Below are 57,671 nucleotides of genomic sequence, written 5' to 3'. Positions count from 1 at the left end.
TCGTGTGTCACCTTTTCCACAAGCCACTCCATGCGTTTTATTATTCCGTCCAGGTCGACAGGTGCGTCTTCATTGCCAGGGCGCGGTGGCGTGTGATTGCCGGGTTGCAGATAGACCGGAAGGTGCGGAAATCGCGCCGCGGCGTCTTTGGCGTAGGCGTAGTCATTCTCGTCGAAAACAACGAGCTTGAGCACGATTTGCGGCTTCTGCTGCGCCGCTTCTATGCACGCCTGGAATGCAGCCCAATCGGTCCTCATTTCGCTTGACGGCGGCTTTGGGCTGAGAACCAGCACATCAAGATCCGCAAACCAGTCACTGACCACCGAACCCTGGGTTTCCAGCGCAAAACGGTAACCTTCACCATGGCCTCGCTCGATCAGCGCACCGAAGGGCTGAATGGCCGGATTACCGCCTGACAGCGACACCATCACTGGCCGGCCACCGGAAAGCCCAACGACGCCTTGCCACACCGCATCGATTGGCATCATCTCCCATTCGTGGCGGAATTGACTGTCCACCGCATGGAGGCTGTCGCACCAGGAGCACCGGTAGTCACACCCGCCGGTTCTGATGAAGACTGTAGGCAAGCCGATGAGCACTCCCTCGCCCTGGATCGTGGGCCCAAATATCTCGCTCACACGGATTGCGGGACACGTGTCCGTCACGGCCGGTATTCCGCCCAGGTTTTCGGGGTTTCGCTCACCCGCACTGCCGCGGTTTCCGGCAGACGTGCCTTGCACCATTCATAGAAATGTCTGGCCAAGTATTCCGCCGTGACTTGCTCATGTCCCAGCACCTCGTTGAGGTGCCGATGGTCGAGGCTCTCGTCGATATAGCGTTTGAGCGGCGCCAGATCGTGATAATCGCGCACGAAGCCGTGCGCGTCCAGGTCCTTCGCCGAAAGTTCCACTTCGACGATGTAGTTATGCCCGTGCAGGCGCGCGCACTGATGATCCGGCGGCAAAGAGGTGAGCTGGTGCGAGGCCGAGAAGTGGAATTCCTTGGTGATGCGGAACATCAGGCGCTTCTCCTCCGCAGCGCCTCGAGCCAAAAGACAGGGTCTTCGTAGTCGGTAGGATCAGCGTGCCCCGCGAGATGAAACGCCTCGCGCCGCTCCACGCAGGTCCCGCACCGTCCGCAGTGACGCTCGCCGCCCTTGTAACACGACCAGGTCTCCGCAAATGGCGTTCCGTGTCTTGCTCCATCCCGGACGATGTCGCCCTTCGTGAGGTTGACGTAAGGCGTATAAAGGCGAATCTCTGCGTAGCCTTCCAGCGCGCGGTCTTGCATCATCTGGAAAGCTTCGATGAAGGCCGGACGGCAATCTGGATAGATGAAATGGTCCCCACCATGGACGGCCATCGCCACCGCTTCGGCCTTGTGCGCGGTGGCGAGACCGAAGGCAATTGCCAACATGATGGCGTTCCGGTTCGGCACTACCGTGATCTTCATCGTGTCTTCGGCGTAGTGGCCGTCCGGCACGTCGAAATTATCGGTGAGCGCTGAGCCGGAAAGGCCGCGGCCGATTTCGGGGATGTTGATGATCTGGTGCATAGTGTTCAGTCGCTCCGCGCAGAGAGCGGCGAAGCCCAATTCTTTCCTGTGCCGTTGGCCGTAATCGAAAGACAGGAGGCCGGCGAGCTCGTGCTCCGCTGCCACGCTGTGAGCAAGGGAAACGGAGTCCAATCCGCCGGAGCAGATGACGAGAGTCTTCATCGTGGTATCCTTGTTTTGACCGGGTAAGGCTGCGACCGGAGATTTCTCTGCGGTCCCCCTACCCCAGCGAGTCAACTTTGTGAACCCGGTGGAATCTGATCGCTGACGTGCCGTGGCGCACCGGGCACAAACAGCGGGCTCTTTCATGGATGTCCAAACCCAAGCATATGCTCAGAAGGACAGATGCGAAGCGACCTCGAGGCATTGCTGGGAAAGCTGACCTGTCCAAATCTGCGTTACGGATGCTTGCATAGGCCACACGCGAATTGGCGAAGTAACGAGGAAGGTACGGAGTTCGTTAGCGGCGGGAGTGCAGAAGCCCAAGTTCAAGGACAGTGCGCGCGCCCCGCTTCAGGATCAGTTCGATCTGGAACACGAATCCGTCGGTGGCCGAGTGGCAAAACCAGTTGAAGGATTGGTCGTGAGCCGGCACCTGTGAACAAGCCGTGTGCGTCGTTGCAATCACTCCTATATTGCGCGCAATAGCCTACATGGCGTTGGATGAACTGGATTTGGCGATTTTCCAGATGGCGGTCGAAAGCGTCCGCTCACTCTCCCTAAGCTTCAACCAAAAAGCCGCAGAGATAGCCACGAGGAGCCACGGTGTCCTGGTTTTCGACGTGCGGGTCGATGGTGACTCGGAGGTCCAGCGGATCGCAGCCATCCGATATCGAGCCGACCAGACGGGCGTGGTCGCGTTGGACAGACAAGGCCTTGTTACCCGCTCTTGCATGGTCAATGGCACTTTCTCACGTTTCATTTCGCCATTGGAGAACTGGGCCAGCATGCCCCTGTCAATGCAGGCCAAGATCGATGTCACCGTCCATGCCGGTCTCTTCCTAGGCGCTTTGCGAAATGCCGGTCATATGCTTGGCAGCTAGCATGACCGGAATGCATCTGTGGATTTCTGGATCCGGATCCGCCTGCGCGTCCGAGCGGCCGGCCACCGAGGTTCCGTGACGCACGGATGTGTCCGGGGAGAGCGCGACGATCTGCTGCACACGTTCGGATATACCTCACGCGCAGGAGCCGCGCTCCTTAGTTACCTTCTCCTTCACGTTACAGGATTGCGCGAAAATATTCCGCCGGTGCGCCTGCTTGGCGGTTACGCCGCGCTTCTGCAGTTAATTGAGCAGGAAAAGCGCGCAATCAGTGGAGATCCACGAGAACTGGCTTGAGGCGACCCGCTACCTCAACATGGATCATCTGCGCGAGCACAAGAAGGAGAACCTGAGGGCACTGGCCGCCTGAGACGCGGCCGCCATGTCCGCCGCTCCGCTAAACACGGGGCTGCGCGGCGGACACGCCAACGTCACCGCTGAATGCCACGCCATTTTTGCTGATGGGGTGGATGCCAGCCTTCTCCGACGGCATCGCAATGTGCCAAAGTTTGTGGTGTTAGCGCCACGCAAAGGAGAGGCAGGCATCCATGGAAAAGGTTACCATCATTGGGATCGATCTGGCAAAGAACGTCTTTCAGCTGCACGGGGCGGCAGCTGATGGATCGGTTGTGTTCCGCAAGAAGCTGTCGCGCCTGCAGTTTTGCAAGTTCATGGCGAGTCAACCGGCATGTGTCGTGGCGATGGAAGCGTGCGGCAGCTCCCACTACTGGGCCCGTCAGATGGCTCGGCTTGGCCATGAGCCAAGACTGATTGCCCCGGCCTATGTCAAACCGTTCGTCAAGCGGCAGAAGATGGGATGGTTGCCGCCCTCCCCAGACGGCATCGCAATGTGCCAAGGTCGTGGTGTTCAACGCCACATGAAGGAGAGGACGGCAAATGAAAGATACTATGATCGGGGTGGACCTGGCAAAGAACGTTTTCCAGCTTCACGGCGCGACAATGACGGGGCATCTGAGATTCCGTAAGAAGCTGACGCGGTCACGGTTCCGGCAGTTCATGGCATGCCAGCCGCCTGCTGTGGTTGTGATGGAAGCATGCGGCAGCGCGAGCTACTGGGCTCGAGAAATGGTCAAGCTTGGCCACGAGGTGAAGCTGATCGCACCTCAATATGTGCGGCCCTTTGTCAAACGGCAGAAAAACGATGCTGCCGATGCTGAAGCAATCGTCGTTGCAGCACAGCGCCCGGAGATGCGTTTTGTACAGCCGAAGTCGGAAGATCAGCAGGCATGCGCTGTGTTGTTCCGAGGTCGGGAGCGCCTCCTCCATCAGCGCACCGAGCTTGTGAACGCTCTGCGTTCGGTGCTGTACGAATATGGTCACATCATTCCGAAAGGGATCGCCCATATCAAGCGGATTGAGACTATTCTGGAGGAGCCGAACAGTGACCTGCCTGCTCTGGTGCGCGAGGAATGCTTTGATCTGCTCGAACAGATTGCTGAAAAGACGGCCCGGATCGACGTCAAAACGGCAAAGGCCAAAGCCCTTTCCCTGGCGACCGATACAGCGCGGCGCCTGCAGACAATGCCTGGTGTCGGGCCCCAGACCGCGTTGGCGATCAGCGGCTTTGCTCCGCCGATGGAGAGCTTCAAACGCGGGCGGGACTTTGCGGCCTGGCTTGGGCTCGTGCCACGTCAATACACCTCCGGCGGCAAGGAGCGACTTGGACGCGTGTCGAAGGCTGGCCAGACCGATATCCGGTCTTTGTTGATCATCGGCGCCATGTCACGCCTGACAGTGCTGGCCCGCAAATCCATCGTCGAGGGTTCATGGCTGGCACGGATGCTGCGTCGCAAGCCGCTCATGCTGGTCGCGATCGCGCTTGCGAACAAGATGGCGCGGGCGATCTGGGCGATGATGACAAAGAAAGAGGATTATCGAAATCCGGCGCGAGTTGTGGCTGCATGACGCATATGCATCACCACACAAACTGGCGCCGGTGAAAAAGGTGTAGGAAGTCGATGACCTGAATGGGCACAATGATCGAAAAGATCTGGATTGGGAAAACCAGCCGTCGTTCCCGAGCTTGAAAGCTCTTGCAGAAGATTTGGACCCGATCCGCAGATCACCATACCGGCCCGCGGCTTCTTGAAAGGCCGCAACGACAGGCCTGAGAGAAGACGCACTCGATCACCGGCACATCAGGTTGGAAGGCTTCTTGCATCAAGGGCGGCAACCAGAGAAGAACGACGTCGCAGATGCGGAGGCGATCGTCGAAGCAGCGCAACGACCGACAATGCGCTTTGTCGAACCGAAGACCAAGGAGCAGCAGTCCCGGGCTATCGTGTTTCGCACCAGAGAGCAGTTCGTGAATCAGCGAACCGAATTGGTGAATGCGCTGCGCGCGCACCTCTATGAGTTCGGTTATGTTGCTCCGCAAGGCATCGGCCACCTGCCACGTCTGGCAGAGATCGTCGAGGACGAGAGCGCAGACCTGCCGGATCTAGTCCGCGACATCTGCAGCGCTCTACTTGACCAGATCGAACAGTTGAGCAGCCGGCTCGCGGCATTGAAGAAGACGATCGACACGCTGTCCAAGCAAGCTGCAACATCTCGGCGCTTGCAAACCATGCCCGGTGTCGGCCCTATCGCTGCCCTTGCCATTGAAACCTTTGCGCCACCGATGGAAGCCTTTAAGTGCGGTCGCGATTTCGCCGCCTGGCTCGGGCTGGTCCCTCGGCAGAAGTCGAGCGGCGGCAAGCAACGACTAGGGAAGGTATCGAAGATGGGCCAGCGCGATATTCGGCGGTTGCTCATCATCGGCGCCATGGCTGTGGTTCGATGGGCGTCTCGGAGGCGCGCGCCCGACGGTTCCTGGCTTGCCCGCTTGATGTTGAAGAAACCGCGCATGCTGGTGGCAATCGCGCTGGCCAACAAGATGGCGCGTGGCATCTGGGCCATGCTGACGAAACAGGAGGACTACCGGAATCCGGCGACGGTGCCTGCGTGATTTGCAACAACGCACCTGAGACCGGGACGTCGGAGATGTGAGGAAGGCATGAACTGCATGGGCAAATGATCGATCAGATCGGGGTCAGGAAAACCAGAGTCAAGTTGAGAGCCCACGCAAGCTCGCTTTGCTGATTTGGACCTGATCCGCGCATCACCATACCGGCCCGCGGCACATGGAACGGCCGCAAATCAAGGCCTGACACATGACCGCACTCGATCACATGTCCAATGCTTCAGGTTCCTCCTTGCAAAATGGCTGGCATCCACACAAGAACTTGACACCCACACACAACTGCAACACTTCTTACATGGGAGCATGAATACGAACCACGTTCGGCGAGCTATTGCGCGATTCACCATTCGTTCATTTTATTAGCGCACGTTCATAAGCGGACATGTTGGTGTAGCTCGTACGTGCCCAAAGCCCCGGCGCATCGACCCAGCGCCGGGGCTTTTTTGGTACCAGAAGGCACCGCTGAGAGGAGCAATCGTCCAGCGGTGCAGGCCTTGGCTGCTCTGTGAACGATTCCGGGGTTGCTGCTTTTTTGCGGCGTAAAGAAATCCGGGCTTTTACGGCTCCAAAAACTCGGGTGTCTGCGGCGGGGCGCGCCATTTGGCGTGGTAACGCCGGAATTGCGGATTGCACCTAAAAACTTCCTGGGCCCAGGTCGTGCGGGGGAATCGACCGGAATAGTCGTAAGCTTCGCACTACGCCGTCCGGCCAGCATATCAACCGTACGGAGCGCCCGCGGGCAGGAGCATTGGTCAGGCTGAGCATCGTCAAGCGCTAGGCCGGCAGGCCGAGAACCGGTTGCCATAATACAGGTCCGTTCAGACGTCCCCTCCAGCGGATGCGCTTGAGGCTAGCGTGGGAAATCTCGAGAAAACCGGCGACCGCCTCCGTGTTACCAACCGGCTTCGGCTGTCCGATGCGCGTCAACGGCCACGTTGCGAGACGCAGGATCCGTTCCATGCGCGTATCGGTCACTGTCACAATCCGAGTGAGATTATTCGCCAAGCCGAATTCGATCATGCCGGCGAAGAGCTCGTATGTTGCTTGCGCCAGTCCGCCAGACTTAGGCGCTGATGGAGGGAGATCGAGTGCGAAACGACTGCTCTCCCAAATGCGGGCACTCGCGGGCGCCGCAGTCTCACCCAGCAGCATCGGAAACGTGTCGCGCAACATTGTCGGTCCGGTAGTCGGTAAAAGACGAACGCAACCGCAAATTCGCCAGTCGGATCCCTTGAGAAGCAGATAGACGGGGTTCAGGCTGTCAAATGCGTCTGTTTCCATCTCGCTTTCGGTCTGAACTTCCCAATCCAGCCTTTCCTTGAAGACCCGATGCCTGAGCCCGTGCATTTCGTTGAGCTCGTTTGGAAACTCGCCGTAGAGTTCAGGTGTTATCAGCTGCATCATCTGTCGCCTCCGTGCAGGATGTGTTCCCGCCATCGAAGAGCAAAGCCGACATTGATGCAGCCTGTAGACCTTTACAGCTTTCCAACAAAAGGAGGTCAGGATCTCCACTGACGGGAAGCAGTCAGCCGTGCTATGCCCTGGTTTATGGTTCGCACGCCAAGCTTTGCCTTGGCGTTTTCCAGATGGAAGGTCACGGTGCGTTTCGAGACGCCGAGGATCTGGCTGATATCCCAGGCGGACTTACCGCGCGCCGCCCATTTCAGGGATTCGAACTCCCGCGGGGTCAGCGTTATGCCATCCACCACGCAATCTTCGGCGAGCTGGCGCCGGGCATGTATATGAAAGTTGATTGCGACCAGCTGCAATGCTTTTTCGTAGCGAGTGAGTGACCGCAAGAGAGGCGGACGGGACTGGTCGGAAGCGAAGGTCAGCGCCGCAAACCGGCCGCGATGGTCATGCATGGACATGGTCAATCCGCCGCGAATGCCAAAGTGAGCTGCTTTTTCCAGGATTTCTTGCTGCGAGGCCGGCAGACACTGGCGGGGTCGATCCACGCCCCAATCAAAAGTATCCCAGCCTTGCAGCCCGCGCAGGATCACCGGATCATGGCTGTGGTAGCGCAGTTGCAGATAGTGCGATGTCCAGGATGAAGGATAATTTGAAATCAATCGCGGCGTCTGGCCGGAGACCGACGGGTTACTGAAATAGGCGAAGAGCGGAAAGTCGAAGCCGGCTGCGGCGGACGCCATCGCCTCATGGAGGTCGACCGCATCGATGCTTGCAGAGAGTTGCTCGACGAAGTTTTCGAATACGCGATACATCAGCCCTTTGCGCGACCTCCTCGAATGTTGCTCGATGCCAGGGGAAATCTGGATCTAAACGACCCCGCATCGATGCGACGCGGACGATTTGGTCGCCATCATCGCCGGCATTACTTTGCTGCTTCCCGGTGAAGCGAACGCCGCGGACCTGGCCACTTACCAACCGGGGATGTTAAGACGTTATCGATGAGCCGCGTGTCGCCGAGCCAAGCCGCGACAAGCAAGCGTGCTGGTCGGTCAAGCCTTGCTAGCGGCTGCAGGTCTGTTTCGCCGCGAAGTTCCAGGTACTCGACCTCGCGATAGCCTGTCGCCAGAATTGTTGCACGCGCTTCATCAAGCATGGGCAAGACAGGAGAGCCACGCGCAAGCCGCTCAGCCGTGTCGAGCAAGACCGAAGCCAGCTTTGGGGCAATGGCGCGTTCTGCTGGCGAGAGCCGGCTATTGCGCGACGATAGTGCAAGACCATCGGTTTCGCGGACTGTCGGACATGCGACCACCGTGATCGGGATGTCAAGGTCCCGGACCAAGCGCCTGACAAGCTGAAGCTGCTGGAAATCCTTTTCGCCAAAGAAGGCGAAGTCAGCGCCGGTCTGCAGGAAGAGCTTGGCCACGACCGTCGCCACGCCGTCGAAATGGCCGGGCCGGAAGGCGCCGCACAGGCCCTCGCTGAGAGTGGACACCGAAACGGCCGTGGCGAAGCCCGCTGGATACATCTCGTCTGCATCCGGTACATAGAGCAGATGTGCGCCTGTCGGCACGAGCTTGGCAGCATCTTCGTTTTCCGTCCGAGGATAGGCGGCAAGGTCGGCGGCACTGTTGAACTGCTTGGGATTGACGAACAGCGTCACGACTACCCGCTCGGCCTTCTGAAGCGCGGCCCGCACGAGGCTCAGATGGCCTTCATGCAAGGCTCCCATGGTCGGCACAACGGCGACACGGGCGCCTGAGCGACGCCATCCCGCGGCAACAGCGCGGAGTTCGGCAACGGTTCGAACGATCGGCACGCTCATGTGACGTCTCCGGCCTTCGTCTCGTTGGCGTAGAGATGTTCGGCCGCCGGAAAGCGCCGTTCCCTCACGTCGGCGGCATAAGCCGCGATCGCCGCATCGGCCTGCTTGCCTAGTTCGGCGTAGCGTTTGACGAATTTCGGCCGGAAAGAGCCGAAAAGCCCAAGCATATCATCGCTGACCAAAATCTGGCCGTCGCAGGCCGGCGAGGCGCCGATGCCGATTGTGGGGACGGTGATCTCCGCAGTGATGCGCCGTGCGAGCGGCTCGGGCACTTTCTCCAGCACCACCGAGAAAGCGCCGGCTTCCGTGACCGCACCGGCGTCGCGCCTGATGCGCTCGGCATCGTCTCCCCGCCCCTGGACGCGGTAGCCGCCGAGAGTGTTGACCGCCTGCGGCGTCAAGCCGACATGGGCCATGACAGGCACGCCGCGCGCGGCGAGGAAGCGGATCGTCTCGGCCATGGTCTGCCTCCCCTCGAGCTTCACCGCTGCACAACCGGTCTCCGCCATCAGGCGCGCAGCGTTGCGGAAGGCCTGCTCGGGGCTTTCTTCATAGGAACCGAATGGAAGGTCTACGACCATCAATGCTCGCACCAGACCGCGGCGCACCGCCTGGCCGTGCATGATCATCATGTCGAGAGTGACGCTCAGCGTCGACGAGAGGCCGTGCAGGACCATGCCGACGCTGTCGCCGACGAGAACGATGTCGCAGTGTCGATCGGCCAAACTGGCGATTGGCGTGGTATATGCCGTCAAGCAGACGAGTGGAGTCTGGCCTTTCCGCATTCGAATATCCGGCGGTGTCATCGCCTTTGTCTCACCAGTTGCGCTCAACCCACGCATCCTTCCCTAGCGTTACCCGCCGTGGGTGTCGCGTTTGGCATATTTTTGTGCGAGTGCGAAGAGCTAAAAAAAGACGTGCAGCTGTGCGGTGTTGACGTTCGTGCGGCAACGCTTAAATTCAATCGATTCAGTCAACCTGAATTTGGGGCCAACTCACTTTCGCGAACATGGACCATCAGGCAAAAGAAACGAGAAAAGGCAGAGCCGCGCTCAAGGCCGACGAAGCAAAAGTGGACCTGATCGCCGTTGTCGTCGCCGTAAACGACAGTGAACCCTGCCTTCTCACCATCGGGAACGCGGACACCCTTCCGTCCGGACCATATGCGCTAGAGCATCGATCGCTGCAATCCGGTCTGAGGGGTTGGGTGGAGCAACAGACCGGCCACCCGCTGGGGTACATCGAGCAGCTCTACACCTTCGCCGATCGGGACCGCATAGGGGCCGAGCGCCAGGAACGCGCCATCTCAATCAGCTATCTCGCACTCACTCGGAAGGAACAGGCAACGGGCTCCGCTAATTGCGGGTGGCGGAGTTGGTACGAGTATTTTCCCTGGGAGGACCATCGCTCCGGCACGCCGGTGGTGCTCGATATTTTACGTCCACGCCTGACTGAGTGGGCTGAGGGCGCCAGCGACGCCACCACGCGACGCGAACGCCGGCAGCGCGCCGCGATTGCCTTCGGTTTCGACGACCGCAATTGGAACGAGGAACTCACGCTCCAACGCTACGAGTTGCTTTACGAATCTGCCCTGATCGAAGAGGCTGGTGGCGGGCGGGACGTCGCGCCTGCGGCGGTATCTGGTAAGGCAATGATCGCTGACCATCGACGAATCCTGGCGACCGCCATTGCGCGGCTACGTTCAAAGATCAAGTACCGGCCGGTGGTGTTCGAGCTCATGAGGCCGTCCTTCACACTGCTTCAGCTGCAGCGGACCGTGGAGGCGCTCGCCGGGAGGCTCATCAACAAGCCGAACTTCCGAAGACTTGTTGAGCAGCAAGAGCTGGTCGAGGAAACTGGCGAGACCTCCCTCGAGACGGGCGGACGGCCGGCAAAGCTTTATCGGTTCCGCCATGCCGTCCTCGATGACAGGGCTGTGGCCGGGACAAAATTGCCGCTCGCGCGGGCTTGACATAGTTATAGTCAAGGTAGACATATTCCCCTTATTGTCAGATCGAATATAATCGGAGGCGCTGATGACTGGGGCGTTACCTACGGCTGCGTCCCTGTACGAGCGCGTCCGGCGGGTGATCCCGCCAGTCGAATGGCCGGCCTTCACCAACGACATTGAGGCCATCCTCGCGCTGAAGCGCGATCGCAATGCGGTCATCCTTGCGCACAACTACCAAACGCCGGAGATCTTCCATTGCGTAGCCGACATTGTCGGCGACAGCCTCGCACTGGCCCGCAAGGCGGCTACGGTCGAGGCGCAAATCATCGTGGTTGCCGGCGTGCATTTCATGGCCGAGACGGCCAAGCTGCTCAATCCGAACAAGATCGTCCTCATCCCGGATCTCAGCGCCGGTTGCTCGCTGGCGGATTCGATCACGGCAGAAGACGTGCGGCTGATGCGGCAGCGTTATCCGGGGGTCCCGGTCGTCACCTACGTCAACACTTCGGCGGCTGTAAAAGCGGAGTCGGACATCTGCTGCACCTCGGGCAACGCCAGGGCGGTGGTGGAATCGCTCGGCGTGCCGCGCGTGATTATGGTGCCCGATGAATATCTGGCGATAAACGTGGCGGCGGAGACGGAGGTCGAGATCATCGCCTGGAAGGGCCACTGCGAAGTGCACGAGCGCTTCACATCGGCCGACATCCGGGAACTGCGCGATGCGCATCCAGGGGTCATCGTGCTCGCCCATCCGGAATGCCCGCCAGAGATTGTAGCAGAGGCGGAATTCTCCGGCTCGACTGCGGCCATGTTGGATTATGTCGAGCGGGAGAAACCGCCGCGCGTAGTCTTGCTAACGGAATGTTCGATGAGCGACAATGTCGCGGTCGCGCATCCCGAGGTCGAGTTCGTCCGCCCCTGCAATCTCTGCCCGCACATGAAGCGCATCACGCTAGCTAACATTCGCGTCGCACTCGAGGAGAACCGGCATGAGGTTCGGATCGATCCCGGGGTTGCAGGTCGCGCGCGCCGCTCGGTCGAGCGTATGCTTTCCATATGAGCCTCGACGTTCATGACATCGGCGGGGCGCCGGTCATCATCGGCGCCGGTGTGGCAGGCCTGATGACGGCGCTTCATCTGGCGCCGGAACCGGTTGTGCTTCTGTCCAACGCGGGGCTGGGAACCGAAGCCTGCAGCGAGCTCGCCCAAGGCGGTCTTGCGGCAAGTGTCGGCGGCGAGGACAGTCCCGAACTTCATCTTTGTGACACCCTCGCGGCCGGCGACGGCCTCTGCGATCTGACGACGGTGCGGCGAACGGTCCGAGCTGCACCTGAAGCGATCAGGACTCTAGAGCGCTTCGGTGTCGCATTCGACCGACGCGCTGACGGCGCGTTGCGGCTCGGGCTTGAGGCGGCGCACTCGCAGCGGCGGATCGTGCATGCGGCGGGCGATGCCACCGGTCGCGAGCTGGTCCGCGCGCTGATCGCCGCGGCACGGCGCACAGCCTCCATCACTATCCTGGAAAACGTGGAGGCCCGCCGGCTTGTCGTGGAAGACGGGGCGATTATCGCCGTGGTCGCGGCCGGGTGCACGGGCGCAATCGCCTTGCCAACGCGCCGCGCGGTCCTGGCGACCGGCGGCATCGGCGGCTTATTTAGCGATACGACAAACCCGCCTGGCTCATGTGGACAGGGGCTCGCGCTCGCCGCCTGTGCCGGGGCGGAGCTCGCCGACCTGGAATTCGTGCAGTTCCACCCGACGGCCCTCGATGGTCCGCGGCGGCCGATGCCGCTGGTGAGCGAAGCGGTGCGCGGCGAGGGTGCTGTGCTCGTCGACGAGCAAGGAGAGCGTTTCCTCGCTGAAACCCCAGGGGGCGAGCTTGCGCCTCGCGACGTGGTTGCGCGCGCGGTTTGGCACCAGCTCGCTGTCGGACGCCGTGTGTTCCTGGACGCAAGGCAATGTCTCGGCCTCAGATTTGACAAGCGCTTTCCGGCGATCGCCGATTTGTGTCGCCAGGCCGGCATCGATCCCGCGACCGACCCGATCCCGGTGCGCCCGGCGGCACATTATCATATGGGCGGCATTGCTGTAGACGCTGCCGGCCGCAGCTCCATCGAGGGATTGTGGGCATGCGGCGAGGTCGCATGCACCGGTCTGCACGGCGCGAACCGCCTCGCCAGCAACTCGCTTATCGAAGCGGCGGTCACAGCGAGCTGGGTTGCTGAAAGCGTCGCCGACGTATCACACACCCGGCGACCGCGCGTGTGTTCCGCATTCGTGCCTCAACGGCCAGACGCCTCCGGCATCCGCCCAATCGTCTCCGCCGCGCTCGGCATCATCCGCGATGGCGAGACGCTACGCGAAGGGGTGGCGACCCTGTTGCCGATTGCAGCTCACGACGGCGCTGGCTCCGGGCCGGCCTTGGTCGCGATGATGATCGCCATTGCGGCCCTGCGGCGCGAAGAGAGCCGCGGCTCGCACTGTCGTTCCGATTTCCCCGGACGCGATGCAGATGCGCGCCAGTCACGGTTGACACTGCGCAGCGCAATACAGACCGCCGTCGCACTCAGCTGGCGGGCACCGATACGGAGCACCCTGACATGAATTCGTTCTCACCCCTTTCCTCAACCCTGATCGAGCCGATCGTGCGCGGTGCTCTTCTCGAAGACCTGGGCAGATGCGGTGATCTGACCAGCGACGCCGTGATCCCGCGTGATCGCACGGCCACTTTGGTGCTCAAGTCGCGACAGATGGGCATCGTTGCCGGTCTCGATTTGGCCGCCTTCGCCTTCATGCTCGTCGAGCCTGCGATCGACATGCACATCTGGCGAGCTGACGGCAGCGATGTCGCGGCGGGCGAGACTATCGCCAAGTTGTGCGGACCGGCGCGAGGCCTGCTCACGGCCGAGCGCACGGCGCTCAATTTTCTGTGCCGCCTGAGCGGCATCGCCACTGCCACAGCGACGATGGTCGAGGCCGTGCGTGGCCACAAGGCGAAGATCGTGTGCACGCGAAAGACGACGCCCGGCCTGCGCGCGCTGGAGAAATATGCGGTACGCGTCGGCGGCGGCGCCAATCACCGCTTCGGGCTCGATGACGCCGTGCTGATCAAGGACAACCACATCGCGATCGCCGGCGACATTGGCACGGCAATAGAGCGGGCGCGCGCCGCCGCAGGCCACATGGTGAAGATCGAGGTCGAGGTCGACACGCTGGAGCAGCTCGATGTAGCGCTCACGCTGGGAGTCGACGCAGTGCTGCTCGACAATATGTCGGTTGAGGATCTTGCGCGCGCCGTGGCAATCGTCGATGGCCGCGCCATCACCGAGGCTTCCGGTCGGGTGACGCCGAAAACGGCTCCGTTGATTGCTGCGACGGGGGTCGACCTCATCTCAGTCGGATGGCTGACACACAGCGCGCCTATCCTCGACATCGGCCTGGATATGCCGGCGCATCGGCGCGCGCTTGAACTGATGGAGATGGAATGAAAAGCATTCCCACCTCCGCTGGAGCGCGCCGACGCAGGAACTGCTCCGTGCGAGCCTGCATCTTTGTGCGGCGCACCCTCCAACTGGTTCAGGCTCATCGGGCTGATCGACGATCATAGCGAACCCGAGGAGGGTCGACAGCCTCCTGCACGTGCTGTTGGACCAGCGACAAAGCTTTTGATGATGACGATTGGAACGAACTCGGAGTGCGACGTGAAGCAAGCCATGCAATCGATCGAGGGGGCACTATCCCGATGGAACCGCAAAGAGGCCGAGGCTATCCACGGGATGCCGTTCAATGACCTGCTCTTCCTGGCTCAGACAATCCACCGCCAGAACTTCGATCGCAACCGGGTGCAGCTGTCGCGGCTGCTCAGCATCAAGACCGGCGGATGCCCGGAGGATTGCGGCTATTGCAGCCAGTCTACGCATTACGAAACCGGCCTGAAGGCGTCCAAGCTGATGGAGGTGGAGCGTGTCATTGCCGAAGCGATCAAGGCGCGGGACGCCGGCGCCACCCGCTATTGCATGGGCGCCGCATGGCGCAGTCCGAAGGAACGCGACATGGGTTCCGTCGTCGCCATGATCGAGGGCGTGAAGGCGCTCGGCATGGAGACCTGCATGACGCTTGGAATGCTGGACCTCAGTCAGGCGCAGCGCCTGAAGGCGGCCGGTCTCGACTACTACAACCACAACATCGACACGTCCGAGCGCTATTACGGCGAGGTTGTTTCAACCAGGACCTTTGCCGACCGGCTGGAAACACTTGGGCACGTGCGCGAGGTTGGCATGAAGGTCTGCTGCGGCGGCATTGTCGGGATGGGAGAGGAAAAGGCCGATCGCATCGACATGCTGGTCACACTCGCGAACCTGCCCGAGCCGCCGGAAAGCGTGCCGATCAACATGCTCATCCCCATCGAAGGCACGCCGCTTGCCGAGGCCGAGCCCATCGATCCGATCGATTTCGTCCGCACCATTGCGCTCGCCCGCATCATGATGCCGAAGTCCTATGTAAGGCTCTCCGCCGGCAGGACGGCGATGAGCGACGAAACGCAGGCGCTGTGCTTCTTTGCCGGCGCCAATTCGATCTTTGTCGGCGACATGCTGCTGACGGCGGACAATCCCGGCGAGGACAAGGATAATCGTCTATTTAGGCGTCTCGGCATTGAGCCGATGCCACGCGAGGCAAGATGAACGAGCCGCCGCTTGCCCGCTATGAAGCAACCTTGCAGGGTCTGGCACGCAAGGGCCGGCTGCGGACGCTGGCGCCGCGCGCCGGGCTCGACTTCTCGTCCAACGATTATCTCGGGCTTGCTGCGTCGAAGAGACTTGGCGATGCAGTCGCGGCGGCAATCGAGGGGGGCACCCCGGTCGGCGCTACCGGATCGCGGCTCCTGCGCGGCAACGCGCCGGAACATGAGGCGTTGGAGGCAGATGCGGCGGCGTTCTTCGGGGCCGAACGGGCGCTGTTCTTCGGCAGCGGCTACATCGCCAACTTCGCCCTGCTGAGCGCCCTGCCGCAGAAGGGCGACCTGCTGATCCTCGACGAACTCGCGCATGCCAGCATGCATGAAGGGGCGCGGGCTGGACGCGCCGAGTTCAGGCCGGCCACGCACAACGACATAAATGCTTTTGAGGACGCGATCAGGCGCTGGCGGGCCGAAGGTGGCATGGGGCATATCTGGATCGCAGTCGAAAGCCTGTATAGCATGGATGGCGACTGGGCGCCGATGGAGAGCCTGGTCGAGCTTGCCGATCGGTACGAGGCATTCATAGTGGTCGACGAGGCACATGCCACCGGCGTCTGGGGACCGGACGGCCGGGGGCTGGCCGCCGCTTTCGAGGGCCGTGACAACATTGTCGCGCTCCACACATGCGGCAAGGCGCTCGGCGCATCCGGCGCACTCGTCACTGGGCCGGGAGTGCTGTGCGACTATATTGTCAACCGCTGCCGGCCCTTTATCTACGCCACCGCGCCATCGCCGCTAACGGCGGTGGCGGCGCGCGAAGCGCTCGTAATCCTGGTCGACGAGCCGATGCGCCGCGTTCAGCTGCATGAGTACATTGCCTTCGCGGGCCGCCAACTGGCCGAGCGCTGTGGCGTGGCGCGCAGCGGCTCGCAGATCCAGCCACTTGTCATTGGCGACGTCAGCCGCACCATGGTGATGGCGGCGGCACTGCAGGCCCGCGGCTTCGACATACGCGGCATTCGCCCGCCGACCGTGCCGGAGGGCACGTCGCGGCTGCGCATTTCGCTGACGCTCAATGTCGGCAAGCCTGACATTTCGGCCATGGTCGAAACGCTTGCCGAAGTGTTGGCCACGGCATGAGCAAGCGCATCGTCGTCACCGGAACAGATACCGGAATTGGCAAAACGGTTTTTGCCGCGGGGCTCGCAGGCCTGCTCGACGGCTTCTACTGGAAGCCGGTGCAATCGGGTCTCGATGAGGAGACCGACAGTGAGGTGGTCGAACGGCTTGCTGGCCTGCCATCCGGGCGCGTGCTGCCGGAGGCCCACCGCTTGAGGAGCCCGCTGTCGCCGCACCGTTCAGCCGAAATCGACGGTGTCTCGATCGACGCTGCCGATCTTGCATTTCCGGTCCTGCCCACACCGCTCGTCATCGAAGGCGCTGGCGGACTGATGGTGCCGATCAACCGACAGACAAGATTCATTGACGTCTTCGCTCAATGGCGGCTGCCGGTCATTCTGTGCGCCCGCACCGAGCTCGGCACGATAAACCACACTCTGCTGTCGATCGAAGCCCTGCGGGTTCGCTCCATCCCGCTGATCGGCATCGCCTTCATCGGCGAAGAGGTAGCCGATACGCAAAGGACAATCACCGAATTCGGCGCGGTGCGTCAGCTCGGCAGGCTGCCACACCTCGTTCCGTTGACGCGCGAAACTCTGCGGAAGGCGATGTTTGCCGGCTTCGACCTCGCCAAGATTGCCGGAGGCGAATGATGTCGCGGTCGCCGGTCTGGCATCCATTCACCCAGCACGCGATCGAGCCGGCCATGCCGTCCGTTATCCGCACGGAAGGGGCTTGGCTAGAGACGAATGACGGAAGGCATATCCTCGATGCAATCTCCTCCTGGTGGGTGGTCACCCACGGGCACCGCCATCCACGGATCATGGAAGCAATCCGGAATGCGACTGAGATGCTCGACCAGGTGATCTTCGCCGGTCTCACCCATCAGCCGGCAGAGCAATTGGCCTCGGCGCTGATCGAAATAGTGCCGGCAGGCCTCGACTGGGTCTTCTATTCCGACAGTGGATCCACGTCCGTCGAAGTCGCGCTGAAGATGGCGCTCGGCTATTACCGCAATATCGGCGCGCCGCGTTCGCGCATCGTCGTCATGGAACACAGCTATCATGGCGACACGATCGGCACGATGAGCGTCGGAGCCCGCGGCGTGTTCAACGCCGCCTACGAACCCCTGCTGTTCCAGGTCGACACCATTCCGTTTCCGGCCGCAGGGCGCGAGCAGGAAACGCTGGATGGATTCGAGGCTTTCTCGCGCGACCGCCGCGCCGCCGCGCTGATCGTCGAGCCGCTGGTGCTCGGCGCCGGCGGCATGTTGATGTATCCGGCCTGGGTTCTGGCCGAATTGAAAAAGATCACTGAGGCCTCCGGCACGCTCCTGATCGCCGACGAGGTGATGACCGGCTGGGGGCGCACCGGAAGCACGTTCGCCTGCGAGCAGGCGCTGATCTCTCCGGACATACTATGCACCTCGAAGGGCTTGAGCGGAGGCGCAATCCCACTCGCGGCCACACTCGCGACCGATGCCATCTTCCAGGCCCATTACTCCGAAGATCGGCAGAAGACCTTTTTCCACTCGAGCTCCTACACCGCCAATCCGATCGCTTGCGCGGCAGCACTCGCCAATGTCGAGATCTGGCGGGACGAGCCGGTGGCCGAGCGGATTGCGGCCTTGAGCGCCGGGCAAGCCGTCGGGCTTCGACGCTTTCGCAACAATGCCAACTTCACAGATTGCCGGGCGACCGGCACGATCGCAGCTCTCGATCTGCGCGCCGGCTCGGCCGGCTATCTGGCCGAGATCGGACCAAAGCTGCGCGCTTTTTTCCTCGAGCGCGGCCTGCTCGTGCGCCCGCTCGGTAATGTGCTCTATGTTCTGCCGCCCTATTGCATCACCGGAGAGGAACTCGACGGATTGTATGACGCCTTCGAAGAGGCCGGCGAACGCTTCGGTCCGAGCGCATGAGCAGATCGTCGCGCTTTCTCGGGTTTGGCGATCATGCGCCGGCCCGAAAGGTGGAGAACCAGGAAATCGAAATCCGTCTCGGGCTTGAGCCCGGCTGGATCGAGCAGCGGACCGGGATACGCTCGCGCTTCTGGGCAACGGACCAAGACACGCTGTCGGGTCTTGCCGCGCACGCCGGCGACATGGCGCTGGCGAATGCCGGCATCGACCGTGGCGACATCGGTCTTCTGCTGCTTGCCACCTCGACACCCGATCACCTTCTGCCGCCCAGCGCGCCGCTGGTAGCACATCGCCTGGGCTTAGGCCGCGCCGGTGCGGTCGACCTCACAGGCGCCTGCGCCGGCTTCATCTATGCCCTGATGTTTGCCGACGGATTCACCCGTCTCCATGGCAAAGCGACCTTGGTCATCGCCGCCAACATCCTCAGTCGCCGCATCAATCCAGTCGAGCGCGCAAGCGCGGTGCTGTTTGCCGATGCCGCCGGCGCCGTGGTGATTGCCCCGTGCGAAGAGCCGGATCGGGGCATTCTCGGCGCCGCGTTGGCTTCGGACGGCTCGCGCTACGGGCTGATCCAGATTCCCGCCGGAGGAAGCGACACACCGTTCCACGGCGGCATGGACCTCGGGCAGACCCGCATGACGATCGCCAACGGCCGCGAAGTGTTCGCGAAGGCCGTGGAGATGATGTCTCGCTGCTCGCAGGAGGCCCTCTCTGCTGCCCGAATGCGGTCGCAAGACATCGATCGGTTCGTGCCACACCAGGCCAATGTCCGCATTTTCGATGTGGTCGGGAGGAACCTCGGAATAACGGATCAAGCAATCGTCAAGACGATTGCCGAGTACGGCAACTCTTCCGCCGCGACCATCCCGCTTTCGCTCTCGCTTTCGCATCGGGCGCAGCCGTTTCGGCCGGGCGAAAAGATTCTCCTTGCGGCGGCGGGTGCCGGTCTCACCGGAGGCGCCCTCATCCTCGGAATTTAGCGGTACGACGGCCATGCACAGGATTTGTCACGAATGACACTAGCAAAACGGGCCCAATGCGAAAAATAGTCGCCGGCAAGCTGCATGGGCGCCGGTTCGGTGACGCGAGAGCGAAAACCCTGCAGACGATTTTCTCGAGCAGGACGATCGGCAACGCTACTTTGCTGGGCGAGGAGTGGTTGGCGCCAGTCCAGGAGAGCGGAGGTATCCAACTCCTCATTGCGATGAAGTCATCCTCGATATGTCGGCCCTTATTGGTCAACATCGTAACGGCAGTAGTGGCAGCCGTGAATTGAATAAGCGGCCCCTCGAAGGCATCAAACGTCATGCAGTCCGAAAAAAATGCTCATCTGCCTGTCTCAACAACGCTGGCTCCATTTCGGAACCCGGTGTTTCGCTCGATCTGGACGGCCACGCAAATATCCAGCCTCGGGTGGCTCGTGCAAACGGTCGCCATCAGTTGGCTGATGGCCACGATTTCCGCTTCGGATCTGATGGTTGCACTCGTGCAGGCCGCATCCACGTTGCCGGTATTCTTCCTCTCAATTCTTGCCGGAGCCATCGCCGACAACTTCAGCCGCCGATGGGTGATGTTTGCGGGGCACTGCCTGATAGCATTGGCATCAACGACGCTGATGATTTCGGTGGGCCTGGGATTTGTCGATCCCTGGCTCCTACTTGGATTGGGCTTTCTGGCTGGCTGCGGCTTCACTCTGAATGATCCGGCCTGGCATGCCTCGGTCGGCGATATCCTGGACAAGCGCGACATTCCGGCCGCAGTGACGCTGATGTCTGTCGGATACAACATCATACGCAGCATAGGACCCGCTTTGGGTGGGACGATGCTGGCCTTCTTTGGGCCGCTCGCCGCTTTCGCCCTGGCCGCGCTGAGCGATCTGGTCCCTCTCGGCGCGATATGGCGCACCAAATGGAAGGTTCGCACTTCGCCTCTCCCTCGTGAGCGAATGACGATGGCAATTCATGACGGAGTGCGCTTCACGGTATTGTCCTTGGAGATCAGGGCAGCGATTGCCCGTGCAACCTTGTTCGGGCTGGCAAGCATCTCCATCCTTGCGCTACTCCCACTAGTCGTCCGGGATCAGCTGAAAAGCGGCCCAATCGTCTACGGCATCTTGCTGGCCGGCTTCGGCATGGGTGCTTTCGTCGCGGGCATGAGCAATAGCTTTCTAAGGCGGATCACGTCTCAAAACAGACTGGTATCGTTCGCCTCTGTTGCTTGTGCAGCATGTTGCCTTTCCCTTGCACTCACATCATCGGTCGCCGTGGCGGCCATTTCGCTGGCACTTGGTGGCGCGGGTTGGCTTATCACCTGGACGGGCATCGACGTGTCGGTGCAGCTGGCAAGCCCAAGGTGGGTCGTCGGCCGCACACTGTCGATATATTACGCCCTGAGCGCAGGGGGTATGGCGGCCGGCAGCTGGATCTGGGGTACTGTCGCACAGGACTACTCCTTAGCCTGGGCTCTGGAGGGCGCCGCAGGCGCTCTGTTGCTGGTTGCAGCTGCGGGGATACTGTTGCCGGTCCGTCCATGGGAAGAAACGGATCAGGAAAGTTCGGATTTTCACCCGCCGGAGCTGGCACTCGAGTTGAAGCCCAGGAGCGGCCCCATAGTCGTCAAGGTCGAGTATCTTATAGCCGAAGAGAATATCGAGACCTTTCTGGGCTACATGCGCGCAAGGCGCCATGTTCAGAGCCGTGCCGGTGCGCGAAACTGGACACTCCAGCGAAATCTTCAAACGCCTTCGATTTGGACAGAGACATTCCGCACGCCAACCTGGATGGACTTTCTTCGCCTGAATCATCGGCTCACGGCAGCGGACAAGGAAATCGGCCAGCGTCTCCTGGCACTGCATGATGGAGAGCGTCCTCCGCACACAGTGCTGTCGATCGAACGAACGACTGAGGCAGCTCGTACCCGTGCCTCAACAATCTTTTCTCGTCCTCCCAGGTGACGTGATCGCGAAAGCGATCGCGTTCTGCCGCGCCGGTCGATTTCAAGCAGCGCGAAGGCCGCATCGCCAGTACGCGGAGCCTATGGGTCCGGCGCTCTCTCGCGAATACCCATGCCGCCGCGGGGCTCGAGGCCGGGGGCAGGAACGGTCCGTTCTGGGCCATCTTCGATGCGGCGCGCGACGGCAAGAAGGAGGGCATGGGCTTCGAGCGCTGGTGGTCGCGCCTGCGCACAAGCCGATCAGCATCACGTTCGACGTGCGCTTCAGCAGCGCTGTGCGGCTCAGAGACTGGCAGAAGAGTATCTGACTCGCTACCGGCTGGCGCTGGGCCAGCCGGAACCAGGCCTATTCGAAGACGGCGCTGGCGCTCGACCTTTCGGCGCCGGACATGGAGTGAGGGTGGGCGAAACGGAGAACCAGTCGCCTTGACGCCCTTGCAGGACGCCATCTTAACCGCGAACGGCAAGCTTTCAGGGATCATTGCTGCGCCGTTGGGCGGCTTGCCGTTCCCGATGTTCGAACGCGTCGGTGAAGCTATCGAGTTCTTGGGGGGTCATCCCAAGCGCCCGCCCCTCCTCCCGCCATGACGCGACCGCCTTTTCGACTTCTGCGAGTATCGTCTTCGCTCGATCGCTCCTGATCCGGAAATAAGCGATTACCGACATCAGTGCGTCGACAGTCGCTTCGGGCCCAGTTTCCTCGGATATCCAGGTTTTCAGCTCTCGCACGCGCTCAGGGAACGGGTTGATGTCGAATGCAGGCGCCAGGCGCCATTGCCCGCGATGCACATGGAGAAAGCCGTGATTGTGGAGGTGGTCATCGACATTGGTGATAAGGATCGAGAACGCGATGCGCCGCCAAAGCTCTTCGATGTTGGCCGCTGGCTGGCTGCCGTGCTGACGAAGCACATCCACAAGTTCAGTATAGCTATGCTCGCCAACGTCCCCTGACTCTGCGCCGATCATCGTGGCGGCCGAGATATACATGAGTCGATTGCCGTTCGGAGTCCTATCGAAACGCCGTATGAGCGCGACAGGGGCGCCGTCGCTGTCGAGCAGACGTGTCTCAGCAGCATCCACGCCGGCTTTTCTGGCCAACTTCATAGCGAGCACTTCGCCTTTTGTGACAGATCGATCGTCGGCAACGCTCGGAAACTTACCGATAGCGAGGCGTCCATCATCGTCGACGACAGAGCATTTCGGACGAAGGCCCCCAAGGGACGTGCCACGTCCACGCAAATAGGCGAGATCCGTTGCCGTCTCGGTGTTCGTCTCGACGGCGTGCGTGGCTGCGAGGAGTTGACCGATTTCAATGAGCGGCGGCGTGGTGCGTCGACCCTCCTCGGTCGTTCTTTGGTAACGCCCTTCTTCGTCCTTCAACCGGAGCGCACCAATGCGGCTCATGTCGTCCACTGCCAAGAGGTAATCCATCGCGTTCAGAGGCCGCGTTTCGGCGACATTTCCCGCCCGGCGCGCCTCTTGGCGACGCTTGGCGTGGTCGCGCTGGATGACACGCCGGCCCCATCCGTCCGGCTCCGTGTCGGCGATCGCGTTGTGGAACACGGATCCGTCGCCGGTCTTTCGATGGAATTGAGGGCCAGTAACGAGTGGCAGACCGGGTTCGATCGAGAAGCCTTCCGCCGCTCTCAGCCAACCTGCATCATATTCAAAGGCAGCGCTCTCGCGCGCACCCTGCTGATCATAGCGCAACGTACCCAGTAGCATCGCTTCTTCGCCAATGTGAACAGCAATAGAACGTCTCATATTGCACCCGGTGGCTTCCGCACCCTTACCCTCTTGGGCAAACGTTCAGCGTCGAGGAGCAGGCCTTGCTCATCGCGATGCGCGTCGACGATCTGCGCCAAAGCCTCATCAAAGCCCAAAACGAAAAAGGTCATGGCGTAGGCCCCCATAGCGACGGTCGGGTCTCCTTTTTCGATCTTCAGATAGGTGCTCTTTGCGACACCCAGTCGTTCCGCCATCATCATCACGGTCAGGCTCCGCTTCTTACGGGCGAGCGCAATGTCGGCGCCGAGCTTGCCAAGCGCCCTCTTGACTCTGGGGGGCAATGTATCTGTCACTGTTGAGCGCATGTTTGTCTCATACAAACGACCTTAACTCTTTCTAGGGCGGTTATATAAGACCTAAACCGTGATCTGTCGAGAGTCGGCCTGTTTGACCAAATCGACAAGGCTGTGGCCCTGCAACCAACCACACTACTCTCGTGAGCATGCATCCAATCCGATCCGCAATGGGCGCTAGGTGAGTCGCACGGGGTGTGAACGATTGCGCCGCTGCAAAACGAAACGGGCCCTCCTTGGCACGATCCAGATGCTCCCGCCTGACGTACCGAGCGGCGCCGCCGCATGCTGTCTCGACCCAAGCTTCACAGCAAACAGGTGCTGTCGGTATCGAACGAAAGTGTCACATATCGAACATACGAACCGTGTCCCAAAACGTCTGCTCGGTGCTCAGCCTGACCCCCAAAAAGCAAAAAGAAGGGAGCGCGACGAAGTTGCGCCGGCCAATTTAAGTGTCAGCGCGGAGCTACCTCTTCAGGATGGCACGTCGCTTGCTGCTCCGCATCGAACGCCGACGGCCAACTCACAAATAACGGAGATGAATATTGGTTCAGAAATGCTGAATCCCCCATGTACTGAAAGAATGAGGAATGGTTGTGGGAAGCGCGGCAAGGCAATAGGCGATTTTGCCTTTTTTTGGATCCGGACGGAGGTCGAATCTCACCTCCTTCGGGCAGTTGATAGCCAACCACAGTTGTTTCTTCCATAAGTCGAACTGCGATAAAGCAAATCACAAGTATAATTTGGCTTACTCACAGCGGAACTCCTCTAGTCAACTTAGTATCGCGCATTCCTCAGGTACGAAAGAGGAGCGAGATGCACATGTTTTTGGTCCTGGGATAGGCCGCCGGTTCGCCCTTTGACGCGTCCGCCTTTTATTCTTTGAACTGGAGATCCAGAATGAACGTAAGCAGCCTTCTTCTCGGCTCAGTTGCGGCCCTGATCTCCGTTTCCGTCGCTCGCGCGACGGACGAAGTCTCCGCGCCGGGTCCGACCGAATACGTCAAGGTCTGCGACGTCTACGGTTCGGGCTACTTCCATATCCCAGACACCGAGACCTGCGTGCGCATCGGCGGCTACATCCGTTACGACGTCGGCCTCAGCGATGTCCGATCGTATGACGGGATAAGAACCTTCGATGTGAGAACTGGCGAGGCTCAGGGCACCTGGCGAAACAACACGCGTTTCACGTTCAAAACTTGGACGCGCCAGGAGACCGAACTAGGCGCACTGAAGACCCATACTGAGACTCGCGTGAACTTCGGCAACCACAACGCTTATCCGGGTCCGGAAAGCCCTCACAACTATAGCTTCAACAGCGGCGTCAAGTTGGCTTCCGCCTGGATCCAGCTTGGTGGCCTCCGAGTTGGCAAGGACGAGTCGGCCTTCGACACGTTTACAGGCTACGCCGGAAACGTGCTCAATAACGTACTCGTTCCGTACGGCGACTTCGATACCAACGTGGCTCAGTATTACTTCGATGCCGATAATGGCTTTTCGGCTCTGGTTTCACTTGAACAAGGGTCGGGTGTAGTCGGTACTATCGACAGCCATGTTCCGCACGTCGTCTTCGGCGTGAAACAGACGCAGGGCTGGGGCGCGATCACCGGCGTAATGGCTCGTGACAGCGACTATGAAGCCTTGGCCGGCAAGCTCCGAGTCAATGTCAATGTCACAGATGACCTGTCGCTATTCGGAATGTTCGGCTACGGCTCCATTGGCAATCTCAACGATGACCCAACCAACGCGGTCGCCGCTCACGGTCGCGGCTTCTACAAAATTTGGAGCGGCAATTGGGCTTTCTGGGCGGGCGCCACTTACACGTTAAACGAGAAAACTTCGTTCAACCTTCAGGTCTCGGGTGATCAGCTCAGGAACTCCGGACTGGCTGCAAACGTCGCCTATATGGTCATTCCAGGTTTCACAGTCACAGCCGAAGTCGATTATGCCCATTACGCCAAGTTCGCTGCCGTCGACCGTTCCGGAATGAACCCGGCTCACGTCGGCAAAAGGAACAGCCTCGGCGGCGTGCTGCGATTCCAAAGCTCGTTCTAACGGAGTGAATCTGAATGTCGGAGGCCCGACTGGAGGCCTCGGTGTCTGGCATTACGATGTTCAAGATGTGGTCCCGGACGATCATGCCCGGACATTGGTTGCTGGACTTCATAGCCTGATCAGCGAGGCTTCCATAGGGCGCTTAGCAATGCCACTGAATAACTCGTCCAGGACATGTCTCTTGGCCCCATCTTGACCCTGTTGTGCTACCCTCATTGCGATGAGCGCTCGAGATCGAGAGCTTCGGAGGCACGGCAAGAACGGCTGAGAAATGCCTGGACGCTTCGTCCAGGCACTCGTCAAGTTTCCTCAGTGGCTCAGAATCATCTTCGGCGACCGTCATTGCAAAATCAGTTCGGTTCAGTAAGATTCTTGTTCTGTTTGGGTCATCTGAAGGACTAGTGTCTGAGTCGCAGCGGACTGCCATTCGATCTCTGCGCGGCTCGACCTCAGGATGCCCGATGTGCATGGCTTCGACGGGCTGCTGCAGCTTCGGACCCGCTATCCGCGCCTGCCGGTGGTCATCGCTTCGGGACATGAGGAGCCCAAGATCATTTCCGAAGCGCTGTCCTACGGCGCAGCCGGCTTCGTCCCGAAATCGGCGCGCAAGAGCGATCTGGCCGCCGCCATTCGCTCGGCGATGGAAGGTGCGATCCACGTGCCCGAAACCTATGAAGGCAAGCCGCCGGACGCCGACAGCACCGATCGCGCCGAGATGGTGCAGCGCCTTGCCAAACTGACGCCGCAGCAGGTCGTGGCTTGAGCCGGAACGCCTGTCCTTCCTGCTCGGCGAAGCGTTTTATGCGCGTCGCATCGGTGCGCTCGAAGCCTTCATCATGACGTTCGACCAGGACGCCCGCTACGACAGTCCGAACTTCCTGTGGTTTCGCGAGCGCTATCCGCGCTTTGTCTATGTCGACCGTATCGTCGTCGCGGGAGAAGCGCGTGGCCGCGGCCATGCCCGCAGGCATGAAGATCTATTCGACCATGTTTCGCGTGCCGGCCAGACCATCGTCACTTGCGAGGTGAATGCCGAACCGCCCAATCCGGCTTCGGATGCCTTTCACGCCGCGCTCGGCTTCGTCGAGGTCGTCGACGCGGTGATCCACGGCGGCAAGAAGGCAGTGCGGATCACCGGCTGAGGCAACAGCTCTATCAGTTGCGGTTCAGCCAGGCGCGAGCCGGCTTTTCGACGATGTAATAGCTGCACAAAGCGCAAGCGCGCCTGCCAGCATCAGCAGCGGCGCACTGCCCTGCGCATAGACGAATTTTTAGAACGGCTGCTGCCACAGATACAGCGGAATACGACCACAGCCCCAGCGTCGCCATCGGCCAGGAAGACAAAAATCCGGTCAGATACCGAGTCCTGAAGTCGAGCGAATTGACGGCGAGCGCCAACAGCGGCACCGCGACCAGATAGTGGATCGGCGGCACCGCATCCATGAACAGAAGAACCGCTCCGACGGACGCCGCAATGGCGACATGCGGCCCCTTGAACAACGCCGGCAGCCTGTCGTCGGCCTTGAGCAGGCATATCACCGCCGATAGCAGGATCGAGGCGATGTGCACGTCGGTTCGCCAATAGGTCGTCTCGTAGTCGATCCCGAAGACCCAGTACGAAATCGCACCGTTCGCCATGGCCAGCACCGACAGCGCGCTGAGCAGCATGACGACACGGGCACGCCCCGAAACAACAAAGCTGATCAGCGCCAGGATTACATAGGCATGCTCTTCGACGCACAGCGACCAGATATGGTCGAGCGCGCCGGCGCGGCTGACGAGAATTCCGGCATAGTTGTAGGTGAATGTCAGCGCCGTCAGCGCCGCTTTCCATTTGAAGGCGACAAACGTGCCGGACAAGGCAACCATCGAAGCGAGGACGAAAACCAGCAGCGCCGGATAGATGCGGGAGAACCGGCGCTTGAAAAACGCCTTGAGCGGATAACGGATGCCGCCAACTAGGCGATAGCTGCTTTCGGCCGGACCCGGATGCGCTTGACAAATCGGAGCCGGCCCGTTCAACCTGAGGCATTCACCAGGGGAGTCCCGGCAAGGGGCTGAGATACTGCTGGCTTTCGCGGCGCAGTGACCCGTTGAACCTGATCCAGTTCATACTGGCGTAGGGACGGTGCAAGCGCTTTTGCGGGAGTTTACGCCCGAGGTCCTGTTTCAGCAGGTCAACCAAAGCGTCTTTTCATCCTTCCGGCACAGAACTGGGTCTCCAATGCATGAGCAAAGGAGCCTCACGATGAATGCCCTCACTCCAGCGGTTTCGACGGGACCACTGCCCGCCTCGCGGAAAATCCACAGGCCCGGTGCCATCCACCCGCAGATCAGGGTGCCGATGCGCGAAATCTCCGTCCATCCGACGGCCGGTGAGCCGCCCGTCACCGTTTACGATCCGTCCGGCCCCTATACCGACCCCACCCTCGAAATCAGTATCGAAAAGGGCCTTGCCCGACTTCGCCACGAATGGATCACGGCACGCGGCGATGTCGAGGACTATGACGGCCGCCACGTCCGGCCGGAGGACAACGGATTTGCGGCGGGCGAGCGCCTGACGCCGGAGTTTCCCATTTGCAGCCGGCCACTCAGGGCCAAGCAGGGCAAGGCGGTGACCCAGCTTGCCTATGCGCGCGCCGGGATCATCACGCCTGAAATGGAGTTCGTGGCCATCCGCGAAAACCTTGGTCGCGAGATCCTGCGCGGCAAGCTTGACCGCGACGGCGAAGCCTTCGGCGCAGCGATCCCCGATTTCGTCACACCGGAATTCGTGCGCGACGGGGTGGCGCGCGGGCGGGCTATCATTCCAGCCAACATCAACCATCCGGAGAGCGAGCCGATGATCATCGGCCGCAATTTCCTGGTCAAGATCAATGCCAATATCGGCAATTCAGCCGTCACCTCGTCGATGGCCGAAGAGGTCGAAAAAATGGTCTGGGCGATCCGCTCGGGAGCCGACACCGTCATGGACCTGTCGACCGGTCGCAACATCCACAACATCCGCGAATGGATCATCCGCAATTCGCCTGTGCCGATCGGAACCGTGCCGCTCTACCAGGCGCTTGAGAAGGTCGGAGGGATCGCCGAGGACCTGACCTGGGAAATCTACCGCGATACGCTGATCGAACAGGCCGAACAGGGCGTCGACTATTTCACCATCCATGCCGGTGTGCGGCTGCACTACATCCCGCTGACGGTCGACCGGGTCACCGGCATCGTGTCGCGCGGCGGCTCCATCATGGCCAAGTGGTGCCTGCATCATCACCGCGAAAGCTTCCTCTACGAGCATTTCGAGGAAATCTGCGACATCTGCCGCGCTTACGACGTGTCGTTCTCGCTCGGCGACGGCCTTCGTCCCGGCTCGATCGCCGACGCCAACGACGCGGCGCAGTTCGCCGAACTGGATACGCTCGGCGAGTTGACAAAGATCGCCTGGGCCAAGGATTGCCAGGTGATGATCGAGGGGCCCGGCCACGTACCGATGCACAAGATCAAGGAGAACGTGGACAAGCAGCTCGCTGTTTGCGGCGAGGCGCCGTTCTATACGCTTGGACCACTGACGACCGACATCGCGCCGGGCTATGACCACATCACCTCAGGTATCGGGGCGGCGATGATCGGCTGGTTCGGCACGGCCATGCTCTGCTACGTCACGCCGAAGGAACATCTCGGTCTTCCCGATCGCAACGACGTCAAGATTGGCGTGATCACCTACAAGATAGCCGCGCATGCCGCCGACCTGGCGAAGGGACACCCGGCGGCGAAACTCAGGGATGATGCCCTTTCCCGCGCGCGCTTCGAGTTCCGCTGGGAGGATCAATTCAACCTGTCGCTCGATCCCGAGACCGCGCGGTCCTTCCACGACCAGACCTTGCCCAAGGAGGCGCACAAGTTGGCACATTTCTGTTCGATGTGCGGCCCGAAATTCTGCTCAATGCGCATTTCCCACGATATCCGCGCCGAGGCACAGAAAGAGGGCATGGCGGCAATGGCCGCAAAATACCGCGAGGGCGGCGATCTCTACGTGCCAGCGGACGAGACCAGCGCCCCGCCCATGCCGGAGGCGCATGAGCCGTCATGAAGGTGTTGATCAAAGGGGCCGGCGTCGCCGGCCTCACCGCAGCTTTCGAGCTGGCCACCCGCGGCGCGGCAGTGACGGTTGCCGAGACGAGGCATAGCCTCGGCGGCAATGCGTCGTGGTTCGCCGGCGGCATGTTGGCGCCATGGTGCGAACGTGAAAGCGCCGAGCAGCCGGTGCTCGATCTCGGACGCGACGCCGCCGACTGGTGGGATACGGCAACGCCCGGGCAGGTGACGCGGGCCGGAACACTGGTCGTGGCCGCGCAGCGCGATGCGGCCGAGCTCGACCGGTTTGCCAGTCGCACGTCGGGGTACAGGCCTGTTGATGAAAACGAAATCGCACAGTTCGAGCCGGACCTCGCCGGTCATTTCCACCGTGCGCTGTTCTTCCCCGCCGAAGCCCATCTCGACCCGCGCCGGGCGATGGCTGCGCTTCACGACAAACTCGCAGCCATGGGAGTCGAATTTCACTTCGGCGCCAAGGCCCGGCATGTTTGCGGTTTCGATCGCCGGATCGACTGCACGGGCATCGCGGCGGAAGACGACCGACTGCGCGGCGTTCGCGGCGAGATGCTGATCCTGCGCACGCCCGATGTCTCGCTCTTGCGCCCGGTCCGGCTGCTTCATCCGCGCTTTCCGCTCTACGTAGTGCCGCGCACTGACCACCATTTCATGGCCGGCGCTACGATGATCGAGAGCCAGTCCGCTGGACGGGTCACGGCGCGTTCCATGATGGAGCTTTTGGGCGCGACCTATACCCTCCATCCGGCCTTTGGCGAGGCCGAGATCGTTGAAACCGGTGTCGGCGTCCGCCCAGCCTTTCCCGACAATCTGCCGCGTGTCGAAGCACGCGAAAGCACCGTCGCGATCAACGGGCTTTATCGCCATGGCTTTCTTCTCGCGCCCGCCATGGCGCGCCAGGCGGCCGAACTCGTCTTCAGTCACGACAAATCCTTGGAGCCTGCCAATGAAACTGATCGTCAACGGCCAAGCGCTTGAGATTGACGCCTCAACCCTGGCCGAACTGCTTGCCGCGCTCGACTATGAAGGCGATTGGCTGGCGACCGCCGTCAACAGCGACCTCGTGCACAAAGCCAGCCGGGCGGAATTCCGGTTGAGCGACGGCGACCGCATCGAAATCCTCTCGCCGATGCAGGGAGGCTAGCATGTTCGAACTTCTCGGGACGACGCTTCCTTCCCGCCTGCTTCTCGGCACGGCTCAATTCCCTTCGCCGGCCATCCTTGCCGATGCGGTCCAGGCGTCGGGCACGGCGGTGGTAACCGTTTCCTTGCGCCGCGAGATGGCAGGCGGCAGGGCTGGCGAAAAATTCTGGTCGCTGATCCGCTCGCTCGGCATGAGAATCCTGCCCAACACGGCCGGCTGCCACTCCGTCAAGGAAGCGGTCACGACGGCGAGAATGGCGCGCGAATTGTTCGACACGACCTGGATCAAGCTCGAGGTGATCGGCAACCACGACACTCTGCAGCCTGATGTGTTCGGACTGGTCCAAGCCGCCCGCATCCTGTGCGAGGATGGATTTTCGGTATTCCCCTATACCACCGACGACCGTGTTGTCGCCGAGCGGCTGCTGGAGGCGGGCTGCAAGGTCTTGATGCCGTGGTGCGCACCGATCGGTTCCGCCCTCGGACCGATCAACATAACTGCGCTGCGCTCGATGCGCGGACATTTCCCCGGCGTCCCGCTGATTGTGGACGCTGGCCTCGGGCGGCCGTCGCATGCGGCGACCGTCATGGAACTCGGCTTTGACGCCGTGCTCCTGAACACCGCTGTCGCCAAGGCGGCCGACCCCGTCGGCATGGCACGAGCATTCGGCAAGGCGGTCGAAGCCGGCCGTGAAGCTTTCTGCTCGGGAATGCTCGAACCGCGCGAGGTTGCCGAACCATCGACGCCGACCATCGGCAGGGCAGTTTTTTCATGAAGCTCGATCCCTTCTACCTGATCGTCGACAGCGCTGCCTGGATAGAACGGTTGGCGCCCATCGGCGTCAAGCAGGTTCAGCTTCGCATCAAAAGCATGAATGAGACCAGGTTGCGCGCCGAGATCCGCAAGTCGAATGCCTTGTGTGCCCAACACAAATGCCAGCTCGTCGTCAACGATCATTGGCGCCTGGCAATCGAGGAAGGCTGCGATTTCGTGCATCTCGGCCAGGAGGATTTGCAAACCGCCAACCTCTCGAGGATACGGGCAGCCGGCGTCAGGCTCGGATTGAGCACGCATGATAATGTCGAGCTGGAAACGGCCATGTTTGCGGAGCCCGACTATATTGCGCTCGGTCCGATCTATCCCACCATCTTGAAGAGGATGAAGTGGACGCCGCAAGGGCTAGAGCGGCTCGGTGAATGGAAGCGCCGGATCGCGCCGACACCCCTGGTCGCGATCGGCGGCCTCAATCCCAACCGGCTCGAGGATGTATTCGGTGCCGGTGCGGACAGCGCCGCCGTGGTGACCGACATTACATTGAATCCCGACCCGGAAGCGCGAACACGCGAGTGGATCGAAAAGACAAAGCCATGGCGCTGAGGCGCGAACCCCATGTGCTTGTCGTCGGCGGATCGGATTCCAGCGGCGGTGCTGGAATAGCACGAGACATCGAGACGATCACTGCCATTGGCGTGCGCACCTGTCTTGCTGTCACCGCGCTGACGGTGCAAACGCACGACGCCGTCATGGAAATTAATCGTTCGCCACCAAGCCTGGTGGCCGATCAGATGCACGCCGCGCTGCAGGCCAACGAAGTGGCGGCAATCAAGATCGGCATGCTCGGAACAGCCGAGACCATCCTTACCGTTGCGGCGGTGCTGCGCGAAAATGGGCAAGTGCCGGCAGTACTCGACCCTGTGCTGGCCTCCACTTCAGGCCACGCACTTCTGGAAGCAGGCTCTATCGATGCCATGAAGCGCGATCTGATGCCACTTTGCTGCATTGTCACGCCCAACCTCCCTGAACTGGCGCTCCTTATTGGCTCCGAACTGGCAGTGGATGAGGACGGAGCGCTCCAACAAGGACAAAGACTGCTGGCCGTCGGTGCTCAAGCCCTGCTGATTAAGGGTGGGCATGCGTCGGGACCCCGATCGACCGATATTCTGTTACGCTCCGGTCATGAACCCATCCCCTTCGATGCACCGCGCCTTGCCGCATCGATGCGCGGAACAGGTTGCGTGCTGGCCAGCGCGATTGCGGCGCATCTGGCGAAGGCGAAGCCGCTCGAAGACAGCGTGCGCGAAGGCAAGCTGTTTGTTTTCGAGAGGCTTCGGCACGATTGATCTTGCCGGTGATGACTACGGCCTGGGCGTTGAGAACGTCGAGCGTGGTGCGCTGGCCGACATCGCTGCTCGACGACGCCATTCAAGGCAAGTCGGGCTGTGGTGTACGTGGTCCATGCTGCAGTCACTTGCTGAGGACCAGAGCGCGGCCGACTCCTCGTCGGGGCGCCGCTGAGCTTGTTATTGTCCTCACCGTAGGTATCGATCCGGGCCTGATTGGGCGATTCCTTATTCCGTCGTACAAGCGCCGAAGTGCGGCCATCCGAATAGATCGGTGTGGTCAGCGTCGCGCCGATGCTGGCTGAGTAGTCGTGCCGTCCTGCTGGCTGGCAATAGGTGAGGTGTTGCGACAGGCGCTCGAGACGCCAGCTGAAGTGGAAAGCTGCCGTGGCAGCAGCGCACCTTCGGCCGTTGCCACTCAAAACGCTACCCCGTCGACCAGAGGCTCCGAGGCGACGATGGCGGGTGCTCGCTTGATGCGGTCGCGATTGCCGCATCGAGACTCGGGGCACCAGCTTCCACACGGGGGCGGCCCTGAGCTGCTTGAGGAGGCGAACGCTTCAATAGCAAGCCCGCCGAAGTGAGGCGTCCTCAGAAGTGCCGCGGATTACGCGTGAATGCATCCAAAACGTGAATGTTCTTAATTGAAGCAATCGATTTCTCTAGTCGACGGATGATGAATATGAAGGCGTCACGAGGCCGAGGATGCGATCTGGGATACCCAGGGTAATCGGTGGTCGTGGAGGCAACGACCACGTATTCGGCGCAGATAGCTCGGAATGGCCGCTACAAACCGCATACCGTCGGTGAGGACAATGACAAGCTCAGCGGCGGCCCCGACGAGGATGTCGTCTATGCGCCGACGTGAAGCCCTGCGCGATGCTCTGGTCGTATGCCGAGTTGTTCGGCGTAGTTGCGATGATGTTGCCAGATCACAGTTGCGACCGCAGTTCCCGCCATGCCAACCGCAAATGATAAACTCCAGTTCACGTCCAGGAGCGAAAGCAATATGCATCGTCGTAATCTGATCAAAGGGTTCGTTGCACTCGGCGCGTGTTCCATTTGCGCTGATGCCGCAGGGGCGGCGGGCACCCATTGGGGATATGCCGGCCCGGCCGGGCCCGAACACTGGGGCGAGCTGGACAAGGGAAATTTCGTCTGCTCGGCGGGCACGCAGCAATCGCCGATCGATATCAAGGGCGCGGTCAAAGCGGATATTCCGCACATCGCCATAGGTTGGCACAAGGCCGGCGGCAGGATGGTGAACAACGGCCACACCATCCAAGTCAACCTGCCGCAAGGCAGCACCCTCACCCGCGGGGATCGTGTCTACGAACTGGTACAGTTCCATTTCCATGCGCCGAGCGAACACTACGTGGCAGGCAAGAATTTTCCGATGGAAGCGCATTTCGTCCATAAGGACACCGACAGCGACACTCTGGGTGTGCTGGGCGTGTTTCTGGCGCCAGGCGCGATAAATGCCAGCTTCGCCAGCCTTGCCGCAGCATTTCCCGCAATCTCAGGTGAGGAAACAGCGGTCGACGAGGTCGAGCCCAACGGGCTTCTACCGGCCTCACTTGGCTACTGGACGTATGCGGGATCCTTGACGACTCCGCCATGCACCGAAAACGTCGAGTGGATGCTGGCGACGGAACCGGTTGAGGTCGACCCGGCAGACATGGAGCGATTTACCTCACTCTACCCCCTGAACGCGCGGCCTATCCGTTCACCCAATCGGCGCTTCATCCTAGGCCTCGGCTGAGGTCCCCGTCACGGGCGAGGCCAGGCTGGCGCGCTATATCGACGTCTAATCCCCAATATCGTGAGGATGCGCTCCGCGTCGCTGAGGCCCTTTGGGAGCTCATCCTCGTCCTGGGAGCGGATCAAGACCAAGTGGGCGACGATCTTAAACCGTCTTTATGAGGGAGAGGTACACGTGGCTTTCCTGTTCCAACAGCATCCGGCAGCACACCGAAGGGATGGGGAGCTAGAATTCAGATTGGACCTTCGCAAGGCGTGCACCGCGGATCAAACGCCGTTTCCTTGGGAAAAATGGCTCAGTACCGACAAAGTATTTGTAATCGCACTAGCGGCCTGGTTTGTGCTCTTGGTCGGGACACAAAGGCAGGCCCCCCAGATCAACGAGGCGGCCCTAAGCGAGCTGCGAACGATTCAGATCAACTCCGCATTGCTCCAGCGCGACGTCGACCGCGCTCGGACCGATATCGTATTGGACTACCGTTCGGTTGCTTCTACCGGACAGGCATTGCAAAGGAATCTTAAAAACTTGCAAGGCCATCTCGAGATTTCGCCAGATGAGAGCTCCGGAGGGCACTCCAGATTGCTTGCACAGCTCAAAAAGTCCATCGAACACACAGCGGCTGCCATCGCAGCCTTGGCCGCGCAAAATGAGCTTATGCAAAGCTCTCTCGCAGACTTTGCTCGCTCGGCTAATAGCCTTGAGGGGGCACCGTCAAGCAGGCGTGAACTTTCCAATCTGATCCTTCAGTTTTCGGCCAGGCCGGGACTCAGCCTCGCATCACAGATCGATTGGTCTCTCGACCGACTTGCTCCGAGACAGGACCAAGCCGCCGAGGATGTTGTCCGCAAGGGCCGCGCTGTCCTGTCGGCTATGTCTAGGTTGGACCGCGCTGCCAATCGGATCGCATCCTTCGACACGCGCGCCAAGGCCGCTGAACTGGAGCGAGAACATCTGAAAGGCTATAGCTTGGCCAGCTCGCAAGCGCAGCATACGCGACTTTTCTTTGGCTCGGTGTCCATATGCCTCTGCTTGTTTGGGATCGTTCGGGCCTCCAGGCTGCATGTGCGCACGAAACGGTTGGAAAGGCGGTTGGAGCTTGAAGCGGCAATGAGTGAGATCGAAGCTCGCTTCAACGACAGTCAAGCAACGAACGTCTCGCTGCGCTTCTCCACCGAAGCAGCTCTTAGAGTCGTTAAACGCGTTTTCGATGCGGATCAATGCGCGCTTGCTCTGGTGGATCCGAGTCTCAGCAGGCATACCGAGTGCTTTGTGGCGAACACGCGCATGCGCGTCTGGAACGCCGCGCTTATCGACGAAGTCGTCTCACTTATCGACGCAGGACAGCCAGTGTTTCGCGTCGTTCCGGCGCCGCAAGTGGTTCGGACTGCCGTAGGCACTTCGGGTGTTTGTCAAATTGTTGGTTGCAGGGCCTCCGATCAGCAGGCTGCGGTTTGCATCCTTGTTTTTGAAGGAGATCGCTCACTCCCCTCAGCAGACGACCTCCAGGTTCTTGGCAGCGCCACTGTGCGTTTAAGCAACCATCTTCAAATGCAACGTGTACACGCGGAACGCAACCTTCTCGTGAGTCAAAGGGAGCATGCGGAAAGGCTGAGGACGGTCGGCACAGTCGCAAGCGGCGCTGCACATGAATTCAACAATACTTTAGGAGCAATAATCGGCTACGCAGAGATAGCCAAACGTCTTGTGCGCGGCCCATCGAGAATTCGGAGCCACATCAGCCAAATCATTTTGGCCGGCAACCGAGCCAAGCTGATCGTTGACCAGATTTTGTCACTAAGCCGGAACCGGAAGCGCGCGGTAATGCCTTTCGATGTCTCCGAAATTGTAATGGATCTTGCGCCATTGCTGAGGGTTACAGTTCGTGCGGATGTTCAGTTGAACTTCAAGATCAACGAGTGGCAAACGGTAATCGAGGGCAGCCCAACCGAGCTACAGCAGATTCTTATGAATCTGTGCAAGAACGCGTCGGAGGCTCTCTTGAATGAGGGCCGTGTCGAGGTTAGCGTTTCTCGCGCCCACGTCCGTCAAACGAAGCGGCTCGCTCAGGGCACCTTGAGACCGGGAGATTACGTTCTCCTCTCCATCAGCGACGATGGCCCAGGGATCGCAAGTTCGGTACTTCCGCATATCTTTGAGCCCTTTTTTACCACGCGCTCTCGCGTCGGCGGGACCGGACTGGGTCTTGCTGCAGTGGACAGCCATGTGAGCGCGCTCGCAGGATGCCTTGACGTCACCTCGGCTGTTGGCCGAGGTACGCGCTTTGATATCTACTTACCGGCCTCCGAGGAGGAGCCAGTCAGCGCTGGCATCGCTTTCGGTCCATACGACGGATCATTCGGCAACGGAGAAATCATTGCAGTCGTCGAGCCCGATCCAGCAGAGTTGGAGATCTACAAGGACGAGGTCGCCGCGCTGGGTTATAAGCCGGTCGGCTTCGCGACCTTCGAAAGTCTTTGCGGCTGGATCGAGAGCGGGAAGGCAGCTGACCTGCTAATTTTGGGTAAAACGCCTTTCCTCGAGCGAGGACAGGCCGAATCCGTATGCCCCACCCTCATGACGGTGCCTGTCATAGTTGTCGGTGAAATCGACCCCATGCCGGTCACATCTGATAATCAGGCCTTCGTCCTTTGGCTAGCGAAGCCGGTCTCGTCCAGGGCAATGGAGCATGCAATTCGTACAATGATGATGGCATGATGCCGCCGACTCGCTCAGGCTACCCAAGCAATCTGAGAAGGCCCGTCAAAAAGACATCGAAGCAGAACAAAATGACGCGTCACATCACAATCGACTTATCGATCCCGAGACGCTGTTCTAGCTAGCCTTAGTGCTTGTTAAGAAGGTCGGCTACTGTCTCTCCCCGTCGCCGGGCATCGGCGGCGAGCCATACCTCTCCCACCTCATACACTTCGCCTTGGGTACGGAACGGTACAATGACGTCAATGGCAGCCGACAGCATGTCAAGAAGCGTGCGGTCTTCCACAGCGGCTCCTTGCGGGCTGCTCTTGACGAGTGAAAAGAGCTTTTTAAAGCCTTGGACCGGATCAGCCCCATGAATCGTTGATATTGATCCCGCATGGCCGGAGACGACTTCGCTAAGGTAGGCCCAAGCAGCATCATCGCGCATCTCGCCAAGCAATATTCGATCAGGGCGCATGCGCAAGCTGGCTTGCAACAGTTGCTCGGCTGTCACCGCACCTACGCCTGCTCGGTCCTTCGGATAGAGTAACCGGACATGGTTCTCGTGCGGGATTGCAAGTTCGAGCGTGTCCTCGATACTTATCAGTCTCTCTTGCGGGGGTATAGCGTTGATCAAAGTCTTGCTCATTGTCGTTTTGCCGCTTCCAGTAGGTCCGCAAAGCAGCATCGTGAGCCGCCCGCAAACGCACGCTTGCAAAAATTGCTCCAAGTCACCATGGTCGTAGTGCTGAAGAATCGTTTCGTCCTGCCGCTCTTGGCGCTCCTTTCGTGACCGCCATTGATTCCAACGCGAGTATTCGTAGCGAGAAGAAACTTCCTTGAGTTCGGTCACACGACTTGAGGGACGCCGTATCGTCAGGCTTATTGTTCCTGAGGGAACAGCTGGCGGCAAACAGATCTGCAGCCGCTCTCCGTTCGGCAGCTCAGTCGCACAGAGGGGGCTTTGCGGTCCGACATCTTGCTTGCGCAGCGCTCCAGCGAGGATCGCGATGTCCTCCAGATCGTCATAAGATAGCGGCAGCGGATGTTTCGTGAAAACGCCGGCCTGTCGGACAAAGGCTTCCCCAGGCCGGTTGATAGCGACCTCTTCGGTCCTTGGCTCCTCAAGCCATTTCAGAACGGGGTCGAGAAGCAAACGCAATTGAGGATCAGCCTCCGATCGCATTGTTGTCTCTCCGGCGTTCGCGATGTTGGGGGGCTGGCGCCACGGCGGTCGCTCTAAGATCGTATACATCTGAGAAATCGAGGTCCCGAGCCACAAAGATGGATACAGCATCTCCCTGGTTTTTCTTCAGAGTTGGCGGAACGTTGATCGTCGCTCTCAGTGTCGTCTCGACGGCTTGTCCGCCATTGCTCTGGAAGCTGTTGATGCCGCTTCCTCCGCCAGAGCTGGCCGCGTATTGACCGGCCGCCTGAAACGCGCCTTGGATGACGCTCATGAGCATCGCTCCGCCAAAGCGTTGCCAGAAGTGATTGTCCACCGTGCCAGGCATTCCGGAGCGGCCGAGCTCGTCAGCGCCCGGCGATGCTATCGAAACGAGGGCATGGTCAGGTGTTTCGATGCGCGTCCACAGCACGAAGACACGCGCATCCCCCTGCTGGAGACCGCGCTGGATCTCGCCAATCACGGTCGTCCCGCGATCCAAGAGCACGACATTGTTGGTGGCGCCGCGGACGGCTTTAGGTAAGACGCACTTCACATAGCCGGGTAAATTTGTGTCGACTGCCGTTTGCAAAATGCACGGAATGATCGTTCCTTGAGTAATCACGAGATCAGGGTGCGGCATAAGTGTGGCCCGGCTCGGCTCCTGTATATCTGGCTTCAATCGGCCTGACAGATCGCCACCGTTTGAAATCTCATCCGCGGTCGCGGGAGCATCCTTATGGTTGTCTTCGCTCCGCTGACCGTCATTGGGCATTTGACTGCTGCTACTGTAGGCGAAAATTGGCGTTTCCTCGGGCGGCGGATCAGCTGGCGCCGGTGGGGGCGGCGCGGATGGCGCAGGATCTCCTGCCTGGGCCGCCTGTACGGGTGCTGGAGGTTCGGGAGCAATCTCAATTGGCACAGGGCGGAATGGCTCGGCGTTGGCGACAATTGGCGGTTTTGGCTGAGACGGATCGTCTTGTGTGCCGGGACGACCTCCGAGCCAGATGAGCGATAGAGATGAGACGAGAACAAGAGCAGCGACGGCCAACTTCTGCAATCCCGAAACATGCCGGCGGGCCGGCTCCGAGACCATCGATCCGGATGCATGGACATCATGTCCCGACTGTGGGCCGGTTTCATTCATCGGCCCGAGCCTTTCAAAACGCGCCACACGTCGGGTGTCACTGTACCGGTCACTGGCGCTCGTCCCACAGGATCATAAGCCCTGTTGAAAATGGACAAGACCGTATTGCCATCTCTCAGACGCCATTCCCGGGCGACTGCGGATACTTCAACATAGTCCCCTTTGACCGTGTAATTGGCAGCGGCTTCTTTCCCGTCGGGATTGATAACGTAGAGGGAGGGTATGCGGGAATTGCTTGCGAAGCCAAATACGGTCGTAAAGCCATTATCGAAAACTTCCAGCGGCGCCAGCGATCGATCGCCCTTTGCGACGTAGTGAAAATTGCTTTCGTCCGGACTGGCAGTTGCGGCGGGCCGATTCAACAAATCCTGAACTCTCTGGTCTTGCAGCACTTTCGCCCGGGCCTGGCCAAGAATCGAGCGCCTTTCTGCTTCCTTTCTCTGAGCAGCAGCCTCATCAGCAGGATAGGTGAACTGCACACTGTAGTATAGGTCTGGTTGCTGCTCATCAAGTTTTGGCATCGGTTTGGTTGAAATACTGAAGACGTATCTGCGTGTACCGGACTCGCTCTCGGCCAGCACGATGACCGGCTGCGGCGACAGCATCCGGCTAGCCTTAAAAAAGAGATAGTTGGCGCGCGGGAGCGCAGCCAGGTCTTTGCTATTGGAAACGGCCACGGCTGCGACGGTCTCGTTGGCCGCGAATGTGACAACCAGCGTTGCCCCCACTGCGGTCGATAGGCGCACCACTTCGTCGGGACGGTAAGCCAGGTAGCGCATCCGCGCATCATGCTTGCCGGCAAGTGGCGTGTCTTCCGCGCACGCTTCCGTCGCGAAGAGGAGTGAACAGGCCAGCGCGAAAAATGCTCTTTTTGTCATGGCTGCGCATAGCCCAGGTTCGATACGGTATCTTCCGAGGCTTGATAGGAGGTGACGAGTAGACCTCCCGGATTGGTGAGCCTCGATTGGCCAGGCAGACCCGTCAGGCGCTCGTAACGGATGGTAGCTGTCCATGTGGTCACTATCGGCATCTGCCCATCGACAACAAGCATACGTTTGTATCGGATCTGTTGAACGTCGGGACTGAGGTCGTTTGAGGAAATATGCCCGACCTCGAGCTTGCCGCGCTTGCCGACCGTGACTTGCGGCGAGGTGGGATTTGGATAGTTGAAGAAATCTTGATATTGCTGTTGCACAGCCGGTGCGCTGAAACTGGACACGAGGTCATAGGCGTATTGGGCTGTATCTGCTGTGTAGCCCTCGCGCAGGCGTACATATTCCCACAGCGAAGCATTTATGACGGCTCGGTCTTGAGTTGCGGGCAGTCGAGAGATTGACACTTCGCTGTCAACGGTCCCGTCCGGCCGCACCCAGAGGAACACAGGTACGAGCTTGGCCAACGGGACCATGGCAGCGATGGTAAATGCCTGGGCAACATTTCCGAGGACCGCCGCTGCCGCAAAGGCTATAAGGGCCTTTGACAGGCGCCGCGCAGACTTCGCTCGTGAAGTTTGAAACGCTTCCACCTTCTTGTAGTGAGCAGCTAGCGTTTCTCTCTCCACCAGAAGGGCATGTTCAGGAAATTTCACTTGGGCTCTTCCGTACACTCAACCTGAAGATCCTCAGGTGTGGTTTCCCATTGTCCCGCGTTCAGTTGGAATGGCGTACCCGTGCAGGTCGCAAGCCGATCGGTTGTCTTGCAGGCCGCCAAAGCGAGGATTGACAACAGTAGATAGCGTTTCATGTTTTTGATACCGCGCTTGTTGATTGATTAACCACGTGCCGTTTTGGCAAAGTAGCGATTGAGGTTGTTTGGAGCTCGGTTCGCCCCTGACCAAGAGCCGCCGGCGATGCTGCTGGCGATCGTCGGAAGTGCGACGATCAGAGCGTCGCCAGCCAGGAAAAGCATGTCGATCTCGTAAAGCCCGATGATCTTGGCTGCTGTCGTGCTCGAGAATTTGATCATAACAAGCATGGCTGTCAGCGCGACTGCTTCGGCCGCGATAACTATCGTCGCAACGATGTTGAGAAGGAGAAGCAGCAGCCCGTACGAGACAAGTTGGCCGATCCATCTGGTAGCCATGTCTCGAGTGTGATCAAAAAGGTAGCCGACAAGAACCAGGGGGCCGATCGCCAAGAGCACCTTCGTCAAAATTCCAACGGCATCATAGATTTCGAACGCTGTCCACAGCGAGCCGTAGAAAATCCATTGCGCTCCCTCGAAAGCAAGTGTGTCCTGGCCGTTCATAGGCCCGATTTCGGATGCAATCATCTGAAAGGCATACTGAGTTGAAGCAAACATCCAGTCGAGCTTCCGGGGAATATCGACGAAGGGTAAGTCGCTGCTACTCATCTGGTGAGCAAGCCTTGGAATCGTGTCGTCGAACACCGTTTCAATGTATTTCTGGTAGTTGGCCTGCCCTAAGATAAGGCCGACGACAATCGACACCATGATTACGCGAGAGATACCTCCACGCGCATCGACTTGACCACGCATGACCAGACAGCCTTGGATTATTATCCAAAGCGTCACACAAGCAACCAGAGGCGCGCTGATCGCCTCTTGGATTTTTTCAAGCACGTTGTGCAGCCCTGACGTGAAGGCCACATGAAAGACCGTGTGTATGGCCGTGAATGGCGCGGGAATGCTGAAATTCATGGCATGAGCCTGATTTGTCCCTGATCAGCGGAGTTGAGCCGGATGAACTCTGTGTGGTTCACGGCAGGCTGAACATCTTGGCGGTGTCCTGGCGTTCCCGACGCTGCGTGGCGGCCTCCTCCACTGCGTGAAGGCTCCCTTGTGCAGTGGCCATCGTCAGCAGACTGGTGGCCTGGACATTTTGGATGATCGCATCGTGAATCTGCTTGAGGACCAGACCGTTGGTCACGGTGGCCTGCACAATATTTCTCGAGCTGGAAAGCTGACCAAGCGTGTTGTCGTTAGCCCTAAGGCGCTTGTCCATTACGTCCAGAGTGTCGGCTGCAAGACCTGCGGCATTGGCGGCACCAGCGATTTGCCCCTCTAACAGTTTCCCTTCTGCATCGGTGCCGGTGACTATCCGAGTTGGGTCCTGCGCAATGTTACGCGCCATGGTCGAAACTGGCGCCCGAGCATCAAACATCTGCCCCTCCAGCTTATTGCTCGACGGGTAGTGATTTCCTTGGTTCAGTGCGCCCAACAGTCCTGTGACACCGAATGACGACTTTAGCATATCCACCATTTCGATCGTGGTAGCGAGCGTCGCGATTGACCTCTCAAGGATCGCCGCATTGGAAACCGCTGTTAAGGTCACTTGTGTTTCTGTTAACGGGTCGCTGACGACAAATTGCGACCGGGCCTGTGTGCTAAGCAGAAAGGAAGCAGCAAGCGTTGTTGCTGCAAGCTTGGCAAATCTCATGAATATTCCTCCGTCAGTCTTGAATTTCGTGGTAACGAGCCATGAACTTGTCGAGCCACCCACTTGGGGCATCTCCGTACTGGTCACGAAGCTGGTCGGCAAAGCGCACGGTGTTGGCCCGCCCCGAGAGTACGGCTACATACTCGCGCATCTGCCCAAGGTCGAATTCGCAAACAACACTCCCGCTGTCGCGCTTGAGCAAAAACTTGCGGCTGCCAATTGCCATTCCCTGGCGGATTGCCTCGAACTCCTGCGTGGTGCACTTCAAGCCATCGACATACGCAGCCCGATCCGCCGTCGGTGATGGGTAGAAAATCTTCGTCATGCATTGTGCAACGAGACTAGCTCCGAGGGGCGATTGAAGCACGTGTTCAGGCTGCTGCGTTGCGAGTATCAACATCCCGTTGTTTTTGCGGACGGTGAGCAAGAACTTGTCGATCACAGCCGAGAACTGGGGGTTGAGCAGATAGAAGCGAAATTCGTCGCAGCTCATGACAAACCGACGGCCATCGACAACAGCGCCCACGCGGTGCAGAAGATATGCGGCAGCCGGCGCGCAGACCTCCTCAAATTCCAGGAGCTGCGTCATGTCGAAGCCTGTAATGGAGGCATCCAGTCTTACTTCGTCGACATCGCCGTCAAAGGCCCATCCAAGCGCATTCCCTCTACACCACCGCTGCAGCCGTGCTCCTGCGCCCTCGGAGGGGCTGTGCAGCAGAAATTCGCGTAGGCCCGCAATTGAGCGCATGACGGGTTCGAACGAAAGTTGACGAACAATGCCACGTTCTAGTCGACGGCTTTCCTCCGGCGAGATCGGACCACGGCCGTCACTCTCGATTAGGGCCATCAACCATTCGCGCAGAAAGTCCAACGAGGCGGAGGTGTTGTCCAGTCCACGCAAGGGGGCCAAGCCGCTCGGAGCGCCTCTGCGCAAGGCTAGATATGTCCCCCCCGTGGCTCGCACCAGCAGTTCACCACCCCGGTCCTTATCGAAAAATACGATGGCACCATCGCGATCGACCAGGCTTTGCTCAAGCATCGCGAGGATAAAGGTCATCAGCGTCGTCTTGCCTTTGCCGACGGGCCCGAATATCGCCGTCATGCCGACGTCATCCTCATGGGGGATGTAGTCGAAAGAAGTTCCACCGTTCGTGCGAAAGCGCGCAACCGCTTTGCCCCAGTGGCCGGAAGTGGAACCGCTTGGGAAGTTTTCAAATGACACAAGCCCGGCAAAATTGTGCGAGGTGATCGCCCCCGGGCGTGTGCGCCACCTGTTGTTCCCCGGAAGTTGGGACCAGTACGCGGCCTCCATGCCGATACCCTCTTGGACGATAACGGCGCCCGCGTCGGCCAGCCTTGCGCGCGCATTTGCTGCACGATCTGCAAGGCTGTTGAGGCTGTCGGCATGGACGCACAGGCTCAGATGATGCGAACCCATGACGAACTCGTTGCTTGCCAGTGCGTCCTCTGCCTCGGCAAGTTCATTGATCTGGGTGAGAGCCTTGTCGCCGGCGCTCGTCATCTGGCTGGACTTAAGGCTAAGCTTCGCATGAGCTTGTGGCCGAGTGAGGAAGGAAAAGCTCTGGCTGAGGACAAGCGGAAAGTTGGCGGACAGCAAGGGATTTAGCATGCCTGGCCGCGTGGTCGCGGGATATTCACGGAACGAAAACAATGATCCCACGGAGCTGCCCCCGGGTCGTCGAATCTCAAGCGCCCGCTTCCCGCAGATGACTTGGTCAGTGTAGATCGAGGCGCCAAGTGAGCCGGTAACCATCGGAACCGGGAGAAACCGGCACGTCATTATCAGCCGAAGCGCCTCACCGATTTCCGTGAAGAGCACGTTGCCTTTCTCACGAATACCCAACCGGCGCAGACCGTAACCGCCGAGCGACCCAGCAATGATCTGCCAGAGGTCCTCCAGGCTTCGAATTTGTGTGGCCAGATCGTTGTCATTGCGTCTGGGGGATTTGGCAATGCGCCAGCCGATCTTGCCGATTGCGGTGCGGGGGAACACGACGACAGTGAGGAAGTGATCGTTGCGAAACAGCTTGCCCGACAGCACACGGCTCTCATAGGCCTCGTTCAGACTGTCAGCGAATGCGCTTTGAAACTGGCGCGATGCCGGCTCCGGCACATCGTTGTTTCGCACAAGATGGGCGTATAGCGTGACATTGTCGTCGGCGATGTTGCGCAAGAGAGTGTTGAACGCGCGGCAGCGCGAGTTGCGCATCTCAGCGTCCTCCAAATCAAACGGCAGCCCGTTCACATGTGCCATGGCCATGATCGATCCGTCCTCCAGAAGGACAACCTGATCGCTTAGATGACCGACATACGGAAGGTAGATCTCGCCAGATCTCTCGGTCCGGCCACTGGCGCCAAACATTACACCATTCCTCTTCCGCGTTTCGGCACTCTGATCGGATTGGCGCTGACGCTCGCGCCGCCCCAGACCTGTCCGTCCACGCTTCTGCCGGCGGTCTGCAAATAGAGGAACGCGACGCTTGCGGCGTTATAGTCACGCTCAACGATCAGCCGTGCTCCGAACCAGAGTGGCACGAGCACGATTTCATAAAGTGGGTTCTTAAGGATAATGATGACGAGCCCCGCCAACATCATGAGCGCTCCGGCCAGCGTCAGCGGCACCCCCAGAAAAAGTGCGGGGCGTGTCGCCGCCACATAGAGGGTGCTCACTTCCAACCGGTCGCTCATCAGCCGCCGCCTATGAGCGCCTTGCCCAGGAAGCTGGCGCCAAACATGATGACGATTCCTCCAACGACGCCCGCAACCAGGCCAAGTGAAGCACGACCGAACATCCAGGAGATACCGATGGCCACGAGTCCGAGCACGGCCAGCGATTGTCCGAAGGGGCCAAGTATGAAGGTGCAGATATTCTGGACCATCTTGGCAGGATCCGTCCCTCCGGTCACCTGGGCCGCGGCTGGCCCGCTGGACAAGACCGTCCACGCAACGCCCGCAGCAGCGGCCGGTACATATTCAGCCGCCATGCGCAGCATGAAAAAAGGCAAAGGAACACGCGTTTTAAACGCACGAAATATTTTGAGTGGCTTCATCATTGCATCTCCATGATTCAATCGAATACGAGTTTGTTCGGGTTCGAGGGTTCCCGCTCTTCCGCAGCCTGGCTGCCTGTCGGACCGGAGGGATCGGCCCCGGAGCGGTTTGACTGATAGGAGCCCCAGATGTCCCAGGAATTTTGGTTGGGCTGCTTTCTATTGGCCTGTTGGCTCTGTTGGAGCAGAGGCGGCACGTCTTTCCGACCGGGTGCCTCGAGGTCTGGCACATCTTGAGCGGTGGGCTCCAGCGTTCGCTCAAGGAGACTTGACATGTCCTTTGCGGCCGACTCGACCTTGCGTACATAACCGTTGGCGAAGCCACGCGTGACGTCGCCCGTGTTATAGGCCGAGATGGCACGGCGAAGCGCCAGTTGCTGCGCCAAAGCAGTCGCGCCGCCGGCATACCGGCTTTCAAGTAAGTGGGCGGCAGCCGAAAGCGAGGCGCAGGGCTCGAAAGCCTTTTCCGGCGTGAGATTGAGTATGGGAAAGTTGTTGCTGTTTATCTGCATCAATCCAACGTCGACAGAATGTTGTGCTTCGAGGCGGTGCTTGATGCCCCGCGTGGCTTCCAGGTGATCTATCCAGCGAAGCTGCTCACCTGTGGTGTTGTCATGAGCCACCAGTGTTTCAAAGCCACTTTCAACCTTGGCAATCGCGGCGAGGGTGGACGGCGCAACCCATGGAGCGCATTTGCGCGACAGGCTGTGGAACTCACGGGGAGAAAGTGGCGCGGGCTCGGCTGGGAGTGACATGGATGTCAACAGGACGATGGCCAGGGGCCAAGCTGCAATAAACATTCCCTATCACCTACCTTTCCAAGCCGCCGGACGAGTTCTGGCCCTGTCCGGCACGCGCTTATCGGGGAGGTTTGTTACTCTGTGATGTTCAATTTCAGCTTTTCGGTTTCAACTGAAGCAAAGACCGTGTTCGTGTCAGCATGGGTGAGCATCTTGCGCATGCGTGAGTGCGCGGGCCCGATCAGCCAGCGACATCCGGAGCATCTTGGTATGATGACTCCTGTGCAGGATTGCTCGTCCCCGCCGTCCGTTGCTCTTGGACCGGGGCCCGCGACTTCGTCGTCATGGATGGTGATGGGATCTTCTGTCAGCGCCAAGCCAAGGACAAAATGGGAAGCTTGGCGGGTTTGTTCAGGCTCGGGATCACCGTGGGGAATCGACGAAGGCGATAAAGCAGCCCAACTTTGCCGGTATGCTGCCGGTGCTTTAAGAGCAGCCATGCGCGGCCCTGCACACTCAGATCATTGCTTGAGACGCGAGCTCGTCCGCGAAGCTGGCTCGAAGGCGCAAATCCGCGGGGGCGAGGGTCAACGGGGAAGACGTGGCGGCGCAGCCCATCCTGGTGCGAGCCTGGTTCAGCTGTTCGGCCGCCGCCGGCAACGGGTGGATCATGCACAGTCCCATCGGCAGAAAACCGCACGCCATTAACGGAGTGCGACGGCGCAATGGACAAGCATAGTGACACCCTCCAGATGGAGGGAGTTGCAGTAACTGAGAAATGTTAGCCCGGACGTTCACCGCAACCGGCGACCTGCCGGTCGCCCGAACAGCATTTGAGGCCGCCGGCCACCTTGGACGAAGCCGGCTTGGCAGGAGACATACTATTTGGCACAAGGCCGCTGCAGCGAATCACGGTCTTCTTCCGCCGACCGCCTCTCCGATCAACCAAACGCCGCGCTGCTCAACCATGTCCGAGCTGGATCCACGAGCCGGAGGATGTCGAGATGATCCAGGTCCGCAAACTCCAGGATGACGAGGATGCAAGGGCATAGCAGGAAACTTGGCATCCATGAGGTCGAACTCGAATGGTATTGGCAGGCCTGCACCAACGGGGGAGCTCGAAGCGAAAAAGCGAAGGACCACACGGCAGGGTCATCTCGGCGCTTGGACCTGTCTGGTGGCCACGGGCGGCCTGGGTGCGGTCAATTCGCCAGGGATGAAAAGACCAGGACGAGCACGGCCTCACATTGGCCGCACGCAACGGCGAGTGGTATCAAGGGGCAGCTGTTCTGCGTCGGCGCCCCAGGGTTGCTCGGCAACAGGTTTAGACAAGGGGATTCAAGATTGAAGGTGTGCCGTTGAAACATGTTCTTGTCATTGACGATGATGCCGCAATGCGGCGCCTCATCGCCGGGTATCTCACGATGCATGCCCTGAAGGTAACCGCAGTCCACGATAGCAAGCAGTTTGACTATGTTCTTTCACATGAGCCAGTCGATCTCGTGGTTGTTGACCTTAACCTAGGCCGGGAGGATGGACTTGCGATTGTCCGCAATCTGGCGACAAAATCGGATGTTCCTATCATAGTGATCAGCGGCGACCGGCTTGATGAGGCGGAAAAAGTGGTTGCACTGGAGCTCGGCGCAACCGATTTCATTCCCAAGCCTTTCGGGATGCGGGAATTCTTGGCCCGCATTCGAGTAGCGTTACGCGAGCGCATTTCTAGTCCGCGAACCAGAGATCAGCGCTCATTTCGCTTTGGGGCCTGGAAGCTCAGCGTGAAGCAGCGGCGACTGATCTGTGCGGAGCGTGGCGAGGTCAAGCTTACCGCATGTGAGTTCAATCTCTTGATCGCATTTCTGGAGAACCCCCGCAACGTGCTATCCAGAGAACGGCTTTTGCTCGCGAGCCGTGTGCGTGGAGAAGAGGTGTACGATCGAAGTATCGATGTCCTAATCATGCGCTTGCGTCGAAAGCTGGAGGCTGATGCGGCCAATCCTCGCCTAGTCAAGACATGCCGTGGTGCAGGGTACTTCTTCAACGCTGACGTAGACGTTAGCTACGGAGGTACCTTGGCCGCGTGACAGGAGCTATTCAGGAGATTGGCTGACGAGGCTGATCAAGCGTAAGCGGTGTTCTCAGGCCACGGCCTTTAGCTCGGGCGCCCGGATGTAGGCCAAAGGCAGCAGGTCATTGATCTGGCTGTTCGGATGGCTGTTGACGATCCTGGTGAGGACGTCGGCGACTAGCCGAGTGGCTCGACACCATTGAGCTTGCAGGTTTCGATCAGCACGCAATGACTGCCCAGTGTTCGGCACCGCCGTCGAGCCAGCGAAGAGCGCGTTCTTGCGGTTGAGCGCGATCGAACGGATTGAGCGCTCGACGGTGTTGCTATCGATCTCGATACGGCCGTCGTCAAGGAAGCGCGAGAGGCCTTCCCAGCGTGAGAGCGTGTAGCGGATTGCCTCGGCGAGCTTGGTCTTCTGACTGATCAGGCCGAGCTTTTAGTAAGGTTCAAGATCGGCGACAATAGCGCGGCTATTTTCCTGACGCATCGCACGGCGTTCATTGGCCGATCGGCCGCGGATATCGTCCTCGATCTTGAGGTCGGCGATCGTCTCAGCTCCTGGCTGGCGATCGGCGAGTTCCAGGCCTACAGTCGCCTGCCAACAGTGCCAGCCTGATCAATTACGGCGAGAGCTACCGGTCCGGAGATCGCATCAGCCTCTCCGTCGCCAAAGAGCTGTTCTGCTTCATCCCGGCCATCGAGCTCAACGCCCTGCGTCGGAGCGCTCTCTGCTTCTGGAGGAAGCCATGAGGTCCGCTCGGGCTTGATCGGAGGCTTGCCTGATGGGCGTCGTGGTTGCTTCGCTCGCCTGCCGCCCCGTGGCGAGGGTTTGCGGATTATCGGTCCTCTGCCTCTTCGCCGGTCTCAACAGCGCTGTGTAGTGTTCAGTGTTTATGATGACGCCCCCGGTGTTGCTCCTGTCAGGTGTACTCGTCAGCTCGTGCTGGGCCTCGCGCGACTTGCTCAAGTGCTGGTCAAACGGCGCTGGCGCGACTTGTCGGGCTTGCTGCTCTTGCAACACGGCTTGTTGCGACCCGGCTGCTGCAAAAGCTTCCGCGGGGATTGCGGCAAGCTCGTGCGGCAAGCGGCCCTGCCTCAGTCGGTTTTGCAGCGCCTGCCGGTCGGCAACGAGGTCGTCGAGGTGCAGCGGCCGCTGCCGTTCCGGCCACTCTTGGTTCGCCAATCTCTGAACCAGCGCGCGCGTGCCATCCACCACGAAGACGCCGCAATCAACACCGTTGTTCTGCTGCGCCATGACGGGTGTCACCAGGGTGGTCGCGTCCAGTCTTGTTGCGAGCTCTATTGCAGGCGCGTTGTTGTATCCCCGTCCATAGCTCTGATGGATGGAGTCGTAGTGATAGGCGACCGTTCTTTCCGGGTCGCGGCGATCAACGAGCAGCAGCGACCAATGCTCAGTGCGTCCCTCGTTCTCCGCCGTAGCCATAGGATTGCCACTGTTCACCGGCAGGAACACGAAGTCGGCTGGGGCGTCGTTTTGATGGTAGATCGACAGCAACCTACCTTGCACGTCCCCGTCGTGACGGCGCAGTTGCTGGGAGACCAAGGGATCCACCAGCCTTGTTCGGGCGGCGAGCGCTGGGTGGGCCGCCTGCAGGTACTGCTCCAGCAACTGGTAATCCCTGTGGATATGGACGTCGTCCAGCAGGTCGGTGGCCCCGAGAACCGCCCCCCGGGGGAGGTTAGACGAGCCTGACGGAAGCGTTCCGATCCGTGCATCGGAAGAGGTGGTCAGATCGACCAACGGAACACCGCGATAGGTGTCTGACAGCCTCGCGGTCGCTGGCGAGACGGGTCCTGGAGCCCTTGCCGGTACTGCTGCCGCTGCAGATGCACTCATCGGACCGCGATCGACGAGCCAAAAGTCGTTGCGCCCTTCTGGCCTCTCGGCGGCGTAGCCCTGACCTTTAATCTCGTAGTTCCATTGCGGCTTTTCCGCATCCGGCACGAGGTCATGGCGGTCCAAGAAAGAGAGCATCGCGTCTGGGGCGTGTTGAGTCCCATGGGGAAAGCCTTTGGGGACGGTGAATGAGACGTTTATGGAGTTCTCGATCGTAGCGGGGGATGCCTCAGACCTTGCGAAGGGCGCGGCCTCCGCATGCAGCCTTCCGATGTATTCGGACCTTGTCCCTTGAACCGATAGCCCTTCCAATGGCAACTGCTGCCTGGGAGGCTGCATCGGCACGCGGCCGGCTGAATTGCCGATTTCGCTCAGCGGCGGCTGAATGGCGGCGGCTTGCGGCGTATTCAGGGCCCTCTGCCTCTCCGCTGGCCGCAACAGCGCCGTCGAATGTTCATTGTTGATGATGAACCGCTCGGGTGGCAGGAGGTTGCCCCGGTCAAGCGCATCCGGCCAGGGCCGGTGTTGGCTGGCAGCTAACGCTGGCGGGGCGGCGGCCTCAACTCCGGCGTGCCCAGAGCCGGCCGCCGCGAAAGCGTCCGTCACGCTTCTGTCTGACGCAGACTCCATATCGCGAACCCGTCCCAACGCCCAGCGGAGATTGCGGCTGCCTGGAAGCAACGTCTCGGCGAATTTCATCCGTGAATCATGATCCAGCCTAGAGATCGTCAGGCCCCGACTCTCCAGCGCTTCAGAAAATCTGCGAAGACTACGACCATAGACAACACGGGAGGTTGAGGCCAAGCTGCTGTCACTGGCCACTTGTTCCAAGACCTGCGCGTCTGCCTTTGAGGGCACCGGCACTCGCCGCCGGCCAGGCGCCGAATAGCCCGGCTCATGATACGCACGCAGGACGTTCAATGCCGTCTTTATATCACCGTTTTTCGGAAAGAAAGCATCGACGTGATCGACCAGGGATTGGTGATTTTTTAGATCAGTCGCTTGGCCGCGAGCGCCGAGATCATTCGCCAATTGGCGAAGTGCAGACGTGTATATTCGGACCGTGCTCTCGCTATATTTTTGCTGAACCGCAGCGTGAGTGATCGCCCGATCAATAAGGTCCCGGTGTTCGTCGGACAGATGGGGATAGCGGGTAGCACGGGCGCCACTCGCGACAGGTTCGGCTCGGCGCGGCTCGGCCACGTGCTGCTCAAAGCCCGCTTGCCGGGCCTGGCCCGCAACCGGCAAGAGGTCATGGCGGTCCAAGGAAGAGAGCATCGCGTCTGGGACGGGTTGAGTCCCATGGGAGAAGTCTTTGGGGACGGCGAATGAGACGTTTATGGAGTTCTCGATGGCAGCGGGGGGTGCCTCAGACCTTGCGAAGGGCGCGGCCTCCGCATGCAGCCTTCCGATGTGTTCGGACCCTGTCCCTTGAACAGGTACCCCTTCCAATGGCAATTCACCCAACTGCTGCATGGGGGGCTGCATCGGCACGCGGCCGCCTGAATTACCGATTTCGCTCAGCGGCTGCTGAATGGCGGTGGCTTGCGGCGTATTCAGGGCCCTCTGCCTCTCCGCTGGCCGCAACAGCGCTGCGTAATGTTCAGTGTTGATGATGACGCCCCCGGTGTTGCTCCTGTCAAGTGTACGCGTCAGCTCGTCATGGGCCTCGCGCGACTTGCTCAAGTGCTGGTCAAACGGCGCTGGCGCGACTTGTCGGGCTTGCTGCTCTTGCAAGACGGCGTGTTGCACCTGCGACCCGGCTGCTCCAAAAGCTTCCGCGGGGATTGCGGCAAGCTCGTGCGGCAAGCGGCCCTGCCTCAGTCGGTTTTGCAGCGCCTGCCGATCGGCGACGAGGTTGTCGAGGTGCAGCGGCCGCTGCCGTTCCGGCCACTCTTGGTTCGCCAATCTCTGAACCAGCGCGCGCGTGCCGTCCACCACGAAGACGCCGCAATCAACACCGTTGTTCTGCTGCGCCATGACGGGTGTCACCACGGTGGTCGCGTCCAGTCTTGCTGCGAGCTCTCGTGCAGGCGCGTCATTGTATCCCCGTCGATAGCTCTGATGGATGGAGTCGTAGTGATAGGCGACCGCTCTTTCCGGGTCGCGGCGATCTACGAGCAGCAGCGACCAATGCTCGTTGCGTCCCTCATTCTCCGCCGTAGCCATAGGATTGCCACTGTTCACCGGCAGGAACACGAAGTCGGCTGCGACGTCGTTTTGATGATAGATGGACAGCACCGTATGTTGCGCGTCTCGGTCGTGACGGCGCAGTTGCTGGGAGACCAAGGGATCCACCAGCCGCGTTCGGGCGGCGAGCGCTGGATCGGCCTGCTGCAACTGCTGCTGGAGGAATTCGTAATCCCTCTGGATATGGGCGTCGCTCAGCAGTTCGGTGGCCCCGAGCACCGCCCCCGCGGGAAGGTTGGACGAACCTGACGGAAGCGCTGCGATCTGTGCATCGGAGGAGGTGGTCAGATCGACCAACGGAACACCGCGATAGGTGTCTGACAGCCTGGCGGTCGCAGGCAAGCCGTGTGCTGGAGCCCTTGCCGGTACTGCCGCCGCTGCAGCTTCCCTCATCGCACCGCGATGGACAAGCCAAACGTCGTTGCCTCCTTCTGGCCTCCGGGCGGTGTAGCCGTGACCTTTAATCTCGTAGTTCCATTCCGGCTTGTCCGCGTCCGGCAAGAGGCCCTGGTGATCCAGGAAAGGGAGCATCGCTTCTGGGACGCGTTGAGTCCCATGGGAGAAACCTTTGGGGACGGCGAATGAGATGTTTATGAAGTCCTCGAGCGCAGCGGGGGTCGCCTCAGACCTTGCGGAGGGCGCGGCCTCCGCATGCAGCCTTCGGATATGTTCGGCCCCTGTGCCTTGAACGGGTACCCCTGCCAATGGCAATTCACCCAACTGCTGCATGGGGGGCTGCATCGGCACGCGGCCGCCTGAATTGCCGATTTCGCTCGGCGGCTGCTGAATGGCGGCGGCTTGCGGGGCCCACTGCCTCTCCGCTGGCCGCAACGGCGCCGTCGAATGTTCATTGTTGACGATGAACCGCTCGGGTGGCGGGAGGTTGCCCTGGTCAAGCGCATCCGGCGAGGGCCGGATCTGCTGTTGGCTAGCAGCTAACGCTGGCGGGGCGGCCTCAACTCCGGCGTGCCCAGAGCCGGCCGCTGCCAAAGCGTCCGCCACGATCCTGTCTGACGCGGGCTTCGCATCGCGAACCCGTCCCAACGCCAAGCGGAGATAACGATTGCCTGGAAACAACCCCTCGGCGAGTTTGATCCGCGAATCATGATCCAGCCCAGAGATCGTCTGGCCCTGACTCTCAAGCGCCTTAGAAAATTGCGAAGATTACGACCATAGATAAGACGGGTGGTTAAGGCCAAGCTGCTGTCACTGGTCACTTGTTCCAAGACATGCGCGTCTGCCTTTGAGGGCGCCGTCACTGGCCACCGGCCAGTCGCTGAATAGCCCGGCTCATGATACGCACGCAGGACGTTCAACGCCGGCTTTATGTCCTTGTTTTGCGGAAAGAAAGTATCGACGTGATCGACCAGGGATTGGTGATTTTTTAGATCAGTCGCTTGGCCACGAGCGCCGAGATCATTCGCCAATCGGCGAAGCGCAGACGAGTATATTCCGAGCGTCGGCGCGCTATGGTGTTGCTGAGCCGCAGCGTGGGCGATCGCCTTATCAATCACGTCCCGGTGTTCGTCCGACAGATGGGGATAGCGGGTAGCAGAAGTCGCTGAATAGCCCGGCTCATGATAGGCACGGAGGGCGTTCAACGCCCTCTTTATTTCCTCCTTATTCGGAAGAAAAGCATCGACGTGATCGACCAGGGATTGGTGATTTTTTAGGTCAGTCGCTTGGCCACGAGCGCCGAGATCATTTGCCAATCGGCGAAGTGCATACCTGTATTTTAGGACCGTGCTCTCGCTATATTTTTGCTGAGCCGCAACGTGGGCGATCGCCTTATCAATAAGGTCCCGGTGTTCGTCGGAAAGATGGGGATAGCCGGTAGCACGGGCGCCACTCGCGACAGGATCGGCTCGGCGCGGCTCGGCCACGTGCGGCTCAAAGCCCGCTTGCCGGGCCTGGCCCGCATTCGGCAAGGGGTCGTGGCGGTCCACGAAAGGGAGCATCGCGTCTGGGACGCGGTGAGTCCCATGAGAGAAGCCTTTGGGGACGGCGAATGGAACGGGTGGCAGGTGGTTGCCCTGGTCAAGCGCATCCGGCCAGGGCCGGTGTTGGCTGGCAGCTAACGCTGGCGGGGCGGCGGCCTCAACTCCGGCGTGCCCAGAGCCGGCCGCTGCGAAAGCGTCCGTCACGCTTGTGTCTGACGCGGACTCCATATCGCGAACCCGTTGCAGCGCCAAGCGGAGATAGGGGTGGCCTGGAAACAACGTCTCGGCGAATTTGATCCGCGAATCGTGATCCAGCCCAGAGATCGTCTGGCCCCGACTCTCAAGCTCCTCAGAAAATCTGCGAAGACTACGACCATAGACAGCACGGGTGGTTGAGGCCAACCTGCTGTCATTGGTCACTTGTTCCAAGACATACGCGTCTGCCTTTGAGGGCACCGTCACTGGCCACCGGCCAGTCGCTGAATAGCCCGGCTCATGATAAGCACGCAGGACCTTCAACGCCGGCTTTATATCCTTAATATCATTGTTTTTCGGAAAGAAAGCATCGACGTGATCGACCAGGGATTGGTGATTTTTTAGATCAGTCGCTTGGCCGCGAGCGCCGAGATCATTCGCCAATCGGCGAAGCGCAGACGAGTATATTCGAAGCGTCTCCGCGCTATGGTGTTGCTGAGCCGCAGCGTGGCCGATCGCCTTATCAATAACGTCTCGGTGTTCGTCGGACAGATGGGGATAGCGGGTAGCAGGGGCGCCAGCAGTCGCTGAATAGCCCGGCTCATGATACGCACGCAGGACGTTCAACCCCCTCTTCATATCATCGTTTTTCGGAAAGAAAGCATCGACGTGATCGACCAGGGATTGGTGATTTTTTAGATCAGTCGCTTGGCCACGAGCGCCGAGATCATTGGCCAATCGGCGAAGTGCATACGTGTATTTTCGGACCGTGCTCTCGCTATATTTTTGCTGAGCCGCAACGTGAGTGATCGCCTTATCAATAACGTCCCGGTGTTCGCCGGAGAGATGGGGATAGCCGGTAGCGCGGGCGCCATTCGCGACAGGATCGGCTCGGCGCGGCTCGGCCACGTGCTGCTCAAAGCCCACTTGCCGGGCCTGGCCCGCATCCGGCAAGGAGCCATGGCGGTCCAAGAAAGAGAGCATCGCGTCTGGGACTTGAGTCCCATGGGAGAAGCCTTTGGGGACGGCGAATGAGACGTTTATGGAGTTCTCGATGGCAGCGGGGGGCTCAGCCCTTGCGGAGGGCGCGGCCTCCGCATGCAGCCTTCCGATGTGTTCGGACCATGTCCCTTGAACAGGTACCCCTTCCAATGGCAACTGCTGCCTGGGAGGCTGCATCGGCACGCGGCCGGCTGAATTGCCGATTTCGCTCAGCGGCGGCTGAATGGCGGCGGCTTGCGGCGTATTCAGGGCCCTCTGCCTCTCCGCTGGCCGCAACAGCGCTGTGTAATGTTCATCGTTGATGATCACCCACTCGGGTGGCAGGTGGTTGCCCTGGTCAAGCGCATCCGGCGAGGGCCGGATCTGCTGTTGGCTGGCAGCTAACGCTGGAGGGGCGGCGGCCTCAACTCCGGCGTACCCAGAGCCGGCCGCTGCGAAAGCGTCCGCCACGATGCTGTTGAGGTCACCCCGTCCAGCGGGCATGCCTGGGTCGCTGAAAAGAGACGAGGCGGCTTGATCATCCTGCCGTCGCTCAAGCCCTTCGCTCAATTGTTCTAGTCGCAGAACCTCTTCTGGATTGGTTGGCGACTCGTCAGCTTGATCGAACAGCCTCCGGGCCTCGGCAAGGTGCTGCTCATCGCCCACTTGCCGTGCCTGGTCCGATTGCCCCTCTTCCAAGCCGGCGTCCTGCACCTGTGACAAAGCTGATACCCGGGATGGGTTACTATTTCGCGGGTCCACACTAGCCTCACATCAAACTGTATCGTCAAAGTTCTGCGCCAATCCACGCAGTTCCTGATCGGGTTGAGATTCTGCCGAGCCCCTCGTCTGCTTTCACCAAGGGTGCCGGCTCCGGGAGGGCGCCTGTCTGGCTTTCGAAGATGCGTTTAAGTATGCGGTCCGAAAAATATCGCACCTTCCTCAATTGCAATGGTGGCAGACCTTTGATGAGAACAATCTCGTAGTCGTCATCGAGCAGCCGAACCTGTTCGGGACGCAACAGCGGTGCACCTTGATGCGAATTCTGAATGTTCCAATCGAACGTTCGCGCCTGGCTGTAGGAAATCGACTTGGCTTCAAACGTGTATTCACCGATAGCTGCGGAAATGTAGTTCGGAGTCTCGTCATCGGCCGTGGCCATGAACACTTGCAGGCCGGTATTGCTGAGAAAATTCTGCTTGCCAGCCTCGCCATAGGCGCCCGTCAGTGCCGAAAGGCTTTGGATGATGAGCATGGAAGGTCAAGGTGGTTACGCCGTTCCTCGGCCCTCCTCCCGTCGCGGGATGAACTTCCAGCTGCACGTGTCCGTTTGCTATCGCGATCCATTGCTCGGCTTCCAGAGTCGTATCTCTACCCCATGAGGTTACCACCGAAGCTTGATCCGCTAAACCAATATGGTGTTACACTTGTAGTCTCCCAGAGGCTTCTCCTAGCTCTCTGGGTCACGCCGAGAGCCGTAACCGATGAACAGGTGAGCACAAGGTTCGCGCCCCTCTGGGGAA

At 60.1% G+C, this 57,671-nt stretch carries 47 protein-coding genes, 6 pseudogenes and 1 riboswitch (1 of these 54 cut by a window edge); of the genes and pseudogenes, 27 read left to right on the top strand and 26 right to left on the bottom strand.

Annotated features, from left to right (window positions below; genetic code table 11):
• The 3 genes in view from queE to queC are tightly spaced (each overlapping or abutting the next) and all read right to left on the bottom strand, a layout consistent with a single transcriptional unit that may run on beyond the window.
• On the bottom strand, positions 1–665 hold the 5' portion of the coding sequence (gene queE, locus AC0L28_RS19050) for a 7-carboxy-7-deazaguanine synthase QueE (protein WP_473479590.1). It extends 70 nt beyond the left edge of the window; the window shows 665 of its 735 coding nt (coding positions 1–665); it begins with the start codon at positions 663–665; its stop codon lies off the left edge, out of view.
• Positions 662–1,018 carry a 6-carboxytetrahydropterin synthase QueD gene (gene queD, locus AC0L28_RS19045; protein WP_065010611.1) on the bottom strand — a complete coding sequence of 119 codons (357 nt, stop codon included), beginning with the start codon at positions 1,016–1,018 and terminating at the stop codon, positions 662–664. Before queD ends, queE begins: the two co-directional genes overlap by 4 nt.
• Positions 1,018–1,716, bottom strand: a complete 699-nt coding sequence (gene queC, locus AC0L28_RS19040; protein ID WP_008874722.1) for a 7-cyano-7-deazaguanine synthase QueC — start codon at positions 1,714–1,716, stop codon at positions 1,018–1,020. The genes queD and queC overlap by 1 nt, the downstream gene beginning before the upstream one ends.
• A 491-nt stretch (positions 1,717–2,207) precedes the next feature.
• On the opposite strand from queC, the gene AC0L28_RS19035 reads away from it, so the two are divergent.
• The 4 genes and pseudogenes from AC0L28_RS19035 to AC0L28_RS19020 all read left to right on the top strand — a co-directional run.
• The gene (locus tag AC0L28_RS19035; protein ID WP_473479453.1) at positions 2,208–2,597 is read left to right on the top strand and encodes a hypothetical protein; all 390 of its coding nucleotides are present in this window, start codon (positions 2,208–2,210) and stop codon (positions 2,595–2,597) included.
• Between the two features lie 548 nt (positions 2,598–3,145).
• A pseudogene (locus AC0L28_RS19030) lies at positions 3,146–3,410 on the top strand (IS110 family transposase); the annotation flags it as partial.
• 84 nt (positions 3,411–3,494) lie between these two features.
• Complete coding sequence (locus AC0L28_RS19025) at positions 3,495–4,523, top strand: IS110 family RNA-guided transposase (protein WP_065012380.1); 1,029 nt, start codon at positions 3,495–3,497, stop codon at positions 4,521–4,523.
• A gap of 271 nt (positions 4,524–4,794) precedes the next feature.
• Positions 4,795–5,565 (top strand): annotated as a pseudogene (locus AC0L28_RS19020) (IS110 family RNA-guided transposase); the annotation flags it as partial.
• A gap of 789 nt (positions 5,566–6,354) precedes the next feature.
• Here the strand turns inward: AC0L28_RS19020 and AC0L28_RS19015 are convergent.
• From AC0L28_RS19015 to panB, 4 genes are all read right to left on the bottom strand, one after another.
• Positions 6,355–6,984: an acyl-homoserine-lactone synthase gene (locus AC0L28_RS19015; RefSeq protein ID WP_473479450.1), complete on the bottom strand. Its 630-nt coding sequence runs from the start codon at positions 6,982–6,984 to the stop codon at positions 6,355–6,357.
• A 95-nt stretch (positions 6,985–7,079) separates the two neighbouring features.
• Positions 7,080–7,805: a LuxR family transcriptional regulator gene (locus AC0L28_RS19010; RefSeq protein ID WP_473479447.1), complete on the bottom strand. Its 726-nt coding sequence runs from the start codon at positions 7,803–7,805 to the stop codon at positions 7,080–7,082.
• A gap of 110 nt (positions 7,806–7,915) precedes the next feature.
• Positions 7,916–8,815: a pantoate--beta-alanine ligase gene (panC, locus tag AC0L28_RS19005; RefSeq protein ID WP_473479445.1), complete on the bottom strand. Its 900-nt coding sequence runs from the start codon at positions 8,813–8,815 to the stop codon at positions 7,916–7,918.
• A complete protein-coding gene (panB, locus tag AC0L28_RS19000) occupies positions 8,812–9,648 on the bottom strand; it encodes a 3-methyl-2-oxobutanoate hydroxymethyltransferase (protein WP_473479443.1) in 837 nt (278 codons plus the stop codon). Before panB ends, panC begins: the two co-directional genes overlap by 4 nt.
• A 176-nt stretch (positions 9,649–9,824) precedes the next feature.
• On the opposite strand from panB, the gene AC0L28_RS18995 reads away from it, so the two are divergent.
• The 10 genes from AC0L28_RS18995 to AC0L28_RS18950 all read left to right on the top strand — a co-directional run bounded on the left by AC0L28_RS18995 (position 9,825) and on the right by AC0L28_RS18950 (position 21,434).
• Complete coding sequence (locus AC0L28_RS18995; RefSeq protein ID WP_065009870.1) at positions 9,825–10,787, top strand: NUDIX hydrolase; 963 nt, start codon at positions 9,825–9,827, stop codon at positions 10,785–10,787.
• 64 nt (positions 10,788–10,851) lie between these two features.
• Positions 10,852–11,826: a quinolinate synthase NadA gene (gene nadA / locus AC0L28_RS18990; RefSeq protein ID WP_473479441.1), complete on the top strand. Its 975-nt coding sequence runs from the start codon at positions 10,852–10,854 to the stop codon at positions 11,824–11,826.
• Complete coding sequence (locus AC0L28_RS18985; protein ID WP_473479438.1) at positions 11,823–13,370, top strand: L-aspartate oxidase; 1,548 nt, start codon at positions 11,823–11,825, stop codon at positions 13,368–13,370. Before nadA ends, AC0L28_RS18985 begins: the two co-directional genes overlap by 4 nt.
• Positions 13,367–14,254: a carboxylating nicotinate-nucleotide diphosphorylase gene (gene nadC, locus AC0L28_RS18980; protein WP_473479436.1), complete on the top strand. Its 888-nt coding sequence runs from the start codon at positions 13,367–13,369 to the stop codon at positions 14,252–14,254. Before AC0L28_RS18985 ends, nadC begins: the two co-directional genes overlap by 4 nt.
• A 183-nt stretch (positions 14,255–14,437) precedes the next feature.
• Positions 14,438–15,448 carry a biotin synthase BioB gene (gene bioB / locus AC0L28_RS18975; protein WP_473479587.1) on the top strand — a complete coding sequence of 337 codons (1,011 nt, stop codon included), beginning with the start codon at positions 14,438–14,440 and terminating at the stop codon, positions 15,446–15,448.
• Positions 15,445–16,584, top strand: coding sequence for an 8-amino-7-oxononanoate synthase (locus AC0L28_RS18970; RefSeq protein WP_473479434.1), 1,140 nt, complete (start codon positions 15,445–15,447; stop codon positions 16,582–16,584). Before bioB ends, AC0L28_RS18970 begins: the two co-directional genes overlap by 4 nt.
• Positions 16,581–17,216 carry a dethiobiotin synthase gene (gene bioD, locus AC0L28_RS18965; RefSeq protein ID WP_473479430.1) on the top strand — a complete coding sequence of 212 codons (636 nt, stop codon included), beginning with the start codon at positions 16,581–16,583 and terminating at the stop codon, positions 17,214–17,216. The genes AC0L28_RS18970 and bioD overlap by 4 nt, the downstream gene beginning before the upstream one ends.
• On the top strand, positions 17,216–18,481 hold the full coding sequence (locus AC0L28_RS18960; RefSeq protein ID WP_473479427.1) for an adenosylmethionine--8-amino-7-oxononanoate transaminase: 1,266 nt from the start codon (positions 17,216–17,218) through the stop codon (positions 18,479–18,481). The genes bioD and AC0L28_RS18960 overlap by 1 nt, the downstream gene beginning before the upstream one ends.
• Positions 18,478–19,461: a beta-ketoacyl-ACP synthase III gene (locus tag AC0L28_RS18955; protein ID WP_473479425.1), complete on the top strand. Its 984-nt coding sequence runs from the start codon at positions 18,478–18,480 to the stop codon at positions 19,459–19,461. The genes AC0L28_RS18960 and AC0L28_RS18955 overlap by 4 nt, the downstream gene beginning before the upstream one ends.
• Positions 19,462–19,787: 326 nt before the next feature.
• The gene (locus AC0L28_RS18950) at positions 19,788–21,434 is read left to right on the top strand and encodes an MFS transporter (protein WP_473479422.1); all 1,647 of its coding nucleotides are present in this window, start codon (positions 19,788–19,790) and stop codon (positions 21,432–21,434) included.
• A 470-nt stretch (positions 21,435–21,904) separates the two neighbouring features.
• Here AC0L28_RS18950 and AC0L28_RS18945 read toward each other — a convergent pair whose 3' ends face one another.
• Both AC0L28_RS18945 and AC0L28_RS18940 read right to left on the bottom strand, forming a co-directional pair.
• Positions 21,905–23,197 carry a type II toxin-antitoxin system HipA family toxin gene (locus AC0L28_RS18945; RefSeq protein WP_473479420.1) on the bottom strand — a complete coding sequence of 431 codons (1,293 nt, stop codon included), beginning with the start codon at positions 23,195–23,197 and terminating at the stop codon, positions 21,905–21,907.
• On the bottom strand, positions 23,194–23,526 hold the full coding sequence (locus tag AC0L28_RS18940) for a hypothetical protein (RefSeq protein ID WP_473479418.1): 333 nt from the start codon (positions 23,524–23,526) through the stop codon (positions 23,194–23,196). The genes AC0L28_RS18945 and AC0L28_RS18940 overlap by 4 nt, the downstream gene beginning before the upstream one ends.
• 888 nt (positions 23,527–24,414) lie before the next feature.
• Here AC0L28_RS18940 and AC0L28_RS18935 point away from each other — a divergent pair.
• From AC0L28_RS18935 to AC0L28_RS18925, 3 genes and pseudogenes are all read left to right on the top strand, one after another.
• Positions 24,415–25,569, top strand: coding sequence for a porin (locus AC0L28_RS18935; protein ID WP_473479415.1), 1,155 nt, complete (start codon positions 24,415–24,417; stop codon positions 25,567–25,569).
• 436 nt (positions 25,570–26,005) lie between these two features.
• Positions 26,006–26,323 (top strand): annotated as a pseudogene (locus AC0L28_RS18930) (response regulator); the annotation flags it as partial.
• Positions 26,322–26,711: pseudogene (locus AC0L28_RS18925) on the top strand (GNAT family N-acetyltransferase); the annotation flags it as partial. The pseudogenes AC0L28_RS18930 and AC0L28_RS18925, both read left to right, overlap by 2 nt.
• A gap of 13 nt (positions 26,712–26,724) precedes the next feature.
• Here AC0L28_RS18925 and AC0L28_RS18920 read toward each other — a convergent pair.
• Complete coding sequence (locus AC0L28_RS18920; protein ID WP_473479413.1) at positions 26,725–27,591, bottom strand: acyltransferase family protein; 867 nt, start codon at positions 27,589–27,591, stop codon at positions 26,725–26,727.
• 5 nt (positions 27,592–27,596) lie between these two features.
• A riboswitch (TPP riboswitch) is annotated at positions 27,597–27,713 on the top strand.
• A 104-nt stretch (positions 27,714–27,817) separates the two neighbouring features.
• Between AC0L28_RS18920 and thiC the strand changes: the two genes are divergently transcribed.
• The 9 genes from thiC to AC0L28_RS18875 all read left to right on the top strand — a co-directional run bounded on the left by thiC (position 27,818) and on the right by AC0L28_RS18875 (position 37,414).
• Positions 27,818–29,653 carry a phosphomethylpyrimidine synthase ThiC gene (gene thiC, locus AC0L28_RS18915; RefSeq protein WP_473479411.1) on the top strand — a complete coding sequence of 612 codons (1,836 nt, stop codon included), beginning with the start codon at positions 27,818–27,820 and terminating at the stop codon, positions 29,651–29,653.
• Positions 29,650–30,651, top strand: a complete 1,002-nt coding sequence (thiO, locus tag AC0L28_RS18910) for a glycine oxidase ThiO (protein WP_473479409.1) — start codon at positions 29,650–29,652, stop codon at positions 30,649–30,651. The genes thiC and thiO overlap by 4 nt, the downstream gene beginning before the upstream one ends.
• Complete coding sequence (thiS, locus tag AC0L28_RS18905) at positions 30,620–30,817, top strand: sulfur carrier protein ThiS (RefSeq protein ID WP_473479407.1); 198 nt, start codon at positions 30,620–30,622, stop codon at positions 30,815–30,817. The genes thiO and thiS overlap by 32 nt, the downstream gene beginning before the upstream one ends.
• 1 nt (position 30,818) lies before the next feature.
• Positions 30,819–31,592, top strand: coding sequence for a thiazole synthase (locus tag AC0L28_RS18900; RefSeq protein WP_473479406.1), 774 nt, complete (start codon positions 30,819–30,821; stop codon positions 31,590–31,592).
• Entirely contained in the window at positions 31,589–32,194 is a 606-nt protein-coding gene (locus AC0L28_RS18895; RefSeq protein WP_473479404.1) for a thiamine phosphate synthase, read from the top strand. Before AC0L28_RS18900 ends, AC0L28_RS18895 begins: the two co-directional genes overlap by 4 nt.
• A complete protein-coding gene (locus AC0L28_RS18890; protein WP_473479402.1) occupies positions 32,185–32,937 on the top strand; it encodes a hydroxymethylpyrimidine/phosphomethylpyrimidine kinase in 753 nt (250 codons plus the stop codon). Before AC0L28_RS18895 ends, AC0L28_RS18890 begins: the two co-directional genes overlap by 10 nt.
• A 739-nt stretch (positions 32,938–33,676) precedes the next feature.
• The gene (locus tag AC0L28_RS18885) at positions 33,677–33,805 is read left to right on the top strand and encodes a hypothetical protein (RefSeq protein ID WP_473479398.1); all 129 of its coding nucleotides are present in this window, start codon (positions 33,677–33,679) and stop codon (positions 33,803–33,805) included.
• 141 nt (positions 33,806–33,946) lie between these two features.
• Entirely contained in the window at positions 33,947–34,699 is a 753-nt protein-coding gene (locus AC0L28_RS18880) for a carbonic anhydrase (RefSeq protein WP_473479395.1), read from the top strand.
• Positions 34,700–34,873: 174 nt separating this feature from the next.
• Positions 34,874–37,414, top strand: coding sequence for a two-component system VirA-like sensor kinase (locus tag AC0L28_RS18875; protein ID WP_473479393.1), 2,541 nt, complete (start codon positions 34,874–34,876; stop codon positions 37,412–37,414).
• 127 nt (positions 37,415–37,541) lie between these two features.
• Here AC0L28_RS18875 and virB11 read toward each other — a convergent pair whose 3' ends face one another.
• The 12 genes from virB11 to AC0L28_RS18815 form a co-directional block, all read right to left on the bottom strand.
• Entirely contained in the window at positions 37,542–38,582 is a 1,041-nt protein-coding gene (virB11, locus tag AC0L28_RS18870) for a P-type DNA transfer ATPase VirB11 (RefSeq protein WP_473479389.1), read from the bottom strand.
• Positions 38,566–39,708 carry a type IV secretion system protein VirB10 gene (gene virB10 / locus AC0L28_RS18865; RefSeq protein ID WP_473479386.1) on the bottom strand — a complete coding sequence of 381 codons (1,143 nt, stop codon included), beginning with the start codon at positions 39,706–39,708 and terminating at the stop codon, positions 38,566–38,568. Before virB10 ends, virB11 begins: the two co-directional genes overlap by 17 nt.
• Positions 39,705–40,586 carry a TrbG/VirB9 family P-type conjugative transfer protein gene (locus tag AC0L28_RS18860; RefSeq protein WP_473479384.1) on the bottom strand — a complete coding sequence of 294 codons (882 nt, stop codon included), beginning with the start codon at positions 40,584–40,586 and terminating at the stop codon, positions 39,705–39,707. The genes virB10 and AC0L28_RS18860 overlap by 4 nt, the downstream gene beginning before the upstream one ends.
• Positions 40,583–41,296, bottom strand: coding sequence for a type IV secretion system protein VirB8 (locus tag AC0L28_RS18855; RefSeq protein WP_473479381.1), 714 nt, complete (start codon positions 41,294–41,296; stop codon positions 40,583–40,585). Before AC0L28_RS18855 ends, AC0L28_RS18860 begins: the two co-directional genes overlap by 4 nt.
• A complete protein-coding gene (locus AC0L28_RS18850) occupies positions 41,293–41,451 on the bottom strand; it encodes a type IV secretion system lipoprotein VirB7 (protein WP_082827328.1) in 159 nt (52 codons plus the stop codon). The genes AC0L28_RS18855 and AC0L28_RS18850 overlap by 4 nt, the downstream gene beginning before the upstream one ends.
• A gap of 27 nt (positions 41,452–41,478) precedes the next feature.
• Entirely contained in the window at positions 41,479–42,366 is an 888-nt protein-coding gene (locus AC0L28_RS18845) for a type IV secretion system protein (protein ID WP_473479378.1), read from the bottom strand.
• Positions 42,367–42,424: 58 nt separating this feature from the next.
• Positions 42,425–43,105 carry a TrbJ/VirB5 family protein gene (locus AC0L28_RS18840; RefSeq protein ID WP_473479374.1) on the bottom strand — a complete coding sequence of 227 codons (681 nt, stop codon included), beginning with the start codon at positions 43,103–43,105 and terminating at the stop codon, positions 42,425–42,427.
• Between the two features lie 13 nt (positions 43,106–43,118).
• Positions 43,119–45,488 (bottom strand): type IV secretion/conjugal transfer ATPase VirB4, encoded by a 2,370-nt coding sequence (virB4, locus tag AC0L28_RS18835; protein WP_473479372.1) that lies wholly within the window; start codon positions 45,486–45,488, stop codon positions 43,119–43,121.
• A complete protein-coding gene (locus AC0L28_RS18830; protein ID WP_473479370.1) occupies positions 45,488–45,814 on the bottom strand; it encodes a type IV secretion system protein VirB3 in 327 nt (108 codons plus the stop codon). The genes virB4 and AC0L28_RS18830 overlap by 1 nt, the downstream gene beginning before the upstream one ends.
• Entirely contained in the window at positions 45,814–46,179 is a 366-nt protein-coding gene (gene virB2, locus AC0L28_RS18825; protein ID WP_473479368.1) for a pilin major subunit VirB2, read from the bottom strand. The genes AC0L28_RS18830 and virB2 overlap by 1 nt, the downstream gene beginning before the upstream one ends.
• Positions 46,180–46,193: 14 nt before the next feature.
• Entirely contained in the window at positions 46,194–46,976 is a 783-nt protein-coding gene (locus AC0L28_RS18820) for a type IV secretion system lytic transglycosylase VirB1 (RefSeq protein ID WP_473479366.1), read from the bottom strand.
• Between the two features lie 74 nt (positions 46,977–47,050).
• Positions 47,051–47,416, bottom strand: coding sequence for a hypothetical protein (locus AC0L28_RS18815; RefSeq protein WP_473479364.1), 366 nt, complete (start codon positions 47,414–47,416; stop codon positions 47,051–47,053).
• A gap of 858 nt (positions 47,417–48,274) precedes the next feature.
• On the opposite strand from AC0L28_RS18815, the gene virG reads away from it, so the two are divergent.
• Positions 48,275–49,000, top strand: coding sequence for a two-component system response regulator VirG (gene virG / locus AC0L28_RS18810; protein WP_473479361.1), 726 nt, complete (start codon positions 48,275–48,277; stop codon positions 48,998–49,000).
• Between the two features lie 54 nt (positions 49,001–49,054).
• On the opposite strand, the pseudogene AC0L28_RS18805 reads toward virG, so the two are convergent.
• From AC0L28_RS18805 to AC0L28_RS18790, 4 genes and pseudogenes are all read right to left on the bottom strand, one after another.
• Positions 49,055–49,560 (bottom strand): annotated as a pseudogene (locus AC0L28_RS18805) (IS66 family transposase); the annotation flags it as partial.
• 127 nt (positions 49,561–49,687) lie between these two features.
• Positions 49,688–53,761 carry a Ulp1 family isopeptidase gene (locus tag AC0L28_RS18800; RefSeq protein WP_473479359.1) on the bottom strand — a complete coding sequence of 1,358 codons (4,074 nt, stop codon included), beginning with the start codon at positions 53,759–53,761 and terminating at the stop codon, positions 49,688–49,690.
• Between the two features lie 206 nt (positions 53,762–53,967).
• A complete protein-coding gene (locus AC0L28_RS18795) occupies positions 53,968–56,847 on the bottom strand; it encodes a hypothetical protein (RefSeq protein WP_473479357.1) in 2,880 nt (959 codons plus the stop codon).
• An 88-nt stretch (positions 56,848–56,935) separates the two neighbouring features.
• Positions 56,936–57,403: pseudogene (locus AC0L28_RS18790) on the bottom strand (type IV secretory system conjugative DNA transfer family protein); the annotation flags it as partial.
• Positions 57,404–57,671: the final 268 nt, after the last annotated feature.

The sequence above is a fragment of the Mesorhizobium sp. WSM4847 genome (genome assembly GCF_055811335.1).
This window is presented reverse-complemented; position numbering and strand designations above follow the sequence as displayed.

Coding starts and splice junctions, on each gene's coding strand:
- AC0L28_RS18890 (WP_473479402.1), top strand. CDS start 32,185: ATGGCGCTGAGGCGCGAACCCCATGTGCTTGTCGTCGGCGGATCGGAT.
- virB11 (WP_473479389.1), bottom strand. CDS start 38,582: ATGCGATCGGAGGCTGATCCTCAATTGCGTTTGCTTCTCGACCCCGTT.
- bioD (WP_473479430.1), top strand. CDS start 16,581: ATGAGCAAGCGCATCGTCGTCACCGGAACAGATACCGGAATTGGCAAA.
- nadC (WP_473479436.1), top strand. CDS start 13,367: ATGAATTCGTTCTCACCCCTTTCCTCAACCCTGATCGAGCCGATCGTG.
- AC0L28_RS18845 (WP_473479378.1), bottom strand. CDS start 42,366: ATGAATTTCAGCATTCCCGCGCCATTCACGGCCATACACACGGTCTTT.
- virB10 (WP_473479386.1), bottom strand. CDS start 39,708: ATGAATGAAACCGGCCCACAGTCGGGACATGATGTCCATGCATCCGGA.
- thiO (WP_473479409.1), top strand. CDS start 29,650: ATGAAGGTGTTGATCAAAGGGGCCGGCGTCGCCGGCCTCACCGCAGCT.
- virB4 (WP_473479372.1), bottom strand. CDS start 45,488: ATGTTTGGCGCCAGTGGCCGGACCGAGAGATCTGGCGAGATCTACCTT.
- virB2 (WP_473479368.1), bottom strand. CDS start 46,179: ATGATGAAGCCACTCAAAATATTTCGTGCGTTTAAAACGCGTGTTCCT.
- thiS (WP_473479407.1), top strand. CDS start 30,620: ATGAAACTGATCGTCAACGGCCAAGCGCTTGAGATTGACGCCTCAACC.
- AC0L28_RS18895 (WP_473479404.1), top strand. CDS start 31,589: ATGAAGCTCGATCCCTTCTACCTGATCGTCGACAGCGCTGCCTGGATA.
- AC0L28_RS18955 (WP_473479425.1), top strand. CDS start 18,478: ATGAGCAGATCGTCGCGCTTTCTCGGGTTTGGCGATCATGCGCCGGCC.
- AC0L28_RS18815 (WP_473479364.1), bottom strand. CDS start 47,416: ATGGCTGCTCTTAAAGCACCGGCAGCATACCGGCAAAGTTGGGCTGCT.
- AC0L28_RS18985 (WP_473479438.1), top strand. CDS start 11,823: ATGAGCCTCGACGTTCATGACATCGGCGGGGCGCCGGTCATCATCGGC.
- AC0L28_RS18945 (WP_473479420.1), bottom strand. CDS start 23,197: ATGAGACGTTCTATTGCTGTTCACATTGGCGAAGAAGCGATGCTACTG.
- AC0L28_RS18970 (WP_473479434.1), top strand. CDS start 15,445: ATGAACGAGCCGCCGCTTGCCCGCTATGAAGCAACCTTGCAGGGTCTG.
- queD (WP_065010611.1), bottom strand. CDS start 1,018: ATGTTCCGCATCACCAAGGAATTCCACTTCTCGGCCTCGCACCAGCTC.
- panC (WP_473479445.1), bottom strand. CDS start 8,815: ATGAGCGTGCCGATCGTTCGAACCGTTGCCGAACTCCGCGCTGTTGCC.
- bioB (WP_473479587.1), top strand. CDS start 14,438: ATGACGATTGGAACGAACTCGGAGTGCGACGTGAAGCAAGCCATGCAA.
- AC0L28_RS18995 (WP_065009870.1), top strand. CDS start 9,825: ATGGACCATCAGGCAAAAGAAACGAGAAAAGGCAGAGCCGCGCTCAAG.
- AC0L28_RS18800 (WP_473479359.1), bottom strand. CDS start 53,761: ATGCAGCAGTTGGGTGAATTGCCATTGGCAGGGGTACCCGTTCAAGGC.
- AC0L28_RS19015 (WP_473479450.1), bottom strand. CDS start 6,984: ATGATGCAGCTGATAACACCTGAACTCTACGGCGAGTTTCCAAACGAG.
- AC0L28_RS18960 (WP_473479427.1), top strand. CDS start 17,216: ATGTCGCGGTCGCCGGTCTGGCATCCATTCACCCAGCACGCGATCGAG.
- AC0L28_RS19010 (WP_473479447.1), bottom strand. CDS start 7,805: ATGTATCGCGTATTCGAAAACTTCGTCGAGCAACTCTCTGCAAGCATC.
- AC0L28_RS18940 (WP_473479418.1), bottom strand. CDS start 23,526: ATGCGCTCAACAGTGACAGATACATTGCCCCCCAGAGTCAAGAGGGCG.
- AC0L28_RS18830 (WP_473479370.1), bottom strand. CDS start 45,814: ATGAGCGACCGGTTGGAAGTGAGCACCCTCTATGTGGCGGCGACACGC.
- AC0L28_RS19035 (WP_473479453.1), top strand. CDS start 2,208: ATGGCGTTGGATGAACTGGATTTGGCGATTTTCCAGATGGCGGTCGAA.
- AC0L28_RS18880 (WP_473479395.1), top strand. CDS start 33,947: ATGCATCGTCGTAATCTGATCAAAGGGTTCGTTGCACTCGGCGCGTGT.
- AC0L28_RS18860 (WP_473479384.1), bottom strand. CDS start 40,586: ATGACAAAAAGAGCATTTTTCGCGCTGGCCTGTTCACTCCTCTTCGCG.
- queC (WP_008874722.1), bottom strand. CDS start 1,716: ATGAAGACTCTCGTCATCTGCTCCGGCGGATTGGACTCCGTTTCCCTT.
- AC0L28_RS18900 (WP_473479406.1), top strand. CDS start 30,819: ATGTTCGAACTTCTCGGGACGACGCTTCCTTCCCGCCTGCTTCTCGGC.
- nadA (WP_473479441.1), top strand. CDS start 10,852: ATGACTGGGGCGTTACCTACGGCTGCGTCCCTGTACGAGCGCGTCCGG.
- AC0L28_RS18935 (WP_473479415.1), top strand. CDS start 24,415: ATGAACGTAAGCAGCCTTCTTCTCGGCTCAGTTGCGGCCCTGATCTCC.
- AC0L28_RS18840 (WP_473479374.1), bottom strand. CDS start 43,105: ATGAGATTTGCCAAGCTTGCAGCAACAACGCTTGCTGCTTCCTTTCTG.
- AC0L28_RS19025 (WP_065012380.1), top strand. CDS start 3,495: ATGAAAGATACTATGATCGGGGTGGACCTGGCAAAGAACGTTTTCCAG.
- AC0L28_RS18850 (WP_082827328.1), bottom strand. CDS start 41,451: ATGAAACGCTATCTACTGTTGTCAATCCTCGCTTTGGCGGCCTGCAAG.
- thiC (WP_473479411.1), top strand. CDS start 27,818: ATGAATGCCCTCACTCCAGCGGTTTCGACGGGACCACTGCCCGCCTCG.
- AC0L28_RS18820 (WP_473479366.1), bottom strand. CDS start 46,976: ATGTTTATTGCAGCTTGGCCCCTGGCCATCGTCCTGTTGACATCCATG.
- AC0L28_RS18950 (WP_473479422.1), top strand. CDS start 19,788: ATGCAGTCCGAAAAAAATGCTCATCTGCCTGTCTCAACAACGCTGGCT.